Here is a 56,683-nt window from a genome sequence, read left to right as displayed (position 1 = left end):
TCAATCACCGACAGCGCCCCCGCCGCCATAAAATCGTTGTACGCCACCACCGCCGTCACCGGCAGTGAAAGTGATAAAACAGCACTCATTGCTGCTTCCCCGCCCTCTGCCACCGGTTCACCAACGGCAATATAGGCTTCCGGTAGCTCACAACCGGCCTCTGTCAGAGCATCTCTGTAGCCCGCCAGCCGTTGCGCACTGTCCTCAATCGTGTGTGATGACGATAAGCAGGCAATATGGCTATGCCCCTGTTTCAGCAGATATTGTGTGGCAAGCTGAGTACCGCGCCGGTTATCCAGGGCAACACAGCGGTTTTCCAGCCCCGGGATCATACGGTTGATAAATACCATCGACGGCATTTCCGCTGCATAGCCGCGCAGTTCTTCATCACTCAGTGCTTTGGCATGGATCACGCAGGCATCACAGCGGCTGTTCATCAGTAATTCAATACCACGCCGCTCATCTTCCTGCCGGTGATAACCGTTGCCGATTAAAAGATGTTTTCCGTGCTGATGCGCCACCTCATCTGCGGCTTTGACCAGTGAACCGAAAAACGGATCGGACACATCCCCCACCAGTACGCCGACAATATCACTGCTCTGGCTGACCAGCGCCCGCGCCGCCGCATTCGGGCGGTAAGCCAGCTCCTTCATGGCCGCCTGAACCGCACGGATGGATTCCGCACCGGCTTTCGGTGACTGATTGATAACCCGCGAGACCGTTGCCACTGATACCCCCGCCAGTTTCGCAACATCTTTAATGGTTGCCATTTACCGCTCCGTTATTGTTTTGTGATCCCGGTACTTGCCATCCGGTGTAACTCTGCTAATTTTTATTATCTTTTACTAAAATTTTATCGGATTTTACTATGGAAACTGTCGCTTACCCTGATTTCGCTAAACTGGAGATCCGCACCGGCCGGATCACGGATGTTAAACGTCACGAAAATGCCGATAAACTCTATATTGTTCAGATAAATGTAGGTGACCGCTCACTTCAGACCGTCACCAGTCTCGTGCCGTATTATACAGAGGAAGAGTTACTGCATAAGCAGGTCGTGGTGCTGTGCAATCTGCAAAAAGCCAAAATGCGCGGCGAAACCTCTGAATGTATGCTGCTGTGCGCCGAAACCGATGACGGCTCAGAAAGCGTCCTGCTGACCCCGGAACGTGTAATGCCTGCCGGTGTCCGTATTGTCTGATAAAGCAAAGTTTGTCAACGGCCTGAGTGGCTCACCGTTGTGAGCCACTGTCTAAAACACAAACCGGTATACTGTCACACTCTCCCGCTGTTCCCCCGCCGCTGAAATTCCCCTGACTGCATCCGGCCAGTGCGGGTGATTCGGCCCGTCCGGGAAGTACTGGGTCTCCAGCGCCAGCCCGGCATAATCCTGATAATCGCCGTATTTTCCCGGCTGACCGCCGAGATAATTGCCGGTATAAAGCTGTATGCAGGGCATGGTGGTCGCCACTTCCAGGCACACATCCCCCGCCGGTGACCAGTACGCCGCGATAATCTGTTTACCGTCACACAATGCCGGATCCGGTACAAAGGCGTGATCAAAGTCTTTTGCCTGCTGCTGTGCCGCCTCAGACATAAAACCCTGTGACAGCGGCCTGCGGGCGCGCAAATCAAACACAGTGCCGGCTACCGGGCAGAGCGTCCCGTCAGGTAAGTTATCTGCATTCAGCCCCAGACGTTTGTCCGCCCGGATCTGCATTTCCCCTTCTGTCACCTTCACGCCGCTGTTTTCACCGGCAAGGTTAAAGTAAGCGTGATTGGTCAGGCTGACCGGACAGGCTTTGTCTGTTTGTGTCCGGTAAGTCAGGCGGACTTCGTTTTCCGGCGTCAGCTGATAAGTGACTTCTGCGCTGAGATTACCGGGAAAGCCCTGGTCACCATCCGGGGATTGCAGGGAGAATGTCACGGAATCCGCTGAGCGGCGGCGGATCTGCCAGCGCCGATGGCTGAAGTTATCCGTTCCGCCATGCAGACAGGTGGTGCCTTCATTACAGGCGAGCGGATAAAACTGTCCGTTCAGGGTGAAACCACCACCGGCAATGCGGTTGGCAAAGCGCCCGACTGTGGCACCGAAATAGGCGGTCTGACGGGCAAACCCGGCGCTGTCCGCCACACCGCACACCACATCCCGCATCCCGTCCGCCAGCGGCAGCTCACAACTGAGCCAGGTCGCGCCGGTATCGGCAATACTGATGCGCATGCCGTTGCGGTTGGTCAGAACCACTACCTCCGCCGGTCTGCCGTCTGCGGCCGGTTCGGTTGCCAGCGCCCGTTCATAGGGGCGCTGCTGCATATGTGTCATATTGCCTCCGGTCAGCGGATCACACCGGCGCCCTCACGGGCGCGGCAGACATAAATATCCGCTGTCAGCCCGGAGATCGCCGTATAGTGTGCGTTAATCGCGTCTGTAACCGGCGCGACATGTTCCGGTTTCACCAGTGCGACCACACAACCGCCGAAGCCGCCGCCGGTCATGCGGACTCCGCCTTCCGCGCCGATAACATCACCGATAATCATAACCAGCGCATCAATTTCAGGGACCGTGATTTCAAAGTCATCACGCATGGAGTGATGGGATTCCGCCATCAGCTGACTGAGACGCGGTAAATCCCCGTCTTTCAGAGCTTCCGCCGCTGCCAGGGTGCGGATATTTTCGCTGATCACATGACGGGCCCGTTTCGCGGTCACCGCATCCAGCTCATGGGCACGGGCGGCGAACTGCTGCATAGTCACATCCCGCAGCGCCGGAACGCCGAAGAACTCCGCTGCCGCCTCACACTGACGCCGCCGGGTGTTGTATTCGCTGTCCACCAGGCCGCGTTTTTTGTTGGAGTTAATAATCATCACCACACTGTTTTCCGGCATGGCAACCGCGCGGGTTTCCAGGCTGCGGCAGTCGATCAGCAATGCGTGCCCGTCTTCACCACAGGCTGAAATCAGTTGATCCATAATGCCGCAGTTACAGCCGACAAACTGGTTCTCCGCCTGCTGCCCGTTCAGGGCAATGACTTCACGGCTGACGGGTAAATCATACAGGGCTTTGACAGTCTGGCCGATCACCACCTCCAGCGAGGCGGAACTGCTCAGACCCGCGCCCTGCGGCACATTGCCGCTGACAGCAATATTCATCCCGCCGAACACAAAACCGCGCTCCGCCAGGTATTTGATCACGCCGCGGATATAATTCGCCCACAATTTATTATCGCGGTATTCGATCGGCTGTGAGAGATCAAACTCATCGCGATCATTATCATAATCCGCAGCCACCACGCAGACCTTCTGATCATCACGCCGCGAGGCGGCTGCCACGGTGCCGAAATCAATGGCACACGGCAGAACAAAACCGTCGTTATAATCTGTGTGTTCGCCAATCAGATTCACGCGGCCCGGTGCCCGGATCAGCATGTCAGGGGATGCGCCGAAGCACTGTTCAAAGGCATGTAGTGCCTTGCTGATAACTGTTTTCATCGGAAACCTCAGATTATAAAGGGGTTTTAAAATGGTGGTCGCTGACTGCACGCAGCCGCTCTGCAGCCTGCTCCGGTGTCAGGTCACGCTGGCTTTCCGCCAGCATTTCATAGCCGACCATAAATTTGCGCACTGTCGCGGAACGCAGCAGCGGCGGATAATAGAGTGCATGTAACTGCCAGTGATCCAGCGGTTCGCCCTGCTGAAAATACGGCGCAAAATGCCAGCCCATCGAGTACGGGAAGGCACAGCGGAACAGGTTATCGTAGCGGCTGGTGAGTTTTTTCAGTGCCAGTGCGAGGTCATCCCGCTCCGCATCTGTCATGGCTTCCATCCGGGTGATCACGCGGTGTTTCGGCAGCAGCATGGTTTCAAACGGCCACGCCGCCCAGTACGGCACCACTGCCAGCCAGTGCTCCGTTTCCGTCACAATACGGCTGCCGTCTTTCAGCTCCGCCTGCGCGTAATCCAGCAGCAGGTTACTGCCGTGCTGCCGGGAATAGTCGCGCAGCAGTCCGTCTTTGCGGCTCAGGGCATCAGGCAGAAAATCACTGGCCCAGATCTGACCGTGCGGATGCGGCTGTGAGCAGCCCATCAGTTCCCCTTTATTCTCAAACAGCTGCACCCAGAGGTATTTTCCCCCGAGTTCCTGTGCCTGCGCCTGCCAGGTATCAATGACGGCACGGATTTGTGCCACCGGCAGTTCCGGCAGAGTTTTGCTGTGGTCGGGAGAAAAACAGAGCACGCGGCTCAGCCCGCTGACGGCCTGAGTCTGAAATAACGGACTGGTGTTTTCCGGCTGTGTGCAGGGCTGCGGTCTCAGCGCGGAGAAATCATTCTGAAAAACATAAGTGCCGGTGTAAGCAGGATTAATATCGCCGCTTACCCGGGTATTTCCCGGACACAAAAAACAGTCAGGGTCATAAGCCGGTAAATCCGCCACATCAGCGACTTCATCTCTCCCCTGCCACGGGCGTTTTGCCCGGTGAGGAGAGACTAAAATCCACTGTCCCGTTAACGGGTTATAGCGGCGGTGAGGGCAATCAGACGGATCAAAAGTCATCATAGACACAATTCTCTCTGACGATGAAACGGGTTAGCGATGATTGTCCTCAGGCGTTACCGGTTTTCGTATTTCGTCAGTCTGCGTAACCTTCCGGGTTCTGCTGCTGCCAGCGCCAGGCATCCTGCGCCATATCATCAACAGTGCGGACGGCACGCCACTGCATATCACGGGCCGCTTTATCCGGGCTGGACCAGCACTCAGCGATATCCCCCGGACGGCGGTCACAGACAGCATACGGGATCGGTTTACCGGCCGCTTTACTGAACGCCGCAATCATTTCCAGCACACTGGTGCCTTTGCCGGTGCCCAGGTTATAGATATGCAGCCCGGAGGACTGTGCCACGGTTTTCAGTGCCGCAACATGGCCGTCCGCCAGATCCATCACATGGATGTAATCACGCACCCCGGTACCGTCAGGTGTAGGGTAATCGTTTCCATAGATACTGACTTTTTCACGGCGGCCGATAGCAACCTGAGTGATATATGGCGTCAGGTTATTCGGGATACCTTTAGGATCCTCACCCATCGTGCCTGTCGGATGCGCCCCGACCGGGTTGAAATAACGCAGCAGTGATACAGACCAGTCATTATCTGCGATCAGCACATCATTCAGAATGCGCTCAACCATGTATTTACTGGTGCCGTAAGGGTTTGTGGTGTTACCGATAGCGGATTCTTCGGTGATCGGCACACTGGCCGGATCGCCGTAAACAGTGGCGGAAGAGCTGAAAATAATCCGTTTCACCTGCGCCCGCTTCATGCTGCGCAGCAGAACCAGCGTGCCGTTGATATTGTTATCATAATATTCAACCGGTTTTTCCACGGATTCACCCACGGCTTTCAGGCCCGCAAAGTGAATCACCGCATCAATACGGTGTTTGGCAAATACGCTGTCAAGAAAGGCTTCATCACGGATATCCCCCTGATAAAAAACAGGTTCTTTTCCGGTAATTGCAGTGATCCGCGCCAGAACTTTGGCATTGGCATTACACAGATTATCCACAATAACCGGTGTCATGCCTGCATTCATCAGCTGTACGCAGGTATGGCTGCCGATATAGCCCATACCGCCGGTGACAAGAATTTCCACATATACCTCTCAGGCTTTGTAATGTATTCAGAGAAAACCAAAGTATAACGTGAGGACGGGGAAGATTCTAACCATGAATAGTTTTTGAGTCTGTGATACTGATCTGATTTGTGTAAACGTTTACACTGATGCACTGAATGGTTTTTACTAAAAGTTTCTGTGTTACTATAAGTAGCTGTCACTGCCTGAATTACGCCTGTTGCCCTGCCGCAGTTCCCGGCCGGAGGAGAAAGAACAAAAAAATGGCCACGCTAAAAGATATCGCCCGGCAAGCCGGTGTCTCACTCGCGACCGTGTCGCGGGTGCTGAATGACGACCCGACACTCAGTGTGAAAGAAGAAACCAAGCTGCGTATCCTGGAAATCGCCGAGAAACTGGAATACACCGTTTCCGCGCAGCGCCGTCACACCACGGGCAAACGTCAGGCACAGCGGCTGCATTTCCTGGCGGTTTACAGCTATCCGAAAACAGCGGAAATTAATGATCCTTATTATCTCTCCATCCGCCACGGCATTGAGTTACAGAGCGAACGGCTGGGTATTGAGCTGACGCACGCTTATGAAAACAATCTGCCGGAGACGGTCTCCCGCCCGGACGGCGTGCTGCTGATCGGACACGGTGCCCGCGCGGTACTGACAGAAGTACAGGCACTCTGCTCTGCCGTCTGCTTTGTCGATTTCAGCGATCGCCAGAGTGATTATGACGCGGTGGATATTGACCTCGCGTACATTGCGCAATCCGTAACTGATTTCTTTATTGCACAAGGTTATGACCGGATAGGTTTTATCGGCGGGCAGGATTCCCCGGCGGCGGCGGATATCCGCGAAGTCGCGTTTACTGAATACGGCTCACTGCGCGGTGTGGTGCGCGGGGAAGATATCTATCGCGGGGATTTCTCCAGCGCGTCCGGTTATGCTCTGGCAAAACAGATGCTGGCCGGAGAGAGCTACCCGAAGGCCCTGTTTGTCGCTTCTGACTCCATTGCTATCGGCGTGCTGCGCGCCCTGCATGAACAGCATATCGCTATCCCGGAGGATATCGCTCTTATCAGTGTCAATGATATCCCGACCGCCAAGTTTACCATTCCGTCACTGTCGACCGTCCGCATCCACTCTGAGGTGATGGGCAGCCAGGGCGTGAATCTGCTGTTTGAACGTCTGCGTGATGAGCGGCAGGAGCCGCTTCAGGTCTTTGCCGCCTCCCGCCTTATTCTGCGCGGCACCACGAAGTAATACCCCCTCCGTAAGATTCTGACGGCTGCCGGAAAGGCAGCCGTTTTTCTTTCAGTAAAATTTACCTTCTGCAAAGATGACTGCCTTTTACACAATTTAGCGTTTCAGCTCACAAGATTGTGCCGCTGTTGTACGGATTATGTGATCAGGTTAAACATCTTAGTTTTACTCTATAGTTTTTAGTAAAACTTTTACTAATATCCCGTTAATGATTGATCTCATCCGATAGCCCGCAGTGATTGCTGACTATAAAGAAGGAGCTTCTGTGAATAACTGGGAAAACTACACCCTGCTGCATGAAAACCGCCTGCCGCCGCGTGCCTATTTCTTTGCCTATGATAACGACACCGCCGCACGCACTTATCAGCGTGAGCTGAGTCAGGGCTTTAAACTGCTCAGCGGGCAATGGCAGTTCCGCTATTTTGATCATCCGCTGCGTGTGCCGGAGGCGTTTTATCACACGCCAATGACAGAATGGTCATCCATCACTGTCCCGAATATGTGGCAGATGGAAGGCCACGGACAGCTCCAGTATACCGATGAGGGCTGGCCGTTCCCGATTGATGTGCCGTTTGTTCCGTCAGATAACCCGACCGGTGCCTATCAGCGCACGTTTACGCTGGATGAAAACTGGTCACAACAACAGGTCATTATTAAATTTGACGGCGTTGAAACCTATTTTGAAGTCTATGTGAACGGCCACTATGCCGGGTTCAGCAAAGGCAGCCGCCTGACCGCTGAATTTGATATCACCGAATTTGTCAGCGCCGGGGAAAACCTGTTATCTGTCCGCGTCATGCAGTGGGCGGACAGTACCTATATTGAAGACCAGGATATGTGGTGGATGGCGGGGATTTTCCGCGATGTGTATCTGATTGCACAGCCGCCGGTACATGTCCGTGATCTGACTGTTCGCACCGATTTTGCGCCGGATTACCGCAGCGCCCTGCTGACCGCCTCTGCGGAAATTGCCGGTTCTGCAGAAGGGATGCAGATTGAGGCCGTTTTATATGATGGCAGCACCGTCTGTTTTTCACAGAAAAAAGCGCTGACTGCTGACGATCATACCATTACATTCACCGCAGATGTCGCTTCCCCGCGCTGCTGGAGTGCGGAAGATCCGTATCTGTATCACCTGCTGATCCGCCTGTCGGACAGCAACGGTAATCTGCTCAGTGTGATCCCGCAGCGGGTGGGATTCCGCGATATAAAAGTCCGCAACGGCCTGTTTTATATCAATAATCATTATGTGAAATTACACGGCGTCAACCGCCACGATAATGATGAACACAAAGGCCGTGCTGTCGGCATCCGCCGGATGGAGCAGGATCTGCGGCTGATGAAACAGCACAATATCAATGCTGTCCGTACCGCGCACTACCCGAACGATCCGCGCTTTTATGAGCTGTGCGATATTTACGGCCTGTTTGTGATGGCGGAAACCGATGTGGAAACCCACGGTTTTGCCAACGTCGGTAATCTCAGTCAGATCACCGATGATCCGTCCTGGGAGCCGGTGTATGTCGACCGCATCCGCCGCCAGGTGCATGCACAGAAAAACCATCCGTCCGTGATTATGTGGTCGCTCGGTAATGAATCCGGTTACGGCTGTAATATCCGTGCCATGTATGATGCCGCAAAAGCCATTGATGACACCCGTCTGATCCACTATGAAGAAGATCGTGATGCGGATGTGGTGGATATCATCAGCACCATGTATTCCCGCGTGCAGATGATGAATGAATTCGGTGAATATCCGCACCCGAAACCGCGCATTATCTGTGAATATGCCCACGCCATGGGCAACGGGCCGGGCGGACTGAGTGAATATCAGGCAGTGTTTGACCGTCATGACGCCATTCAGGGACATTTTGTCTGGGAATGGTGTGACCACGGCATTCTGGCACAGGATGAACAGGGTCGTCCGTTCTATAAATACGGCGGTGACTACGGCGATTACCCGAACAACTATAACTTCTGCATGGATGGCCTGATTTTCCCGGATCAAACCCCGTCCGCCGGACTGAAAGAGTACAAGCAAGTTATCGCACCGGTGAAAGTACGTGATTTTGATGCGAACAACGGCGAAATCACCATTGAAAACCGCTTCTGGTTCAGTACGCTGGCAGAGTGTCAGATCCGTGCGGAATATAGTGCTGACGGCGACATTATTCACAGTGAAATTTTATCGCTGCCTGAACTCGCTCCCCGCGAAAGCGCCCGCGTTGCCCTGAACTTACCGGCTGCCGATGGCCGCGAAATGTTTGTCAATATCATCGTCACCCGTCTGAATGCCACCTGCTACAGTGCTGCCGGACATGAAATCGCGGTTTATCAGTTCCCGCTGGCGGCGGCATCTGCGCCGGTGCTGCCGTTTATCCGACATGATGCCACGCCGCTGGCAGTCTGTGACGAGCGGCTGGAAATGCATATTCACGGCTGTGATTTCACCCTCACCTTCTCAAAAACCGACGGTAAATTAATCCGCTGGGAAAACCGCGGGCAATCCCTGCTCGCCGCCGCACCACGGATGCGTTTCTTTAAACCGATGATTGATAACCATAAACAGGAATATGAAGGTTTATGGCATCCGGCACACCTGCAAATCATGCAGGAACATTTCCGTGGCATGGAAACAGCACAGGAAAACGGCCATGTGATTGTCACGGTGAACTCCGTGGTTGCCCCGCCGGTGTTTGATTTCGGCATGCGCTGTACTTACCGCTACACCATTGCGCCGGACGGCCATGTTGCGGTGACCCTCAGTGGTGAGCCATACGGCGATTATCCGCATGTGATCCCGTGCATCGGCATGGATATGGGGATCGACGCCCGTTTTGACCACGCGGAGTACTACGGACGCGGGCCGGGCGAGAACTATTCGGACAGCTGCAAAGCCAATCTTATCGGCCGTTATCAGTCACCGGTCAGTGACCTGTTCGTTAATTACCCGTTCCCGCAGAACAACGGCAACCATCAGGACACCCGCTGGCTGGCACTGACGGACAATCACGGCAGCGGCCTGTTTGTGCGTCCTGATCAGCCAATCAATTTCAGCTGCTGGCCATGCCGCGGGGAAGAACTCCACCGTGCCCAGCATCAGCATGAATGGCAGCCGGACGGCCATATCACTCTGAACCTTGATCACGCCCTGACCGGGCTGGGCTCTAACTCCTGGGGCAGTGAAGTCCTCGACAGTTACCGCGTCTATTTCCGGCCGTTCCGTTTCGGATTCACACTGCTGCCGTTCACTGAGGGCGACTGCCGTGCGGAAACACTGGCAACACTGCATTTTTCAGGCGAAATACACTCAGGAGGCCGGGCATGATCCTGTTTACTGATTTAACGGATTTTCAGCGTTTTTTCCGTCAGGGAAAAAAATGGCAGCGTTGTATTGAGGCCATCAATAACCTGCCGTCCATTCATCCTGATGTGACCTATTCTGTCGGTGATTCACTGATATACCGCCTGCAGACTAAAACAGAGCCACAGCCGGATTTCCTCGGTAAACGCCGTTATTTTCAGGTGCATTACTGGCTGGAGGGTGAGGAAACCGTTGAGTATGCCGCCAAATCCGCCCTGACCCCGGTAAATGCCTACAGTGATGAAACTGACCGCGAAACCCTGTGCGGCAAAGGGGAAACTCTGCTCTGCAAACCCGGCAATGTGCTGGTGTGTGAAAATCACGAGGCATACCGGTTCACCTGCTCAGGCGATGTCCGCAAAGTGGTGCTTACCGTGACCATTGAAGACGGTTATTTCCTGAATAAATAGATCCACGGAGAACGCTATGTCCACATCCGCGCGTAATACCATCGGCAAGTTCGGACTGCTGTCCATGACCTTTGCCGCTGTATACAGTTTTAACAACGTCATTAATAATAATATCGAGCTCGGACTGGCTTCCGCACCGATGTTCTTTATCGCCACGATTTTCTATTTTATTCCGTTCTGTCTGATTATCGCGGAGTTCGTCTCCCTGAATAAAAACTCCGAAGCCGGTGTTTACGCCTGGGTGCGCAGTGCCCTCGGCGGCCGCTGGGCTTTCCTCGCCGCCTATACCTACTGGTTTGTGAACCTGTTTTTCTTCACCTCGCTGCTGCCGCGCGTTATTGCCTATGCCTCTTACGCCTTCCTCGGCTATGAGTATATCTTCACGCCGGTCACCACCGCACTGCTCAGTACGGTGCTGTTTGCATTCTCCACTTATGTTTCCACCAACGGGGCAAAACTGCTGGGGCCGATGACCTCTGTCACCTCCTCGATGATGCTGCTGCTGACCTTCTCGTATATCGCACTGGCTGGTGTTGCGCTGGTGGGGGGAATTCAGCCTGCGGATCCGATTACCGTGGAAGCCATGACGCCGAACTTTAACTGGGCATTCCTCGGGATCACCGCGTGGATCTTTATGGCGGCCGGAGGTGCGGAATCAGTTGCCGTGTATGTGAATGACGTCAAAGGCGGCAGTAAAGCATTCGTGAAGGTGATTATTATTGCCGGATTATTCATCGGCCTGCTCTATTCCGTCTCCTCCGTGGTGATCAACGTGTTTGTACCGCGTGAAGCACTGAAGTTTACCGGCGGCTCTGTCCAGGTCTTTGAAGGGTTATCCACCTATTTCGGTCTGCCGGAGATCCTGATGAACCGCTTTGTCGGCGTGGTCTCTTTCACCGCCATGTTCGGCTCCCTGCTGATGTGGACCGCGGCACCGGTTAAAATCTTCTTCGCGGAGATCCCGAAAGGTGTCTTTGGTGCCAAAACAGTCGAGCTGAACAAACACGGCGTACCGGCGCGTGCCGCCTGGATCCAGTTCCTGATTGTGATCCCGCTGATGTTTATCCCGACCCTCGGTTCCGATACCGTTCAGGATCTGATGAACACCGTCATCAACATGACTGCCGCCGCTTCTATGCTGCCGCCGCTGTTTATTATGCTGGCGTACCTGAATCTGCGCCGCAAACTGGATCATATCCCGCGTGACTTCCGCATGGGTTCACGCACCACGGGGATTGCGGTGGTCTCCCTGCTGATTGTGATTTTCACTATCGGCTTCCTGGCCTCCACTTTCCCGACCGGTGCCAACATTGCGACCATTCTGTTCTATAACGTCAGCGGGATCCTGATTTTCCTGGGCTACGCCTGGTGGAAATACAGCCGCTATGAAAAAACCCTGACCGCAGAAGAGCGGAAAATCGCCGATGCCCCGACCGCGCAAACCGCACTGGCCCGCGGCGAAGAATCCGTCGATAATATCTGATTATCCTGCAGATACTGAAAAGCCACCGGACGGTGGCTTTTTTATTGTGCTCAGAGAATCCCCTGACAGACCGGGGTATATTATTTCTGATAGTCCGGTGACTCCGGTGGTAACCGGCAAAAATGAAAAGTCGCTGTAAATACGGTCCCTGTACGCTCAGGCTCGCCATCCATGGCTCGCATGCTTTTCATTTCTCTGCCGGTTACCCCCCTTTTACATTAAAACCAGCTCAGTAACGCGGCGGCTGCAACTCCATCGGTACTGTGTCGGAAGTTTTGATCAGATTAATAAAATCGATTCCCTGCGGGCTGAAAATAAACAACGCATAGCCGGTGGCCATTTTAATATCATCGTTGCGGGCAATCCCCGGGAAGCCCGGCATCGGCCCGCCTTTTTCAACCTGCTTAATCAGCCCCACCTGGTCAATCATCACACTGCATGCCAGTTGGCCGTTCATCTCTTTTTTATCCATCCGCACCATATCGCCCTGATACGGACGCGAGGTGAAATGATCAACGCCGTTTTTGTCCTTCACGCCCACACCATACTGATTAGTGGATTTATCCAGCAATGTCAGAGCAATACTCTGTGATTCCCCCTGCAGCGGCAGCTGATAAACACCGGTGAAATCCGGGCAGTTTTCCTGTGTCTGCGCCGGTGGCAGAGGCGCGGCACAACCGCTGAGCAAAATCGGGAGCAGTGCGGTTGCCAGCCAGAGTTTGTGCGTCATAAATATCCTTTTGTCAGTGCATTTTCCGGAGCCGGAACAGACACAAAGTCTATCACAGTTTCCCGCGCATCCGGAAAAATGCCGCAGTATTGCCCTACTTTACCTTATCCCAGCGCACCAGGCTTTCTGACAACACCGCCAGCAAAATTGCCACCAGCATGCCGTTCCCCAGCATCGGGCGCAGCAGCACCGGCAGGTCGCTGATAAAGACGGCAGGCGGATTGATCAGGAAAATGCCGACAAACAGCGGGATCGCCAGCCGGTAAATATTACGTGCATTCAGGGAAATTTTATCCACGAAAGCCAGCGAGGAGAACATCAGCGGCAGGTAAGTTGCCAGCATCACGGCACTGCCGATGGCGAGCGGCAATCCGCTGAAGAAAAGTGTCACCGGCGGGATCAGCCCCATCAGCAGAAACAGCACACTGCCGACCACCAGGGATGTCCGGCTGCTGTCATTGGTCTGGGTGATTAATCCCACCGAGGAGACAAACGGTGCAAACGGCACCACTGCCAGCGGCGCGGTCAGCAGTGTCACCGAGCCGGTGACAATAAAACTGCGCCGGAACAGGACGTTATTTTCCTGTAATTTATCCATGTAAAACACATCCGTCGAACGGATGGCACCGAAGGTATTACTGATATTCAGAAGCCCGGTCAGGATACAGGTGATAATCACGCCCCAGCGGAATTCAAACCCGTCAGTGCTGCCGAGCGGCAGAAATTCCCATGATGCGGATGCCACATCCCGTCCCGGCGGGGAAAACAGCAGCACGTAAGCTCCCCAGCCCAGCAACACGCCAATCAGCAGCGCATATTTGGCCACGGACACCGGGGCATACACAATCACGCCCAGCACCAGGATCAGCGTTACCAGCGCCAGGAAAAAGACCGGGTAATTCACGGTGGCATCCGGCGGCATGATACCGAACGGCAGTCCCAGCATCCCTTTCAGGAAAATGGAGACCAGCTGCGCGCCTATCATAAACATAAACACTGCCATCACCGCCGGGTTAAAAATCCGGGCGATACGGGCTCCTGCGCCGGTAAAGCCAATCACCAGCGTGATAAGTCCCGCACAGGCAATCCCGATAGCAAGGTTTGCGCCGGTCACACCCGCAGAAGTCCCGAAAGAGGCTTCCGCCACAGCGATCCCCAGAATGGTAGCCCACCACAGGCCGGTCGGCCCTTCCATAATCGCACGCTGGTGGCCGGTAAACACCTGCACCAGGCTGCCGAGCGCGGTGGCGATAAAACTGTATTGTGTGATAGTCAGTGTGGCGGCGTCAGAAAGATGAAACGCAGATTGCAGTGTCGGCGGGATCAGCACCGTATTGCAGAAAATAAAGAAATACCACTGAAAGCCGGACAGCCAGTGGCTTTTTTGCATTTTTATCATGGGGTAACGCCTTTTGGATGCAGTGTCAGATTTATTTTTAATATAGTGATAATGATCATACTATCAAAGAGAGATTATTTTGTGAGTTTTTCACTCAGAGAGGTCATGATGAAACCATCCGTTCTTGTTTACCGCGATATTCCTGACGATATCCTCACCCGTTTGTCCGCTGAGTGCGATGTTCACCGCGTGGCGGAAATTGATCCGGACATTGACCCGTCAGTAAAACCGCTGCTGGCCGGAGCGGATGCTATCCTCGGCTCCGGCGGGAAAATTGATGCCCGTTTCCTGGCGATGGCCCCGAAACTGCGGGTGGCTTCCACCATCACCGTCGGTTATGACAATTTTGATGTCTCTGCCCTCAGTGCACGGAATGTGGTGCTGATGCATACCCCGGATGTCCTGACCGAAACCGTTGCCGATGCCACGATGGCACTGGTGCTGGCGACTGCACGGAAAATGATCATCAGCTCAGAGCGGGTGAAACGCGGCGAGTGGACAGAAAGTATCACGCCGGACTGGTACGGCTGTGACGTCCACCATAAAACGATGGGAATTGCCGGCATGGGCCGCATCGGTGATGCACTGGCGCGCCGGGCGCACTGCGGATTCGGCATGAAAGTGCTCTACAATGCCCGCTCCCGCCATGAAAAAACCGAAAAAGCGTATCAGGCGGAATACCGTTCACTGAATGCCCTGTTGGCAGAGTCAGATTTTGTCTGTATCACCCTGCCGCTGACGGCGGAAACCCGCCATTTATTCGGCCGCGAACAGTTTGAAAAAATGAAACGCAGTGCCATTCTGGTCAATATCGGGCGCGGTGCCGTGATCGACGAAGCCGCACTGGCACAGGCGCTGAAAGATAAAACGATCCTCGCCGCCGGGCTGGATGTTTTTGAACAGGAGCCGCTGCCGCCGGATTCACCGCTGCTGTCACTGGATAATGTAGTACTGATGCCGCATATCGGCTCCGCCACCCATGAAACCCGCTATGCGATGGCTGCCTGTGCTGCGGATAATGTACTGCGTGCCCTGAAAGGGGATGTCAGTCAGAATTGCGTCAATCCGCAGGCTCAGCAACAGTAATTATCCCGTCTGTACACAGCAGGTTATCTCTGACGGATAATCTGCTGTCTCTGCTATTTCCGCCCTTCCCGGATAAATGTTAATTTCCATAATTATCAGATAAATACGATAGTATTCATCGCTGATATAGTTTGATCTGTAGCACACTATTCCGGAATACGGAATGCGCCGCGGATCTCAGAGAATTATCAGTTTGAATATATCCCGCAGAAGGGTCGGTTTCTGAAATGAGCAGCGTTGTTTTTCATGATGTACGGGATTGTGCACCACTGAAAAATTACCTGAATAATGCCGGTTATTATCTTTACCGGACGCAGGATCAGGGACAGGATGAAATCTGGTTATCCGCGCGGGATAAAAAAGCGCTCTATTCTCTGCACCGGGATAAACAGGGCCGGTTTGTCCGCCTTTCCCGCAGTTCTTTATAAAAACACAGACGGGTATGTAAAGCCGTCTGTATTTTCCGTCAGAAGGTAATGGAACGACCAATACTGACCGGGTCACACCAGCGGGCTTTATACTCCCCGGACATCATGCCGTAAGAATAGGTCACCGGTGCGGGCAATTCTGCTGTCAGGCAGAGATTGCGCCACATCAGCATCGTGCCGATAGAATATTTGCGTAAATTCATATCGTAGCCGATGTTCAGAAAATCAATAAATGTTCCCCGCTTTGACGGTGTGGAAAGCAATAACTGAATACCCACTGCTTTACCGTCCAAAAACGCAATTTCCCCGAAAAAGTTATTATAGCAATGATGAAAAAGTGCGCGGATAACCGGATCGTTCTCCACCTCATGCCCCCGCCGGTCGGCATATAACCGGAAGTAGGTTTCAAATAAAAAATCCGGTCCGGCCGTGCTGACATTTTCAAATGTCCCGCCATCAGCCATAAATTTACGGATCTCTTTTTTCCGGGTGGCTCTGGTTTTGGAAGAAAAAGCAGACAGATCTTTTGAAACGGCCACATGACGCCGGGAAAACAGCGAAAATGAGCTGTTATAAAACTGACGGCATTCTGTACTCAGGGATTTGGTTTTAAACGGCAGAAAACATTTAATATTTTTATTAAAAGGCAGCAGGATGGAGTAGCGGGGGAAATACATCCACTTCAGGCGGTTTGCGGGGTTATTATTGTCGTTTGCCAGCCAGCCGTTATCTGTGCAGACAGCACCTTCAATAACGCCTTTTTTTGTGTAAGCGTAGAAATCCGGTTCAACGCCCTGCTCCATGGCGAACTTAATATAGTGCGGTGAGGTTTCCGCATTATAACCAAACTTTTCACAGCAGGCTTCATAGTCACTGAAGCTGCATTTTTCCCATCCCCGGAATTTCATCATACCTGCAGTGTTCTGCCCATTAATGTAATTATGTACGCTATTCTAATTAAACCGGCTACAGGTGCAACTAATAACAGAATCACCGTGGCAGGTTCATCCCCGCCACGGTAATTCTGTCAGAAGATAATAATCAGGTTGTCAGCCCGGCCCGGACGGACTGGGCGGGATCAATATGCGTCATCACACTCAGCACCTGCGGGTCACGGCGGATATTCATTTCCGCTGCAATAGCGATATCATGCCCTTCTTTAACCGTCAGGTTTTCATCAATTTCAATATGGACATCCACCAGCAGATAATCGCCGGACTTACGGGTTTTCAGATCATGAACCCCTTCCACCCCCGGGGTATCCATCACAGACTGCGTGATTTTGGCGATGGTTTCTTCATCCGCACCGCGATCCATTAAATCCTGGAGAGACTGCAGGGTAAATTTCACCCCCATGCGCAGAATAAACAGCCCGACCACCAGCGCTGCGATCGGGTCCAGAATTTTATACCCCATCAGACTGCCGGTAATACCGATGGCCACCACCAGCGATGATGCCGCATCCGAACGGGCATGCCAGGCATTGGCTTCCAGCATATTGGATTTCACTTTACGCGCCACATGCAGCATATAGCGGAACAGGCCCTCTTTCGCCAGCAGTGCCAGCAGCGCGACATACAGCGCCAGCGAGTGCACTTCGGGAATGGTTTCCGGTGACATAATCCGTGAACCGGCGGTCCACAGCATCCCGCCGCTGACAACCAGCAGCAGCACGCCCAGAACCAGCGACGCCACGTTCTCATAGCGGAAATGGCCGTAAGGGTGTTCCTCATCCGGCGCTTTACGGCTGCCGCGGTTGGCAATCAGCACCACAAAATCAGCGATAAGGTCAGACAGAGTATGAACCCCGTCAGCAATCAGCCCCTGTGAGTGCGAGAAAATACCCGCCACTATCTGCCATGCAGACAACAGGGTATTCACCCAGACGCTGACCCAGGTGCTTTTTTTCGCGGCCGCGAATTTTATCTCACGGCTGATATTCGCGCTGTTTTCTGCGGTTTCATCCGCCTGTGCAGGTATATTGGACATAATTTAATTCCACATTATTTTTGTGGTTAATACAAAGCAAATACATGCTGTGGATCGTGATCATTATAGTTCAGCAAACGGATTAATGCCGTTCTTTCTGAACAGGAAATAAAGAATTACAATTAATAAGGTTAAATCAGAATATTAATTCAGCGCCCACAGTATGCCACAATATTTTTTTCACGTCTCCAATTTTATGATTTTATTTGATTTTTATAACTGAGAATCATTATTCTTATCGCTTTTAAAACGGCTTCTTTCATTCCCCGTCACTGATGACGTTATCATTATTCTCTTTAATTCATTCCCTCCTTTTTATTATTGTTAATAATAAAAATAAACGATAGTTATTTTCATTTCACAAATTAAATAAGCTGCCGTCATGATCACAGCACACGCTGTCATTTTTTGTCATACTGTTACTGATTTCAGTTAACAGGAGGCTGTATGTACAACACGATTCTGGTTCCGATTGATATTCTTGAAGATGACCTGACAGACAAAATGCTGCCCCATGTGGAAGCACTGGCGAAAATTGATAATCCGAAGATCCACTTCTTTACCGTTATCCCTAACGTGGAAATGTTCTTCGGGGTGGAATACGCCTCAATGCCGGTCAGTATGCGGGAATCCGGAGAGCGCATTGAGCTGGCGCTTGCCGCACTGAAAGAAATTATTAAAGGAATTGCTGTGCCGGAAAGTCAGTACACCCTGCACGCGGCTATCGGATCAGCCAAAAACGAAATTCTCTCTTATGCCAAAGATATTAACGCCGACCTGATCCTGATGGGCTCTCACCGCCCGGGTGCGGCAACATTCCTGCTCGGCTCTACCGCCGCAACGATTGTCCGTCACGCCAAAACCTCGGTGATGGTTATCCGCTGATCCCGTCAGTCTGTTTATTCTGCCCCGCGTCACAGCGGGGCATGTTATTTCAGCTGCGTTTAAGCTTATCGGTATTTGCCAGATATAATGCCACGGTCAGCGCCAGTATTGACAGGGTATGCAGGAATGTCGCATTGGCATCTGAATGATCGACAATAATTAAACGCACCATCGCCGTAATGCCGATGTAGATAAAATAGCGCAGCGGAAAATGGTAGCCCGACGAAAAATACTTCACAATTAAGGCAATAAATTCAAAATAGAGGAAATAGGTCACGATACTGTCTAATAACAGATAGGTTGTTTTCTCCTGCGCGGAAAACAGCAGATTAATCAGCGTCAGTGTTTCCTTTCCCATAAATACAATCAGCAGCACACCTAAAATCAGCAGTGCAATATTCAGAACCCATTGCAGCACAGTTGCTATCTGGCGGGATGGCTGAAATTCCATAATCAATAGCCTCAGTGATAGACGACAATTACGCCCGTAAACAGTATGGGTTTAAGTGTACGACGAAATGATGACAGAACCGAATAAAAAACAAAAAACACGGCAGGCGCCGTGTTTTATGTGTCAGATATTAACGGATTATTTGGCCGGTGCATCCAGCAGCTGATTATCCGTGCTCCAGATACGGTATTTTACTTCCACATCTTTCGGGGCGTACACCACAACCGGCAGGCGGCTGTTGTAACGGACGAATGCTTCGTCACCCAGGTTAGCGCTGACAAACGCTTCGCGTTTATCATTATTGAGGCAGCCCATCATGGTGGACATCGGCCCGGTTAAGTCGCCGGTCTCATAATAGTCATAGCCGAAACCATCAACGGTTTTCTGTGTCAGCGTACCGCCAAACCACTGGTGGTTACAGTCCACCATCTGTTTTTTACCGATCACCAGTTCAATTTTGTACTGCCCTTCATCGGCTTTCGGCTCTACGGCAATCACATGGCGAACCTGATCTGACGCAGCCTGCGGGAAGTGTTTCAGCTCACTCATGCCGTTGTCAGTTTTCACAATCTTCAGCGGCTCCATATCAGTGGTTTTTGCTTCTTCAGCATAAGCGCCTGCGGCGGCGAACATGGCCATAACAGGAAGGATCAATTTTTTCATCAAATAATTACCTTGTTTTATAAGTACATTTGATTATGAAATCGTCTCATAATCTTCATGCTGACTATTAAGAACATTATAATAATCTTTAGTTCACCGCCAGAGTAAAACACAGAATATTCTTACAAAATGGCAGATAATCTCAGATAAATCACCACTGCCAGTGTGTTAAACCAATAACTCTGCCGGATGCCATCATCACCATCAATAAATCACGATGTATTTATGCCATTTTGATCACGGATATAACGATACGCCCCATGCATTCCGGCGTACATTTGTTATACTGAAAAAGCTGTATTCCCCGTCAAACAGGAGGTTCTATGCCACTTGATCAGCAAGCCCTTATAGCACAGCTTAAAGATTCAAATCCTCGTTTTGCCGCACTGTATCTGAAACATCATCAGTTAAATAATGAAATTGCCGAGCTTGAAGGCCCGAACGGCGCAGGCTATAACGACAATGTCGTCCGGCTGAAAAAAGAAAAACTGCACGTAAAAGATGAGATGCAGCGCATTTTAACGGAGTGTCAGTAAGTTTCTCCCCTGTCAGATAACGCCCTTTCGCGGGCGTTATCTTATGTCTCCTTCCCTTTCGCACCATAATCTGACCTGACGCAATCTATTGCACATCAAAAGATGTATAATAATTACATCTTTACTATCCGACCGGAGTTATTATGTCTGAGAAAGCCTCTGTCCATGGCCACGAGGTCATGAATATGATTATTGAAAGCGGGAAGAATTACACCACAGAATCACTTATCGCCGATATTCACGCCACGTTCGGCGAAGATACCCGCTTCCATACCTGCTCGGCAGAGAATATGGATGCAAAAGCGCTGGTCAGTTTTCTGGCGGCACGCGGGAAGTTTATCGGTACTGAAGAGGGATTCAGCACATCGGCTGAGAAAATCTGTAATCACTGAACAGCGAAAAAAGGCCGCTATCTCCCCTGAAGGCACAAAAACCGGGAGATAGCGTTTCCTGTAACAGGAAGAAAATCATGATTGCGCGTTGTCATCATCCATCCAGCTGTCATCCTCCCAGATGGTCTGAATGGTATCCATCAGCGACTGTTTATCGTCGGGGGATTTCACGCCGGAAATATTAATCGTGGTCTGACTGCTTTGCGCAATACGGAACTGCATATCCGGATATAACGGCAGGATCCGGCGTTTTAACTGGACTTCAAGGGACTGAATAAGATGCGCAGGCACTGCATTTCGTTTATCTAACAGAATTTCAATACGCATGGTGTTGCTCTCCGTAAACTGTATGCATATACAGTATTTTATTTTTAAATAAAAAGAAAGCGAATTTTAAGCACAGTATTTAAATTTATGGGCTTTACAGCATGAAAGAGGAGTTTCTGATGGCCGGCAAACGTATTTTACGGGAAATAAAAACCGTTACCCGTATGGTGGAACTGTATGAACAGCGCCATCCGGCACCGGCAGATACTCCGGAACATTACCGCGATCTGCTGGCGTATGCAGTGAAACGGCTGGAAAAATGCCGTTACGGTGAAGACAAACCAGCCTGCAAACAGTGCCCGGTGCACTGTTATCAGCCAAAACCGCGGGAAGAGATGAAAGTGATTATGCGCTGGGCCGGGCCGCGTATGCTGTGGCATCATCCGATCCTGGCTGTCCGTCACCTTATTGATGACAAAAAGCCGGTACCGCCTCTGCCGCAGCGCCGCCGCTCGCCCCGCAATAATCAGGACTGACGCGCGCGGTATTCCGCCTGTGTGATCTTATACAGCACATGCGTCTGTAACGGATGCCCCTGTTCCAGTGACGGATGCAGAAACTCCCGCTGATACCGCATTCCCGTTTTCACCATCACCCGTTCAGAAGGCAGATTTACCTTCGCGGTAAACGCGACAATCTCCGGCATATTCAGCGTCATAAAGGCATGGTGCAGCACCGCGTTTGCCGCTTCGGTTGCATAACCTTTACCGTGAAAGCGTTTCGCCAGACGCCAGCCGATTTCAGTACACGGACTGAAATCAAACGGCGCGGACGGGATATTAAGACCAACAAACCCGGTAAATTCCCTGCTGCTTTTTTCTTCCGCCACCCACAGCCCGAATGCTTTCTGCCGTTCAAAACGACGGATAATTTCATCCGCCATCGCATCACTTTCTGCCGCACTCAGGCAGGCCGGAAAAAAGCGCATAACGTCCGGATCCGCATTCAGTGCACGGAACGGTACATAATCATCCGGTGTCCAGGGACGCAGGTGCAGACGCGGGGTATCAAGAGTAAGCATATAATCCTCCGGTTCATTCAGTCATAAAATATACCGGAGGAGTATAACGGATTTACGTGAGGGCGGCGCGGTTACACGCGCTTAAAGACAGACGGGACTTTCTGCGGCTCTTTGTTTTTTCCGTTACCGTTCTGTGACGACGATTTCGGCGCGGATTCCTGTGATTTTTCCGCCGCTGCGTCTGCTTTTTCAGACTGCTTCAGCTCAGTCACTGCTGCCGGCTTATTATTTTCCGGACGGGACTGCGGTGCCTGTGCTGCGGCAGCCGCTTTACCGGCAGGGGCATACGGCTCTGACTGGCCGATAAAGGTACCGCCTTTGCGGATAGAGAAATTAGAGGCGCGGCAGACGCCGTTAAGCTCACCGTGCTCAAGAATTTCCAGCTGTTCGACGGTACAGGTGCCGGTCAGCACGCCGTCAATCAGCAGGGCTTCGGCAAAAATATCCCCTTCCACTACACCGGACTGCATAATGCTGACCGAGCCGGAACGGGCTTTGATTTGTCCCTTAATTTTACCCCAGATTTGCAGATTACCGCTGATTTCAACATCACCGGTCAGACGGGTTTCTTTGCTGATCACCGTCGGCTGGCGGGATTCAAGAGACGCCAGCGGGCGCTGTTTCTCTTCACCGCGTGCTGACAGCAGCTGGGTAATTTCATTTGCCTGAGCACTGAGTTCAGCCGCTTTTCGTTCTTCTTCTTCTCTTTCTTCTCTGGTTTTTTGCAACGGTGCCGCAACCGGCTCCGTTTCAGGGGTATCTGCTTGTTTTTTCTTACCGAACATGACGTTTTTCCTTTTCCTTTCCGGGAGAATCGTAATAGCACAGATAACGGCGGCGATACCTGTTAAATAAACAGGCCACGATGCGTGCCCGGCTATCACTGCATACAGTAACAATCCCCATAAAAACCAAAGGGATGTCAGCATAATATTAAGCATGGCAGACCTTTGTGATGGTATTTTTACGTTACGGAAGATACTTTTGCATATTGTACGCAGCCGCCGCGCCGGTAAAGGGCGGATTAAGACCAGTATCAGTATGTAATCAGGGAAATAGAGAAAGCGATGACTATAGCCGGATACACTCCGTGTACCCTGTGACAGCATCCCTTCATTACAATCCGTCACCGCCCTCTCAGGGGTCTACCTTAACTGAAGAGGGCAGAATAAAAATATCACAATTACGACAGGATTTTATCCCTCTCAGGCCCCTTTAGTCCCCCGGATTTTTCCGCCTTCTGCCGCTAAGCGGTATTGTGCCAGCGCCTCTGCCTCTTCAGGTTCATGCGTGACCAGAATCGTGGTGATCCCTTCTTCTTTCAGCAGATTAATCTGCGGCCATAACTGCCTGCGGGTCGCCCAATCCAGCCCGGAAAACGGTTCGTCCAGCAACAGCAGTGCCGGCGGTGAGATCAGTGCGCGGGCCAGTGCCACCCGCTGCTGTTCCCCGCCGGAAATCTGATGCGGAAAACGCGCCGCCAGATGTGCCACCTGCATTTTATCCAGCAGTGCCAGAGCCTGTGATTTGTCCCGCTTTAACCCGGCGGCATACTGTGCCAGCCGTAAATTGCCCAGAACCGTCAGCCACGGAAACAGCCACAGCCGCTGATTAAGATAACGGCAGGGGCGTTTCCAGACCGGCAGCGGATCCAGGGGAACATCCCCGAGCCGGATGGAGCCCTGATAAGGCAGATAACCGGCAATGCAGTTCAGTAATGTGGTTTTTCCGCTGCCGGAAGGGCCGCAGATCGCGGTACATTGTGCGCGCGGCAGTGTCAGCGAGAGATCCTGCAGGATCCCCGCACTCAGATGTTCAACGTGCAGCATGTGAAGGTTGCCTTTTCAGCCGGTGCAATGCGACCAGCAAAACAATCGCCAGTGCCATCAGGATCAGCGCGCAGCCGAGCGCGAGTGAAAAATCACCGCTGGCAATATTAAGATAAATTGCCATTGGCAGAGTTTCGGTTTTAAAGCGGGTGGCACCGGCCAGCATCAGTGTGGCACCGAACTCCCCCAGCGCCCGGGAGTAGGCGAGGATCCCGCCGCTCAGCAATCCCTGCAGACACAACGGAATTTCCGCCAGCAGCAGGGTTTTTCCGGGGGTCAGCCCGAGATTCATTGCCGTGCGGACATATGCCGGATCCACCGAGGCAAACGCCCCCTGCGCCGAACGGTACAGAACCGCTGACGCGACATAGGTCTGGGCGATAATCACACCCACCGGGGAAAACAGCCAGCGCCCCAACTGCGGGAAAATTCCGGCCAGCGGGCCCTGACTGCCCAGCAGCAGTAACAGCCCGATACCAATCACCAGCGGCGGCGTGACCAGCGGGACATCAAACAGCGCATCCGCCATCCGCTTGCCGGGGAAATCCCCCCGCACCATCACCCAGGCGGCCGGTACGGCAATCAGAAATGCCAGTACCAGCGATGTCAGTGAGGTTGCCAGCGACATCAGCACCGCAAAATGAAATTCAGGGTCAGTAATCAGCTGAGTCAGCAACGCCGGCGTTACCTGAAACAGTAACGCCAGCAGAGACCCGGTAATCAGACACAACAACAGTAACAGGGGCACCAGCGCCCATTTCATCACCGGATACATCGGTAATACCGGAATCAGTGTGCATCAGCCGGTCTGACCGGCAGAAAACCATAATCGGTGAAGGCTTTGATCCCTTCCGGAGAGGAAAAATACTCCGCCAGTTGTTTTGCTTCTGCCGGGGATGCACTGGTGCTGAGTACCGCCAGCGTAGCCACCTCTTCCGGGCTGCCTTCCGGTGACGGCAGAATAATCAGTTTATCGTGGTTTTTCATGGCATCGGCGCGGCCGATAACCGCAGCATCCACCTCACCGTTAAGCAGATACATCGACAGGTGTTTAATCGTTGCCGCCCGGACAATGACTTTTTCCCGCAGTGCATCACCGTAACCGCTGGCATCCAGTAAAACTTCACCGCTGCGGCCCAGCGCAATGGCTTTCGGGTCCCCCATGCCGATACGCAGATTACTTGCGGCAAGATCTGCAATACTGTTAATTCCGTCTGCTTTATCTTTGCGTACTGCAATCACCGGAATATGCCGGACGATCGGATAACTGTCTGTCACCTGTTTTTCTTTCCGCAGCTTTTCCACGTAATCCGCTGATCCCGGGAAAAACAGATCACCCTGCTTTGTCAGTTCAAACCGGGTCAGGATCTGTCCGGAACCGCCATATTCCACCGTTACCGTATTACCGGTCTCTCTTTCAAACTGGCTGATCACCTTTTCAACCGGCGGGCGCAGACCGGCGCCGGCATACATATGTAACTCAGCGGCCACCGCGGCCGGTACGGAACAACAGAACAGTAATGCGGAGAGCATCAGACGACGGGACGACATAGTAACCTCACTCGTTATATATTTTTTTATATAATGATTAAAAACGGTGAGTGGTGCAAGGGACAGTCATCACGAAACGGCGTATCATCTGTCATGTCCGGTGGCGTTACCCGCCGGAAATAATCCGCGATACAAATAATATATAAATTATATATTCACCAGAAAAATTTTAATCAGCTATATGCAGCATAATAAAAACATAAAATTAAAAGTGATAACATCAATAATCATAACAGAAACAATCATTACATTTTTGCAGAGTAATACTCTGCCCTTCGCCGGTAACAACAGTATTAATTAATATCCGCTCAATATATCCATCAATAAAACAGATTCAATGATAATGAACTGTATATACACCCCACCCGCAAAAAAACATAACAACAACAAAACAGCATCATTTTAGAAACATAATTCATAATGACATTACTTGTTATTCAGTGAAGTTATTCATCATGTAAATAAAATAGCACCCAAACCAATAAATAAAGCCGTTAATGTCATAAAAACTAATTATCAAGTAGAAAAGCCCGATATTAGTTATATAATTATTTATACCGGATGGTTTGGCACTGTCCCTGTTATTTAATTTCCGAAAATTAAGCCATATTGTTCACTCTGAGATGCCCATGAACTCACGTACTTTGACATCTGACAATAATAAAGAGATACAATCTGTTATTGTTGAGCCCGATATTTTCAATATTACCGAACAACAGGAAAAAGGTCTTTACCTTCTGATGTCCGGAAAAATGAAATGGCAGGATTGCATAAACTCATACACACTTAATGACAATGAAGTTATTTTCTCCAATCAGGGAAGCTATGCATACCAGCATATTTCCGGCGAAATTAACTTATTATGGGTTCCGCTGAACAACCATTTTCTGCGGGATTTTCTTCACCGTTTTTCTGATACTCTCAGCCACCTTCACCGTGTTACTGATCCGACATCCGGACTCATTTATTTTCCGCAGTCCGCTATGCTGAAAAACAGTATCAGCGGGTTTTATGATGCTTATTGTAATAATGCGCCATCACCGCTGATAAAGCTGAAGCTGGAGGAATTATTATTAATTATCGCCCTGAGTGAAGAAGGCACACGTCTGATGTCGGTATTGCGTCAGCTGAGTAACCGCCAGGCAGAACGTTTGCAGAGCTTCATGGAAAAGCACTATCTGAAAGACTGGAAGTTAAATGAATTTTCCAGAGAATTTGGTATGGGCCTGACAACATTCAAAGAGCTGTTCGGCTCGGTATACGGTACATCTCCGCGGGCATGGATAAGCGAACGGCGGTTGTTATTTTCCCATCAGCTTCTGCTCAATACCCAGATGAGTATCGTTGATGTCTCAATGGAAGCAGGGTTCTCAAGTCAGTCGTATTTTACCCAAAGCTACCGTAAGCGTTTCGGATTTACGCCCAGCAAAGCCCGGGGTAATCATATAAACTGACGAATTGTGATAAAAACAGAAAACAAAAATAATACCGGAAAAAAACGGGTCTGTTAAGCTGCGTTCCTTTGCTTCACTTTTATTCGCCAGAGGGATTTATGCTTAATAAAACGATGTATCATCTTTATCTGTCAGATGATCGAATATATAACTCAGAAGACGCCTGTAAAGAAAATGATTTATTATCTGAATATCTTACACGTCAGCAGGCAGACAACTTAAAAACAACAGATTGGTTCCGTCGCAGAAAGAAATGGAATATTCCTTTTCAGTATCATGACCTGACCATGATCAGACAGACAATACAGACTTACCCTGATAACTGGGATGCCTGTTTGTCTGACACAATTATATTATCTGCGTCCCGTTACTGGATTGATGGATTATTAAACGAAACGTATGAATACTGGATAAAAGACACACACCGTGAGCTGTGGGATCTGGAAGAAGAATATAATCAACGCAGAATAATAAACCGTCAGCTGGCTGCCCTGCATGCGCTGTACAGTGCATATTATCCGCAGACGGAGCAGTCAGAGCTGTCAGATATCAAAAACAGTTTCGCGGAGTCCGCACAGGATCTTTCCCGGACAGAGCATAATATTCACACTCTCCGGGGAGAAATTTCGTTCACGCTGCGTCATTTTGTTAATCTGTTCCGTGATGTTATTTATCATCATAAGTCCTTGCAGGACAACCGCATTCCGGACTATTTCCGTACTGCCGTACAGCTGATTTTGCAGCTGAAAAACAACAATGATGATGACCGGCTGTATCAGTGGCTGAACAGCCGCAATATCTGTCTGACGACAGATAAAATACACTGGTGCTGACAGCACCGGCAAATATACCGGATAAAGGGATAGCAATATCCCTTTTATCTGACTGCATATAGCAATAACAGATAAAAATAAAATAGTGACTACGACGGGAAATAACACACGAACGGCATTTGCCTGACAACCTCAAGAGGATTGATATTTATGTACCGTCACACTGAAACGACTGCTGTCACACCTGTGTTTACCGATGAACGCCGGTTGTTATGGCAGATACTGGAGACATTCCCTGCCGAAAGTCAGGAATACCGGGATATCTGTGTAAGTTTACTGGCTCCGGTGATTTGTGATCTGAAAAAAACAAAACATACCGGACAAATCACCAGAGACTCACTCTTACAAATCCTGTCCCACTATGATGAATACGGCGAACAGCAGGAATTTATTTTGTCCCGGCTGTGGCAGTCACTGCCGGCGTCATTATCTGACAGTGACCTGAAATCACTGATTGCCACCGAAATCAATCAGTTGCTCTATGTGAATAACCAACTGACTTTCTCTCAGTTTAATCTCCGCTGATACGCCGCATTAATCCGGCAAAATGGCAAATGACCGGACCGGGAACCCGCCTGCATTGTCCGGCTTTGCCACGATATTAAAAATCACCGCACCTTTGGCCGGGACTTTATCGAGATTGGTCAGCAGCTCTATCTGATACGCATCCTGATCCAATACAAAATATTCCGCCCGGAGTGCACTATTTTTGCGGAAATCCTGCGCCGAATCGGTATCAAAGGTTTCATGCCCCACGGCGCTGATCCCGCGCTCACGAAACAGAAATTCCAGTGCGTCCATTCCCCAGCCCGGAATATGGTTGTTGCCTTCCGCATCTTTATTATCCATCAGTGCCTGTGACGGCCAGCGTTTGCTCCAGTCCGTGCGCAATGCCACGAAACTGCCGCTTTCAATACGTCCGTGAATCTGTTCAAAAGCCAGTACATCGTCTGCGGATAGCGCAAAATCTGCATCTTTCTGTGCTCTGGCGGACTGATCAATCACCACCAGCGGCAACACCAGCTCTTTCAGTTCCAGATCATGCACAAAGCGCCGCCCCTGTACAAAATGGCACGGCGCATCAATATGGGTGCCGTACTGGCCGGGAAACGTAAACTGCTGGGCAAAAAAGCCGTCACGGTAATCAAACAGCGTTTTAAACTCCGCCGGTTCAAACATAAAAAAGTGCGGTGAGTCCGCATTAAATGCGTGTGTCAGGTCAATCCATTTTTTGGATTTCAACAGATTCACGGCTTCAGTTAATGATAATGACATTCTGCCCCCTCAATGTTATACCGGTAGTTGTTGTGATTTATGCTCTGGTTATCAGTCAGAATTTACACGGCTTGCCGGGGAAGTCATTTGCAGATATTTCATGTTGTTGTCCGCACCGGACAAGGGGAACACAATGTTAAAAGTGATTGCTGAAGATTTTATGCAGCCGGATGCCGTTGAGATCCTGATGCCGATGTATGAAGAACTGGTTGCCGCCACCCGCCGTGAGCCGCTGTGTATCAGTTATGATCTGTTTGTCGATCAGAAAGACCCGGGGCATTTTGTTTTTATCGAAACCTGGCCGGATCAGGCCGCGCTGGATGCCCATTGTGCCAGTGAGCACTTCCGCCGCCTGGTACCCGCCATTAATAAATATCAGCGTGCCGAACCGCGTTTTATCCTGATGGACAGCGCCGTTAAGTAATAATCAGGGCGGATATCCCCGCCCTTCCTGATTCAGTCGTGGTCGATTTTCGCTTCTTTCGCTGCCGCCTCACACCACTCAATGATGGCAGGATGCGCCAGGATCCGGTCAATCCATGTCTGTGCCGCCGCTGAAAACGGCAGCTGATAAGTCCGTGCCCGCAGGGCCACCGGCACATAAAAAGCATCCGCCGCACTGATATTTTCCCCTGCCAGCCACGGGCCACCGAACCGGGTTAATCCCTCACACCAGATCTTATCCAGACGCTGACACTCTTTCTGTAATTCCGGTGTCATCTCTGCGGCCGGGCGGCTTTCCGAGCAGTTCAGCGGGCACTCACGGCGCAGCGTGGTAAACCCGGAATGCATTTCTGCCGCGGCAGAGCGCGCCCAGGCACGGGCGGTTTTTTCCTGCGGCCAGACATGCGGATAATCCTCCGCAATATATTCACAGATTGCCAGAGAATCCCAGACCGTGGTATCCGCTGTCACCAGGCACGGCACCAGCCCGGACGGGGAAAAGCGGAGAAATTTCTCATAACTGCTGCCGCCCGGTACAAAGGTGGCCAACTGTTCATCAAACGGAATATTCAGGGCTTTCAGTAAAAACCAGGGTCTCAGCGACCAGGAAGAGTAATTTTTATTGGCGATCCACAATTGCAGAGACATATAACCCCTCTCAGTGAAATTAAAATAAATGATATAAACAGCAGGCTGATTGCCTTACCCAATGTATCCGGTTTTTATTCCGCTGCCTTAAAAAAGGATAAATCCTGTTCATATTCTTTCTGATAGTGCCCTTCCGTACCCAGCGTATCCTGCAAAAAATGTAAAAATGCGGAGACTTTTTTCGGCAGATATTCACGATCCGGATAAACCGCATAGATGTGATGCCGTGGCAGCAGGTATTCCGGCAGCAGCGGGATCAGCCGCCCGGCGCGGATATCCGGTGCCGCGATAAACTGCGGCAGCTGGCAGATCCCCGTTCCCTGTAAAACAGCCTGATGCAGCGCCAGACTGTTGTTGGCACGCAGAGTGCCCTGCGGGGTAAAACGCACCACGTCTCCCCGGTGCAGAAATGTCCATGACTGACCGGCCTGAAAATAGCTGTAAAACAGGCAATTATGAGATTTCAGGTCAGTCAGATTCTGAGGTGTACCATGTTGTGCCAGATAGGCGGGAGACGCACACAACACGCTGCGGCAGGGAGATAACACGCGGGCAATCAGAGAGGAATCCTGTAATTCACCGATCCTGACAGCCAGATCAAACCCTTCCCCGACCAAATCCGTCAGTTTGTCATCAAATACCATTTCCGCCTGTAATGACGGCCAGCGCTGTAAAAATTCAGGTATTAATTTAGCCAGATGCAGACTGCCGAACACCGCCGGCGCACTGATTTTCAGTGTGCCGTCAACCTCACGGCTGTAATGTGACAACGCATCCTGCCCGTCCAGCACCGCCTGATGGGCTTTTTTCAGATAGGTGTAATAAAGCTGTCCGGCTTCAGTCAGTTGTAAATGGCGCGTGGAACGGGTGACCAGCCGGATGCCGGTTTGAGTCTCCAGCGCCGCCAGTTTTTTACTGACCGCCGATTTGGTCATATGCAGATATTCTGCTGCTTTTGTCAGGCTTCCCTGCTCGGTGATCGCAATAAACACCGGTAAAAGTGAAAAATCCATCGCAGCCCCTTTATTGTCAACTTACAGGAAACTCTATTTTTCTTTTTATAGCGTTTATTCCGGGCCACGGCAATCTCTATACTCTCTCCGTCCGCAATAAAGTGAAAATAACGATGAAAAAAGAGATCCTGTTACCGCTGATAGCCTTACTTTCCGGGGTATTACTCACCCTGATGATTATGAGCAACAGCTATTTATCCACCTTTACTTCTCCGCTGCACGCCTCCTGGCTGACACACGGCATCGGTGCCATTGTTGCCCTGATTATCTGGCTGACAGTGAAAAAGCACCTGCCGCCACGCCACGCCGGTACAAAAATGCCGCTGTGGTGCTATCTCGGCGGGATACCCGGTGCGTTTACCGTACTGCTGGCGGCGATCACCGTTAACAGCCCGCTGTCACTCTCCGGCTCGATTGTACTGATGCTTGCGGGGCAGATAGTGACCGGGCTGATTATCGACCATTTTGGTCTGATGGGACTGACACGGCGCAAAGTGACAAGCCGCGACGGGCTGACACTGCTGCTGTTATTCAGCGGCTGTATTTTGATCATTGCAGGAAAATAATGATGTTACTGTTTTATATTACTATCGCGCTGACAAATGGCATTTGTATTATTTTCAGTCGCAGTATTAACGGCAGATTATCTCAGAGCAGCAATGCGTTTTATGCCTCGCTGGTTAATCATATTGCCGGTTTTATCTTTCTGAGTGTGGTTGTACTGTTTTACCTGCCGCAGTTCCCCGTCACACTGAACAGTATTCCGCTGATTACATTCACCGGCGGTATTATCGGTGCCTGTTTCGTGGTGATAAACAGTTATATTCTGCCGCTGCTCGGCGCCACACTGACCACCATTCTGGCTATCTGCGGCCAGGTATTATCCGGCTTTATTATCGATATCATACAGCACGGCATGCCGTCACATCTGCTGATGCAGATAACCGGTGTCATCTTAATCCTGCTGGCTATCGCTGTCCGCTACCGGAAGTAATTTTTCTTATTTCGTTACTCAGCGAAGTGTTTTCTCTGTGCTTCCGATATGATTAGCCGGACTGCATAAGGAGAATCCCATGTTTGCTGTAATTTTTGAAGTAACTATGCCGGAAAACAAACAATCCCGCTATCTGGATATCGCTGCCGGATTACGCCCGCTGCTCAGTGACGCAGAGGGCTTTATCTCCATTGAACGTTTTGCCAGCCTGAGCACACCCGGTAAATTATTGTCGCTCTCATTATGGGAAGACGAAGCCTCTCTGCTGAAATGGAAACAAAACCTGCAGCACCGGCAGGCTCAGGAAGAAGGTAAAGCGGATATTTTCTCTTTTTACCGCATCCGTATTGCTGAAATCACCCGTGAATATGACTTCGGGCAGGAATAACCGGCGGAGCTGATATGTCAGAAAAACACGCACCTGAGTTAGAAACCGCGCTTGCCGGTGTGGCTGCGGCACTGGCTGATCCGTCCCGCATCCGCATGCTCTGCGCCCTGATGGACGGCAGAGCCTGGACAGCAACTGAACTGAGCATTGCCGCGGATATCAGTGCCTCCACCGCCAGCGCCCATCTGGCAAAACTGGTCGCCGGAAAGCTGATCATCTGTATTCCGCAGGGGCGTCACCGCTATTATCAGCTGGCCGGATTAAACGTGGCCGAAATCATCGAAAAAATGATGAATCTCACCGGTATTCCGGTAACAGCCGCCATCCGCAAATCCTCCGCCCCGCCGCATTTACGGCAGGCCAGAACCTGTTATGACCATCTGGCCGGGGAAACGGCGGTGGCTGTGTATGATGCGATGCAGGAAAAAGGGTGGATAACCGCTGACGGTACTATGCTGACAACGGCGGGAGAATCTGCACTGACCACACTCGGGCTGCCTGCCGCTCACACGGTAAAACGGGTTTTCTGCTGCGGCTGTCTGGACTGGAGTGAACGCCGGTTTCACCTCGGTGGCTATCTGGGCGCCGCCCTCTTCACTCACTGTGAGCAACAGGGCTGGCTGACCCGCACACCGGGCTACCGTGAAGTGACAATTACCGGAAAAGGAAAAAAACAATTCCGGCAATGGTTAGGGATTCAGATCCCGTAATTATGAACTTCTGACCAGTAATAACGATAATTTACGGGCGAACGGCAGAACAAATAAGACAGTCGGGAATGCAATGGCCCAGGATATACCCCATGACGTCAGCCACGGAGAAACCAGCAGCCAGGAGAATCCCAGCGCTTTGACGGTACTGATAAACGAAACAATACCACTCATAACCAGCGATAAGAAAAAAGGCACCAGGAAGATTAACGCGCGCTGAGGCAGCTTCGGAAAACCTAAAATATAGTTTTTGTCCTGAAAAGACATAGACGACTCCGTATAGTGACGACACAACAACACATAACTGTTGTAATGCACAAAGTTACATGCGTTGATTAACGTAAACGCTTACGGGTCAGAGAATTGACCTTTGATGGCGCTATTCTATGAATCTGAATGTGTTTGTCAAATGCAATTTATTCTCAATAAGAAAAATAATTGCGGTTACTCAGTCATCATCAGAAAAATTCAGGAAACTGAACATACTCTCTTTATAACGGGTAGTGGCCTTCAGCATTTCTGTACCAGAAATATCCTGCAAACGCCCGTCATGCGCCATTTTCCGGAGGTCATCAACCCGGAGGTCATCACTCAGCAGCGCGCGTACCGTCATATTATCCGGAATTAAATAGATCGGTCCGCGCATAAGCTGTGATGCGCCCAGCCGGTCAAAATAATAATATTGTCCGCCTTTCTGCCAGACCTCCCCGTAATGGTGAGAAGTAATATCGCCGATTTTTTCCCAGTTATCCGTTGTATTATCACCGAGACGATAAAGTATCGTACTGCGGGAAATAAGACCCGGTGATTTCCGGCCGCCCCATGATTCTGAACCCTGCAAATACCGGGTTTCATTGCCGCAGGTGAAAATCAGCGGTGATATTTCCCGGCAACTATCCTGCAATGGCGGATTATCACCGGCGCGGCGGATTTTTTCTTTTTTCCGGTCATAAAAGTAAACGCCATTCCGGGATAAAAACAATCCCTGATTTACATGCTGACCATAGTAACTGATCACGCGGTAAGGCGCATATTCCGGCGGGAACATGACATTATTCATGGCCGCCTGACCGGTTTGCGGATCAAATAAATAGGCTTCCTGAAATAAATTACCGAGGTAAAAACCATACAGTGATTCTGTATCTTTCAGCGGTAATAAATGGCGCTGATAATAAACATGTTCCCCGTCGTGATAAAACACCCTGCTCTCACGCACTGATTTATCATTCTGCCGGACAGCCACAGGACGCAATGTCTCCGGGTTTGCCGCCGGCATTAATTTACCGTCAAAGAAAACCTGTTCTCCGTTACTGACAAGCCCGGAATCCGCTGATATCCGGTAAGGTGTGGCAGACGGTGGCAACTGTTGCTGCGGATAATAGTAAGTCAGAGGCTTATCACTCAGTCCCCATCCGTAACGCCATTGCTGATACAGCTTTTGCAGGCCGGTCAGTTCATTATTTATCCGCGTATAAGGGGCACAGAAAACCGTATTTTTACCATCCGTAAAATAGCCATTCCCGATAGTAACCGCCGTCTGAGGATTAAAATCCGCGACGGGAAGATTACCGCACCAGGCGTGATATTTATCGGCTGCAAATTGCCGGCCATTGTGGTTGTTATTGTCAGGCAATAATCTGAAACTGTCCGGGTCCGCACCGGGGATTAAAAAATACCCGTCAGACGGAACAGCGGCATACACCCGACCGTCATACAATGTAAAAACGGAGTGCCCGAATGATTTCCCGTTCCGGTCAATATCGTAATACGGTGTTTTATCCATGGCCAGAATGATCCCGGATATAAACAGGACGGAGACCAGCATAATGCCGGACATAATGATAAGAACAAGGCGTTTGCGGGCTTTCATAGGATGGAAATAGTATCCGAAAGCATTGCCGTCTGCTATCAGAGAAAACCATTTTTCAGCCCGGAATCATCATCTTTCCGGCTGTTATACCAGTATCTGCTTCATAAAAATTGTAATAAACAGATCCAGCGGTTCACCATTACGGGTCAGTTTGGCACGCATGACCGCCCCTTCCCAGCCCGCCCAGAAAAAAGCCGCCATCTGCCTGCAGTCAGTATTTCCGGAAATAAGATTTTGCGCCTGTGCTTCCAGAAGACAATTCTCCACTTTCTTTTGCCAGCCGGTAATAATGTCATTGAGTAATTCACAATACCCGGCCGGCAGACTGATAACTTCCTGCCCGAGATTGCCGATCAGACACCCGCGCTGCCAGTGATATTTTTCCATTCCGGATTTGGCAATCCTGCAAAATGTCAATAATCTTTCCGGTGGCGGCAATGTGGTATCAGACAGACATTTATCCAGCAGATGAGAAAAACAGCGGTCATAATGACGTATCACTTTCACACCGAAATTTTCTTTACTGCCAAAGTAATAATAAAAAGATCCCTTCGGAATACCTGCTTTTGTTAATATTCTGCTGATATCTGACGTCATATATCCTGTTTCGGTAAACACCTCCGTACCGCTGCGGATCAATATTTCTTTTACATCGGTACCTGCATCATGGTTTTTCGGCGGTCGTCCCCGTTTCGGCTTTGTCATTATTGCTGTCATTACGTTTTATCTCTGTTATGCGGAATATACAGATTGCTGTTCGTATACATTCCGGCTGTTTCGCTGCAGGAAAAAATCCTCCCGCCGTAACTGCACGGGAGGAACCCACCGGAGAGTGTTCGTTATTTCATCATTACGTCCTGGTTTTGTTTCATTTCAAACCGCGGGGAAACAAAACCATACAGTGTCCAGCCGAGGAAGGTGGCAAGCGCCCCCCACATCACAGCATCTTCACCGGATGAATACAGCGCATAGAAACTATAAACAGCACCGATAAATGCAATCACATTGCCTGTCCGTGCTTTCTTAGGATCCACATTGGCGACTTTCTGCAGAATAATCATGGCAGCCATGGAAAGGATATAAGGGATAATATTAGTAACAACCGCCAGGTTAACCAGCACATTGAACTGTTTATTCAGTGACGGACTGATGGTCATCAGCGACAGTGCAGACTGAATAATAACAATAACCAGCATACCTTTTACCGGGGCATCCGCTTTGGTAACGGCAGAAAAGATTTTCGGGAAATAACCGGAATCGGATGATGATTTAAATACCTGCGCAATGGTGAACTGCCAGCCTAATAATGAACCGCAGCAGGACATAATCATCAGCGCCATAACAACCTTACCCACACCCGGCGTAAACATTTGTGAGAATGCCAGGCCAAACGGTGCAGTAGAGTTTGCCAGATCCATATTCGGTACAATACCGGCAATGACGTTTGTTGATACGATATAAATAACTGCTGCGCCTAATGTTCCGCCCAATACCGCTATCGGCACATTTTTCTCAGGATTATCAACCGCCTCACTGTTAGCACATGCTGACTCCATTCCTAAAAATGCCCATAATGTCATCGCAATAGAGGAACCGACCGCCTCAAAAAGCGGAAAATTATGCGGGTTCCAGGAATTAACATACAGTTCAGGACTGAACCACCACCAGCCGATAACCGAAATACCAACAACCGGAATAATGCCCCCCCAGACAGTCACACTGCTGATCCGTCCGGTGATCCGTGCACCGCCGAAGTTTGCCACCGTACAAATCCACAACACAACAATTGTGGCAATACAGATACCCAGCGGCGTCATCGCCGCATCCATCAGTTCAGCCCCATAACCGACGGCTGAAATCGCGATCGCAACGTTTGCAATCAGCAGAGAAACACCATAGGTATAATTCGCCATAAAGTTACCGGATTTACCGAATGCGTATTCCGCGTAACCTCCCATCCCGCCGCTGCGGCGGCTGTACATACCGCACTTGGCAAATGCATAAGCCAGAGCCATAGAACCGACGGCGGTCACAAGCCATGACAGAATAGAAACCGTCCCCACTTCCGCCAGTTTTGTCGGCAGCATAATGATGCCGGATCCCATCATATTCACTGCGGTTAATATAGTGAGCTGTAATACGCTCATTTTATTTTTTGAAGCACTCATCATATTTCTCCCCGGCTGACGGAGCACGCTCATCCGCACTCCGCCATGCACGAATTAACGAACTCAGTGTTTAATTACATAGCCGTATGCCCGCTGACGGCCATCTTCATCACAGCGGATATACACACCCTGTAATTCCGGTGAGAATCCCGGGAAGAGGTTAATCCCCTCCTCGAGCGCCAGAAAATATTGCTGCACGGAGCCGCCCCAGATTTCCCCCGGAACCACACACAGAACCCCCGGCGGATAAGGCAGAGCACCTTCAGCCGCAATACGGCCTTCAATCTGATCCACCGCAACCAATTCCGCGTTGCCGCGTACAAACGCAATATTCGCTGCCTGCGGTAACATGCTGACCTGCGGGAAGTGTGATTTGCGGAACATCTCTTTCTGGAGTTGTTTCACATTAAACTTCACATACATATCATGCATTTCCTGACATAACTGACGGATGGTATACCCCTGATAACGGGCTTCATGCGCATGATATACAGACGGCAGTACCTCTTTCAGCGGAGCATCCTGTTCCAGTAATTGCTCAAAACGGGCAATCTGAGCCACCAGATGCTGCATTTTTGCCATGCTTTCAGCAGGTGTCAGCAGGAACAGAATGGAGTTGAGATCGCATTTTTCAGGAATGATATTATTTTCACGCAGATAGTTAGCCAGAATCGTTGCCGGCACACCGAACGCTTCATAATTACCGGTTTTGGCATCAATACCCGGCGTTGTCAGCAGTAATTTGCACGGGTCAACAAAATACTGATTTTCTTCATATCCCTCAAAGGCATGCCAGCGCTCACCCGGCACAAAATTGAAGAACCGGAGATCATTGGCAATCACATCAGTCTCAAAATCGCCCCATGAACGGCCATCAATAGTTTCCGGAATGAACGGGCGGATATGTTTACAGGATTTCAGCAGCAACTTACGGGTTTCAATCCCGGTTTTCACGCAGTCCATCCATAAACGCTTACCTGATTTCCCTTCATGCATTTTGGCGTTCACATCCAGAGCGGCAAACAGCGGATAGAACGGGCTGGTGGAGGCATGCATCATAAAGGCATTATTCAGACGCTTATGATTCACATAACGGCTCTGGCCTTTAATATGACTGTCTTTTTTATGGATCTGAGATGTCTGAGAGAAACCGGCCTGTTGTTTATGAACAGATTGTGTGACCAGAATTCCGGGATCATTTTCATTCAGCTCCAGCAAAAGCGGAGAACAATCTTTCATCATCGGAATAAACTGTTCATAACCAACCCAGGCAGAATCAAATAAAATATAGTCACATAAATGACCGATTTTATCGACAACCTGGCGTGCGTTATAAATTGTTCCGTCATACGTACCCAGTTGAATAACCGCCAGACGGAACGGACGTTTTTCGCCGGTTCGTTCAGGTGCGACTTCTTTAATTAAGCTGCGAAGATAATCCTCTTCAAAACAATGAGCATCAATCCCGCCGATAAATCCGAACGGGTTGCGCGCAGCTTCCAGATAAACCGGTATTGCCCCCGCCTGTATTAATGCGCCGTGATGATTTGATTTGTGGTTGTTACGATCGAATAATACCAGGTCACCCGGCGCCAATAAGGCATTAAGCACCACTTTATTTGAAGACGACGTACCATTAAGGACGAAATAGGTTTTATCCGCGTTAAAAACTTTCGCCGCATGCTGTTGTGCCGCGCACGGAGCCCCTTCATGAATCAGCAGATCCCCCATGGAGACATCCGCATTACATAAATCAGAACGGAATAAATTTTCGCCGAAATATTCAGCAAACTGGTTACCCAGCGGGTGACGGCGGAAAAACTCCCCGCCCTGATGTCCGGGACAATCAAAAGCTGAATTGCCCTGCTCAACATATTTTTTCATACTGCCGAAAAATGGCGGTAACAGACTTTCTTCATATTTCAGCGCCGCTGTTTCCAGTTGCTTACTGTATAATTCACCGTTCTTTTTATTTAAATCAATCACGCCGGTTAACCGTGTAATGACATCTGCCGGAATGACTTCGTGATCACTGATTACAGCAAAAACCGGCTGTTCAAAACTGTGCTGCTCAATAAAATCCAGCTTTCCGTCGCGGATATCATCAAGTGAAATAACGATGACAGCAACATCCGTAAAATCTGTATTCAGGATATCCACACATTCCCGGTGTGTTGAAATATAGTCAGACATATCATAGCTGACAGCGATTTTATAACTTTTCATTTTCATACCTTTTATTTTTGGCAAAAATTCCCGCTGAAATATTCAGAAAAAATATTTCAGTTATTTATTTTCATAAATGCGAGCTTGTTCCCTCAATATACTATTGAGTTAAAAAATCACATTTCTCTTTATGCCATTACGTATGCCAAAACAATATTCAGGACTGACAGTTTTCACTATCTCAGCAAGGGCTTTTTTTGCCGCAACCGGGAATGACGAAAGCTGTTTACCTGCATATTGATATGCATGAAAACCAGAGTATGAATTATCAATCAGAATTCAGCATATCCACACATAAATGCGGGATATAATGAGAAAGAGGTCGACGATCCATACGATGGCAATATGCAGACAACGTCATGGATGTCAGTAGAGGGACTACCTTTGTGCATTAAAACGATTAAAATCAAAACACGAACGATGTGAGAACATCATAAGGTGTGTAACACGTCTTATATGCGGCCAAAATCGGTTATTGTTTTCCATTTTTGCACCTGTTTAAAATTAAGACTATCTGACGAACAATTATTAATATAACCAAGTATAAATACTATACCGTGATATACATCAAAATAATAATCCTAAAAATATATTTAACCAATATCAGTTAGTATAAAAATACATTTTGTTAATACTGTGTTGTGTATATTATTGGCGCAAATTAAAAAAACAAATACATATTTAATATAGTTACTACGTCTATATTATAGATAATAACTAATCCTCTGATAATATAGTGACCTGGTCTATAATCATTATTTATAAGATAATAAAATATAATCACGACATATATATTTAATCAAATCGCACTAATAGTTTAATTTTAAATTAAGGTGCAATAACAGTAAGTTATAAAAAATACTATTTTATGACCGGGAAACTCGTAAAATTAATAAAGTATTATTTTTGAATAATTATTCATTTCAGTCACAATATTTCTCCGGGCCGGTAAATATATAAAACAGTACGAAGCCGGAGCGCAATGACAAGCGCCATTATGCTGACACAGACACATGTGTGGCTGAATCAGAGTTTCAGACATACGGGATGAGATGCACCGGAGAGATTCAGTTGCCGGAATATTTGATAACACAGGAAGTTAACGAAGAAAACTGGAGCGGGCGAAGGGAATCGAACCCTCGTATAGAGCTTGGGAAGCTCTCGTTCTGCCATTGAACTACGCCCGCGTCAGGATGTGTGAGATTATACGCCGGTCATCTTGTTTATCAAGAGGATAGTGAAAAAAAAGCCCCACAAATTTGTGAGGCTCCGTGTTCATTTACTGCAGCAATTATTTGCCCGGACGCATCGCAGGGAACAGGATAACGTCACGGATGGTATGGCTGTCAGTAAACAGCATGACCATGCGGTCGATCCCGATACCCAGACCCGCTGTCGGCGGCAGACCGTGCTCCAGCGCGACAACATAGTCTTCGTCATAGAACATCGCTTCGTCATCACCAGCGTCTTTCTGGCGGACCTGCTCGGCAAAACGTTCTGCCTGATCTTCCGCATCGTTCAGCTCGGAGAAACCGTTACCGATTTCGCGGCCGCCGATAAAGAATTCAAAGCGGTCAGTAATAAACGGATTGTCGTCATTACGACGCGCCAGCGGAGAGACTTCTGCCGGATATTCAATGATGAATGTCGGCTGGATCAGATGGCTTTCTGCCACTTCCTCGAAGATTTCACACTGTACGCGGCCCAGACCCCATGATTTTTCAATTTTGATGTTCAGGGATTTCGCGATAGCAACTGCTTTATCCATATCATCCAGATCAGCCATGTTGGTTTCCGGACGATATTTGCAGATTGCTTCTTTCATGGTGAGTTTGGCAAACGGTTTGCCGAAATCGAATTCCTGGTCACCGTATTTCACGACCGGGTTACCCAGCACATCCTGAGCGATGGTGCGGAACAGCTCTTCGGTCAGTACAATCAGGTCTTTATAATCGGCATACGCCATATAAAGTTCCATCATGGTGAATTCCGGGTTGTGACGCGGGGAAACCCCTTCGTTACGGAAATTGCGGTTGATTTCAAACACGCGCTCAAAACCACCGACCACCAGACGCTTCAGATACAGCTCCGGCGCAATACGCAGATACATATCGATATCCAGCGCATTATGATGGGTAACAAACGGACGCGCACTTGCCCCGCCCGGAATCACCTGCATCATCGGGGTTTCAACTTCCATAAACCCTTTGTTCACCATGAATTTACGGATTTCAGCCAGAATACGTGAACGCACCGCAAAGGTATGACGGGATTCATCGTTGGCAATCAGATCCAGATAACGCTGGCGGTAACGGGTTTCCTGGTCACTCAGACCGTGGAATTTATCCGGTAACGGACGCAGTGCTTTGGTCAGCAGGCGGACTTCGGTACAGTGAACAGTCAGCTCACCGGTTTTAGTTTTAAATAACTTACCGCGTGCCGCGAGGATATCGCCCAGATCCCATTTTTTAAAGGATTCGTTGTACACACCTTCAGCCAGATCATCACGGGAAACGTAAATCTGAATACGGCCCGCAGTGTCCTGTAAGGTGGCAAAAGAGGCTTTACCCATGATACGGCGGGTCATCATACGGCCGGCAATCGCCACTTCGATATTCAGGGCTTCCAGCTCTTCCGCGCTTTTTTCACCATATTTTTCATGCAGCTCACCGGATACCGCGTCACGGCGGAAATCATTCGGGAATGCAACGGCTTCTTTCTCACGCAACTGTGCCAGTTTTTCACGGCGTGTTTTTAATTCGTTATTTAAATCAGGTGCCTGCTCAGCACTGTGTTGATCTTGTGACATTTTTAATCCTTATAAACCCGCTTTTAAGCTGGCCTCAATAAATTTATCCAAATCGCCGTCTAATACAGCCTGCGTATTGCGGGTTTCCACACCGGTACGGAGATCTTTAATACGGGAATCATCAAGTACATAAGAACGGATCTGACTGCCCCAGCCGATGTCGGATTTGTTATCTTCCATTTCTTGTTTATCGGCGTTTTTCTTCTGCATTTCATATTCATAAAGTTTTGCTTTCATCTGACGGAAAGCCTGATCTTTATTCTTATGCTGCGAGCGGTCATTCTGACATTGTGTGACGATACCGGTCGGAATATGGGTAAGACGCACCGCAGATTCCGTTTTGTTCACGTGCTGACCACCGGCACCGGAGGCGCGGTAAACGTCAATACGGATATCCGCCGGATTGATTTCAATATCAATGTCATCGTCCACTTCCGGATAGATAAACGCGGAACTGAACGAGGTATGGCGGCGGCCGCCGGAGTCAAACGGGCTCTTGCGCACCAGGCGGTGAACGCCGGTTTCGGTGCGCAGCCAGCCGTAGGCGTATTCGCCCATGATCTTAACCGTTGCCGATTTCAGACCGGCCACGTCGCCGTCAGATTCTTCAATAATTTCGGTTTTAAAGCCGCGGCTTTCTGCCCAGCGCAGATACATACGCAGCAGCATGCTTGCCCAGTCCTGAGCTTCTGTACCACCGGAACCGGCCTGGAGATCAAGGTAGCAATCAGCGCTGTCATATTCACCGGAGAACATCCGGCGGAATTCCAGCTGACCGAGTTTGTCTTCCAGTCCCTTCAACTCTTCAACCGCTTCGTTAAAGGTCTCTTCGTCATCCGCTTCGACGGCGAGTTCCAGCAGACCGCTGACATCCTCAAGCCCCTGGTCAAGGTCATCAATGGTTTCCACGATGGCTTCCAGAGAGGCGCGTTCCTTACCGAGTGCCTGGGCACGTTCAGGTTCGTTCCAGACGTCAGGCTGTTCCAGCTCGGCGTTAACTTCTTCTAAGCGCTCTTTCTTGGCATCGTAGTCAAAGATACCCCCGAAGCACCGAAGTACGCTCAGTCAAATCCTGGATCTGATTTTTTACCGGGTTAATTTCAAACATGTCTTTTTATCTTTTGTTGATTGTCAGGTAATAATGTGAGAACTGCACATTGTAGCGAAAATCCGCTCATCATGACAGCACCGCAAACCCCTTTCGGACTAAAATTAATCCGGCCAGATATGTTCTATCAGTAACTGCACACTGCGCTGTCCGCGGAACTCATTCACATCCAGTTTATACGCGAGACGAACCCGCTGCACACTGTTGTCCGGCCAGTAATTTACATCCACATTAAAGGCGATTCCGTCGAGCAGCGGACCGCCGCCTTCCGGTTCAATCATCACTTTCAGATGTTTTTCGCCGACGATGCGCTGTTGCAGCAGCCGGAATGTGCCGTCAAACAACGGCTCCGGGAACCCCTGCCCCCACGGCCCGCCTTCACGCAGCAAACCAGCGGTTTCCAGTGTCATATCCTGCGGTGACAGCACGCCGTCGCTCCAGATAACCCCGTGCAGCAAGCCGGGGTCAATCATATCATCCACCAGCGCGGCAAATTTATGCTGAAAATCAGGGAAATACGATTCCGGCAGAGAAAGCCCGGCCGCCATCGCATGGCCGCCGAATGCGGCCATCATTCCCGGATTGAGCGTATCAAGCCGCTCGAGCACATCCCGCAGATGCAGGCCGCTTACCGAGCGCCCGGAGCCTTTCAGCAGACCATCACCGCAAGGAGCAAAGGCAATCACCGGACGGTGATAACGCTCTTTGATACGCGAGGCGAGAATACCGACCACGCCCTGATGCCATTCAGGGTGATACAGAGCTATCCCTGACGGTATTTCCGTGGTGCTGTGCTCAATTTTGCTGAACAGTGTCAGGGCCTCCTGCTGCATTCCCTGCTCTATTTCGCGCCGGGTCTGGTTCAGGCCATCCAGTTCATGTGCCAGCATGCGTGCTTTCGCCATATCATCCGTCAGCAGCAGTTCAACACCGACTGACATATCATCCAGTCTGCCCGCCGCATTCAGACGCGGCCCGAGCGCAAAACCCAGGTCACTCGCCACCAGTGCGGGAGCCTGCCGTTTGGAGATCTCCAGCAGCGCGGTGATCCCGGCACAGCAGCGTCCGGCACGGATGCGGTTCAGCCCCTGATGCACAAGGATACGGTTGTTCTGATCAAGCGGCACCACGTCTGCCACTGTGCCCAGTGCGACCAGGTCAAGCAGTTCAGCCAGGTTCGGCTCGGCAATATTCTGTTGTGCGAACCAGTCGTCCGCCCGCAGTGATGCCCGCAGCGCGGACATCAGATAAAAGGTTACGCCGACACCGGCGAGGGATTTGGAGAGAAATCCGCAGTCTGCCAGGTTCGGGTTAATAATCGCTTCCGCCGGCGGCAGAATCTCTCCCGGCAGATGGTGGTCAGTCACAATCACGCGGATCCCGGCAGCATGAGCGGCAGCCACGCCGTCATGGGAGGAAATGCCGTTATCCACTGTCATAATCAGTTCCGCCCCTTTGCGGCGGGCCTGCTCTGTCACCTGAGCGCTGAGCCCGTAGCCGTCCTCAAAACGGTTGGGGACAAGGAAATCCACCTGCCGGAACCCCATCCGGCGCAGTGCGCGGACTGATAGTGCAGTGCTGGTTGCGCCGTCAGCATCAAAATCGCCGACAATCACAATCCGCTGATTCTGGTGCAGTGCTTCTTTCAGCAGTACAACGGCCTGGTCAATGCCGTTAAGCTGACCGTAATTAAGCAGCCCGCGTGCACCGCGCTCCAGTTGCTCCGCAGAGGTAATTCCTCTGGCAGCATACAGACGGCATAACAGTTCGGGGCGATCGGGAGAAAGCAGTGCTGTATAATCCCCCGCATCACGGCGGCGGAGTTCTGTTTTTATCATAACAACCTGATTATACTATTAATTATTTATTTACTAATTCAGCAATTTTATCCGCTGACAGGTAACCGGCAATCAGCGTTCCGTCCTCAAGGACAATCGCCGGAGTGCCGGTGATGCCGAATTTCAGGCCGAGATTATAGTGTTTACTGATATCAATGTTACAGCTGTCTATCTGCGGGATCGGCTCATTACGGAATGCATTGTCCAGTGCTTTGGTTTTGAACCCGTTACACCAGACAGACTGCATTTCCCGGCCGACAGCTGAATCCGGCCCTTTGCGCGGAAACGCCAGATAACGGACCGTAATGCCTTTATCATTCAGCGCCTTATTTTCATTATGTAACTTCAGGCAGTACGGACAGGTGATATCCGTAAAGACAGTAATAACGTGGCTGCCGCGCTGAGATTTATAAATGATCATCTCATTTTCCAGGCTGTTCAGCTCATCCAGCAGCACATTATTGGTGATATTTTTCGGGGTTTTGCCGCTCATATCAAACATCGGCCCCTGCAGCAGATAACGGCCGTCATCGCTGATATAAAAAACACCCTGCGGGGTGGCTACCGCCGAGACACCCGGCACCGGTGACGGGCGGATCATGGTGGCGGTCATATCCATTTTGCCCAGTGCCGCTTTGATTTCGCTTTCCCCGGCAACCGCGCCGTGACTGAACACAAGCAGAAGCGCCAGTGCGGATGATACAATTTTCAGCATACTGTTTCCTTATCAGCCGCGCGGATGGTGCTGCTGGTGCAGCGTGCGTAACCGCTCCGTCGCGACATGGGTATAAATTTGTGTGGTGGATAAATCACTGTGCCCCAGCAGCATCTGCACCACCCGCAGATCCGCCCCGTGATTGAGCAGATGCGTGGCAAAGGCATGGCGCAGCACATGGGGCGAGAGTTTTTCAGTCGCAATCCCGGCGACGACCGCATAGTGTTTGATGCGGTGCCAGAATGTCTGCCGCGTCATCTGCCGCCCGAGTTTGCTCGGGAACAGCACGTCCGCAGCCTGTCCGTTCAGCAGTGACGGTCTGGCCTGTGCCAGATAAACCTCCAGCCAGTACACCGCTTCTTCCCCCATCGGCACCAGACGCTCTTTATTACCTTTGCCGATCACACGGATCACGCCCTGGCGCAGACTGACATCCGGCAGCGACAGTGACACCAGCTCTGTTACGCGCAGTCCGCAGGCATAAAGCACTTCCAGCATGGCTTTATCGCGCAGTTCAAGCGGATCGGTAACATCCGGAGCCGCAAGCAGGTCATCCACCTGGCTTTCGCTCAAATCTTTCGGCAGCCGGGCAGGCAGTTTGGGTGCCGCCAGCTGAATAGTCGGGTCATCCGTCCGCAGTTTTTCACGGTAGCAATACTGGAAAAACCGGCGCAGCGAGCTGAGCATCCGCGCCGAACTGGTAGCTTTGTAGCCACGATCCAGCCTGCCGGCCAGAAAAGCCTGCAAATCAAGGGTGGTCAGCGATAACCAGTCCAGATCCTGCGGCGCCAGCCAGTCCGCCAGTGCCTGTAAATCCAGGCGATAGGATGCCAGAGTGTTTTCCGATAAATTCTGTTCCAGCCAGATAGTATCAAGAAACTGCTCTGTCAGTGCATCACTTTCGCTGTGTTGTACGGCGTCCTTCACCGCTGACCTCCCGTTTGAATTCCCGTGTCAGAATTAACTTATCTTCTGTTACAATACCGTAATCCTGTGATGAAAGCAGCGCACAGAGGCGGCGGGCTTTCATTTTTTACCCGATACACAGCAGAATAAACAGATGAAAATTGGTCTTTTTTATGGTTCCAGCACCTGCTATACCGAAATGGCAGCTGAAAAAATCCGTGATATTTTAGGTGATGATCTCGTTGAACTCCATGATGTGAAAGAGACAGATCTGCAACTGATGGAAAGCTACCCGGTGCTGATCCTCGGCATTCCGACCTGGGATTTCGGTGAAATCCAGGAAGACTGGCTGGCGGTGTGGGAGCAACTGCCGCAGCTTGATTTATCGGGAAAAATTGTCGCTATGTACGGCATGGGTGATCAGGTGGATTACAGCGACTGGTTCCTGGACGCACTGGGCTATCTGCATCAGCAGCTGCAATCATCCGGGGTAAAATTTGCCGGTTACTGGCCGGTGGACGGTTATACCTTCACCAGCCCGAAAGCCCTGACCCCGGACGGCAAACACTTTGTCGGCCTGGCACTTGATGATGTCAATCAGTATGACGAAAGCGAAGAGCGCATCGCCACATGGTGTATGCAGGTACTTGAGGAAGTTCAGGAACTGCTGTAGGCCGATCAGATATCCGGGTACTGTAAAAGCAGCTGATTAAGGCTGCTCCATGCCTCTTTCGGGACACTGTCAGAGGCTATCCACAGGTATTTCTGCCGCCCGGAGGTCAGTGAGCGCAGATGCAGACGGATACCCAGCCGGGTAATATATGGCGGTTTAGTGATTTCCCACTCGCTTTTACGCCATAAAATCCGGTTTTGATTCTGCAGACTGGCGGGACCGGCGCGTTTGCTGATTTTATACTGTGTCCGCCCCCAGCCTGCGATCAGCAGCAATGTCAGCGGCAGCCAGATAAATGAGGTTCTGCCGGGCCAGGGCGCAAATAATACACTCAGCGCCAGCACACCGTAAATCAGTGTTGAGAAGACCTGAGTATTAAATGAGACACGTAATACTGATTTCCATAAAACCACCGGTCTGCCCCCTCTGTATCCTGACATAATGACAGCACCCGCTGTCCGGCTGAGAACCCGGTTATCCCGCGTCCGTCAGCCGGAAAATATACGGCATTCCTTCCCGGTTTCCTATGAAATAACTGTGACCGGTTATGACTTTTTCTGCCGCTCAGTCCGGATAATACGCTGCGTTCTGTGCTGCCATCCGTGCCTGATTACGTTCCTGAATCAGCCGGATTATCTGATACAGCGCCTCATCATCCGGACGGCCTTTATTCATCAGCCAGTTAAACAGATCCGGGTCCGGGCAGTTCAGCAGTTGAACAAAATCCTGTTTCTGGGCATCGGTCAGCGTGTCATATTCATGCTGAAAAAACGGCATAATCGCAATATCCAGCTCCCGCATGCCGCGACGGCAGGCCCAGTGGATGCGGGCTTTATTTTCAATATCTAACACCGGTATATCCTTTTTATAAGAAGCGGTTTATCAGACCGGTAAACATAACTGATGATATCAGCGTAGCCTACCAAGCCCTGACAATAAAGAAAATCGTCTGCCGCACATGCCGGAGAAAAATGCGTCTCAGGCGGAAAAATAAATGAAATCCGCAACTGCCGGTTTCATTGTCACTCCGCACGTACCGCATCACACAAAGGGTCAATAATATTCTCTTGCAATGTCTGTTATCTCTTTTACCATACATTGCACAGCTCTCCGGACAGGTAAAACATCATGAACACAGAAACAAATACATTACTCCCGCAACTGAGTGATTCTCTCCCCCTGACACGCATTTCCCTCAGCGATCTGGCGCTGGTGACCATCACCGGCCCGGATAGTCAGAAGTATCTTCAGGGACAGGTCACCGCTGATATCGACGCTATGGCTGATGATCAGCATGTGCTGTGTGCCCATTGTGATGCCAAAGGGAAGATGTGGAGTGATCTGCGTCTGTTTCATTATAAAGACGGTTACGCCTACCTTATCCGCCGCAGTGCGCTGGATACCCAGCTCGCGGAACTGAAAAAATACGCGGTATTTTCCAAAGTGACGATTGCCGCTGATGATAGTGCTGTCCTGACCGGGATCGCCGGTCACGGTGCGGCAGAAGTCTTACAGGCACATTTCAGCACAGTTCCGGATGCGGACACTCAGGTTGTCAGCAGCGATGACACCACGCTGCTGTATCTGCCGCTGCCGCAGGGGCGTTTTATTCTGATCCAAACCGCTGAACAGGCCGGTGCTTTATCTGATGCCCTGTCTCTGCCGGACGCGTCTGACACTCAGTGGACCGCACTGGATATTGAAGCCGGTTACGCCGTGATTGATGCGGCAACCGTCAGTGAATTTCTGCCGCAGGCAACAAATCTGCAATCCCTTTCCCGGGGTATCTGCTTTAAGAAAGGCTGTTATACCGGCCAGGAAATGGTCGCCCGCGCCAAATTCCGCGGTGCCAACAAACGCGCGATGTTCACGCTTATCGGCCACAGCCGCCATGTGCCGGTCGCCGGTGATGATGCTGAGCGTCAGCTGGGTGAAAACTGGCGCCGCACCGGTACCATTCTCGCGGCTGTCCGCCTGAGCGATGACCGCGTTCTGGTGCAGATTGTGATGAATAATGATACGGAGGAAGATGCTGTCTTCCGTATCCGTGAAGACGAAGAAAGCCGCCTGAGCCTTTTCCCGCTGCCGTACTCCTTTACTGAAGAAGCCTGATTTCCCGTCATACCCGGGCGCAGAGATACCCTGTCTCTGCGCCCGGGGGTATTCCGTATAAATCCGTATTGAGGTTGTTATGTCATCAGCTGTTCCCGCACAGGAAGTCATTCCTTTTTCTCAGTTAATCACCTTTGTTATGGAGCTGGATAAGCTCAAAAGCGTTTACCGCAAAACCCGCCTGCTGAACAATGAACGTCAGGAAAACTCCGCTGAACACAGCTGGCATTTTGCCATGACAGCAATGGCTTTTGCGCCGTATGTTGAGGATGCGGATATGCTGCGGATCCTGAAAATGGCACTGCTGCATGATGTGGTGGAAATTGACGCCGGGGACGTGCTGGTCTTTGATCTGGCCGCCCGCGAAGCGATTGCGGAAAAAGAAGTGGCTGCCGCAAAACGGATTTTCGGCCTGCTGCCGCAGCCGCAGGCGGATGAGTTTCAGGCGCTGTGGAATGAGTATGACGCCGCAGAGACCTGCGAAGCCCGTATCGCCAATATGATCGACCGCGTGATGCCGGTGCTGATGAATCTGCACAACAATGGTCAGAGCTGGGTGGAAAACAATATTTCACTGGAACAGGTAATTGACCGCACGAAATTTATTGCGGATGTGCATCCGGCATTCTGGGCGTGGTTACGCGCCGAACTGGATACCGCGAAGCAGAAAGGCTGGCTGCACTGATAAAAAAGGCCGGTTGTGTTACCACAACCGGCCTTTTCTTTATCGTTTACCGTTTACTCGTAATCACTCATCGGTGCACAGGAGCACTGAAGGTGACGGTCACCGTAGACATCATCCAGCCGTTTAACCGTCGGCCAGTATTTGTTGTCACGGGTGGATTGAGTCGGGAATACCGCCACTTCACGGCTGTACGGGTGTGACCACTCCGCTGCCAGTTCAGTCTGGATATGCGGGGCATTCACCAGAGGGTTATCTTCCGCTGTCCACTCACCACTGCCGACCCGCTCCATTTCCGCACGGATACCCAGCATCGCATCAATAAAGCGATCCAGCTCCGTCTGGCTTTCGGACTCTGTCGGCTCAACCATCAGTGTGCCGCCGACCGGAAAAGACATAGTCGGTGCATGGAAACCGTAGTCAATCAGACGCTTGGCAATATCCATCTCCGTAATACCAAACTTCGCTTTCAGCGGACGGATATCCAGAATACATTCATGCGCCACATAGCCGTTACGGCCGGTATAAAGCACATCGTAAGCGGATTTCAGCCGTGCTGCGATATAGTTGGCATTGAGGATCGCCACCTGACTGGCCTGACGCAGCCCCTGCGCACCCATCATGCGGATATACATCCAGCTGATCGGCAGAATGGAAGCACTGCCGAACGGTGCGGCGGATACCGCGCCCTGAGAGGTCAGCAGCTCAGAGGTGACAATGGTGTGCCCCGGCACAAACGGTGCGAGGTGTTTTTTCACACCAATCGGCCCCATACCCGGGCCGCCGCCGCCGTGCGGAATACTGAAGGTCTTGTGCAGGTTAAGGTGAGAAACATCCGCGCCGATAAAGCCCGGCGTGGTCACGCCGACCTGTGCGTTCATGTTCGCGCCGTCCAGATACACCTGGCCACCGAATTCATGAATGATATCACAGACTTCGCGCACACCCTCTTCATACACCCCGTGGGTGGACGGATAAGTGATCATCACACAGGACAGATTTTCACTGTGCTGTTCTGCTTTCGCCCGTAAATCCGCCAGATCAATGTTACCGTCTTCATCACAGGCCACCACCACGACTTCCATCCCCGCCATATTGGCTGAGGCCGGGTTAGTGCCGTGAGCAGACTGCGGGATCAGACAGATAGTGCGGTGCCCTTCACCTTTGCTTTCCTGATAGCGGCGGATAGTCACCAGCCCGGCATATTCCCCCTGTGCGCCGGAGTTCGGCTGCATACACATGGCGTCATAACCGGTCAGCAACACCAGCCAGCGGGAGAGCTGTTCTATCATCACATGATAGCCCTGAGCCTGCTCCGGCGGGCAGAACGGATGCATATTACCGAATTCCGGCCAGGTTATCGGGATCATCTCCGCAGCCGCATTCAGTTTCATGGTACAGGAGCCGAGCGGGATCATCGCCTGATCCAGCGCCAGGTCTTTGCGGGCCAGACTGTGCAGATAGCGCATCATATCCGTTTCGCTGTGATAGCGGCGGAAGTTCGGATGCTTCAGAATCTCCCCTTCGCGGCGCAGCGCGGCAGGAATGGATTCAGAAGAAGCGGCAACCTGTGCATCGAGTGCATCAATATCCCACTGTGCTTCCTGTCCGGTCAGTACCGCGTACAGATTTTCCAGACATTCACGCTGCGTGGTTTCGCTCAGGGTGACCGCAACGGCACCCGGCAGATCGGTACGCAGGTTGATACGCGCCGCTTTGGCACGGGCCAGAACGGCAGCTTTGTCCTGCACTTCAATCGTCAGGGTATCAAACCAGGTGGTGTTACGCAGACGCAGACCTGCATCTGTCAGCGCTTTCGCCAGAATATCGGTCAGGCGGTGAATGCGGCCGGCAATCCGTTTCAAACCTTCCGGCCCGTGGTAGACCGCATACATCCCGGCGATATTTGCCAGCAGAACCTGAGAGGTACAGATATTGGAGTTCGCTTTTTCACGGCGGATATGCTGTTCGCGGGTTTGCAGCGCCAGACGCAGAGCACGGTTACCGGCGGCATCAATGGATACCCCGATAAGACGGCCCGGCATCGCACGTTTGTAAGCATCACGGCAGGCAAAGAAGGCAGCATGAGGGCCGCCGTAGCCCATCGGCACACCAAAACGCTGGGCTGAGCCGAAGACGATATCCGCGCCCTGTTTGCCCGGCGCTTCCAGCAGGACCAGCGCCATAATATCGGCTGCCACACTGGTGATCACCTGACGCTGATGTAACTGTGCCAGTAATTCACGGTAATCATGGATCTGTCCGCCGGTGCCGGTCTGCTGCAACAGCACACCGAACACATCATCGTAATCAAGGGCTTTTTCCGCACTATCGATTATCAGTTCAAAACCGAAATATTCAGCGCGGGTGCGGATCACATCCAGGGTTTGCGGATGCACGTCATCCGCAATGAAAAAGCGGTTGGCATTTTTCTTTTTGCTGACGCGTTTTGCCATCGCCATCGCTTCCGCCGCAGCGGTCGCTTCATCAAGCAGTGAGGCAGATGCCAGCTCCAGACCGGTCAGGTCGATAGTCACCTGCTGGAAATTCAGCAGTGCTTCCAGGCGGCCCTGGGAGATTTCCGGCTGATACGGCGTGTACGCGGTATACCAGCCCGGATTTTCCAGCAGATTGCGTAAAATTACCGGCGGCAGAATGGTCGGTGCATAGCCCTGGCCGATGTAAGAGGTAAATTGCTGATTCAGCCCGGCAATGATTTTCAGTTCTGCCAGCGCATCCTGTTCGGTTGCCCCTTCGCCCACGGCAGGCGGGATATCCAGCTGAATATCATCAGGGACAATATGGCGGGTGAGATCTTCAAGTGATGCCGCACCGACCGTTTTCAGCATATGCTGCTGTTGTTCAGGGGATGCGCCGATATGACGGCGGACAAATTCACCCCGGTTTTCAAGCTGCGTTAAAGTTTGAGTCATTGTTCTCCGGTTCCTGACATTGTCTGATTCAATAAAAACCCGAAAAAAAACCCTGTTTACTTACAAACAGGGTTCCGCAATCCGTCAGTCTTCTTCTTCAGCCTGCAGTTCTGCGTATTTGGCTGCGTCCATCAGACCGGCAAACTCATCCGGATCCGTGATTTTAATACGGATCATCCAGCCGCCTTCATACGGCTCGCTGTTTACCAGTTCCGGGCTGTCTTCCAGTGCTTCGTTCACGGCGATAACGGTGCCGGTCACCGGCGCATACAGGTCAGATGCCGCTTTTACCGACTCAACGGTACCGAATGCCTCACCAAACGTGATTTCATCACCCACTTCCGGTAATTCAACAAAAACCACATCGCCCAGCAGTTCCTGCGCGTAGTCAGTGATCCCTGCCACATACTCATCACCACTCTCATGGCGAACCCACTCGTGATCTTCTGTATATTTCAGATTCTCAGGTATATTACTCATCGCCAACGGCTCCTGTTATCGGGTTTCTCAAAATTTAACAATAAAATACGGATGTTCAGACCAGTGCTTTGCCGTTACGGACAAATCCCGGTTTCACGACCTCAACAGGCACTTCACGGTTGCGCACCTGTACAATAGCGGTATTGCCGATCCCCTGCGGGACGCGGGCCAGCGCGATACTGAATCCCAGTGACGGGGAGAAAGTTCCGCTGGTGATAACGCCGGTCTGTAATTTGCCGAGCTCATCAGTAAAGCGGACTTCCATTCCGGCCCGCAGTACGCCTTTTTCGCGCATCACCAGACCGACCTGTTTTTCAGTGCCGTCACGGCGGAATTTTTCCAGTGCCTCACGGCCGATAAATTTCCGGTCTTCCGGCTGCCAGGCAATAGTCCAGCCCATATTCGCCGCCAGCGGATTGACGGTTTCGTCCATCTCCTGGCTGTAAAGATTCATGCCAGCTTCGAGGCGTAAGGTATCCCGCGCTCCTAACCCGGCAGGTTTCACCCCGGCGGCCAGCAGTTTTTTCCACAGGTCAGCAGCCTGCTCTGCGGGCAGCGCGATTTCATAACCTTCCTCGCCGGTGTACCCGGTAGTGGCAATGAAATAATCGCCGCTCTGCACGCCGTAAAACGGTTTCATCCCGGCGACGGCGGCTTTTTGTTCCGCACTCAGCAGTGTCGCAACTTTTTCTTTGGCATGCGGCCCCTGAACAGCAATCATCGCCAAATCATCACGGACTGTCATCTCAGCCGCAAAGTTTTTGCGATGTTCGTCAATCCACGCCAGATCTTTTTCACGGGTGGCGGAGTTCACCACCAGCCGGTAAAAATCATCCGCAAAGTAATAGACGATAAGATCATCGATCACACCGCCGGACGCATTGAGCATCCCGGTATACAGTGCTTTGCCTTTTTCGGTGAGTTTTGCCACATCGTTGGCGAGAAGATAACGGAGGAACTGCTGACATTGCGGACCATGAAAGTCCACGATTGTCATATGGGAAACATCGAACATACCGGCGTCATTGCGGACATTGTGGTGCTCTTCGATCTGGGAGCCGTAGTGCAGCGGCATCATCCAGCCGTGGAAATCCACCATTTTTGCCCCGCAGGCAACGTGCTCACCGGACAGTGGTGTGTGTTGTGCCATTCTATCCCCTTTCAGTCAGACATAGTGCGCAGCGTGTACCGCGCAAACGATACCCTTTTCCTGACGTTATCACCGAATCACAAACGTAACCATAAGAAAAAATTGTGACCGTGTACGCGGACGGAAAAATACGAGCCGTCAGTATGCAGATTTTTCATCTGCCATTCTGAGCCCTGAGGCGCAAAAAAGCATTAACAGGTGATAGTTTTGAATTAAGCGGCGGGAATGCACTAAAACACCGGCCGGATCGACCGGTTAATTTTTAGTGCATTATGAATAAAACTAATGTGAAAAAAGCCCTTAAATTAGATTTTTTCAGCTGATGCCGGCTTCGGTTCACGCAGCCAGTCCGGCATATCACTCAGTCCGCGGGCATGGCGCAGCAGCGCCGGTTTCACGCCCGGCAGTGTGTCTGCCAGCACCAGACCGACATCACGGACCAGTTTTTTCACCGGATTGCTGCCGTCGAACAGTTCACGGAAACCCTGCATTCCGGCCAGCATCATTGCGGCACTCTGCTTGCGGCGGCGCTCAAAACGGCGCAGCCAGAAATAGTTACCGATATCTTTGCCTTCAGCCGTCAGACGGCGGATTTCGCCAATCAGCTCTGCCACATCCATAAAACCGAGGTTAACACCCTGTCCGGCCAGCGGATGAATGGTGTGAGCCGCATCGCCCAGCAGCGCCAGACGCGGCGCGGCGAACTGACGGGCATAACGTCCGGTCAGCGGGATTGCCCGCCGCTCACTGACCACTTCACACAGCCCGAGGCGCAGATCAAACGCCGCTGCCAGTTTATGGTTAAACGCAGCATCATCCAGATCCAGACAGTGCTGTGCTGTCAGTCCGGGCAGAGACCAGACAATTGAGCAGTGATGTGCATCCGGCAGCGGCAGAAATGCCAGAATGCCGTCGCCGTGGAAAACCTGACGCGCCACATTCTCATGCGGCAGTTCTGTGCGGATGGTGGCGACCAGCGCGTGATGCTCATAATCCCAAAACGAAACCGGGATATCCGCATGCTGACGCAGCCAGGAATTTGCACCGTCTGCCCCGGCCACTAAGCGGGTCGTGAGCATGTCGTCATTTTCCAGGGTGATAAAGGCATCGTTTTCGCCCCACACCACCTGACGGATTTGCGTACCGGTGAGCAGTGTTACATCAGACAGCTTTTGCACCCGCTCCCAGAGCGCGTTGCGGATCACATCGTTCTCAATGATATGACCAAGGTGTTCACAATGGGCTTCCGCCGCGCTGAACGCAATACGGCCAAAGCTGTCGTTATCCCACACTTCCATGCCCTGATACGGTGCCGCGCGTTTTGCCAGAATATCCTGCCAGACACCCAGTCGCCCCAGTAAGCGCTCACTGGCACTGTTGATGGCGGAGACCCGGACAGCAAACGGCGCCTGCGGATCAAAACGGGTATCCGGCGCCTGCTTTTCAATCACGGCGATACGCAGCCCGCAGCCGTGCAGACCACAGGCCAGTGCCAGCCCGACCATGCCGCCACCGGCAATTACCACATCATATGACTGCATTGTTTATCCTCTTTCCGTGGCGGTGTTAAGCGGCTGCGCGACCCAGCCGAGAGTCTGTTTTGCCAGCCGGTTGCGCAGAAACGGCAGCATTTCCATTGCCATCAGACCGGCATTCCGTCCGGCGGCCAGCGGGAAGCAACTGTTGGAGAAAAGGCGCACCAGGCTGTCGGTCAGGGTCATTGTCGCCTGCCGGTCAGCCTCACGGGCGGCATGATATTGCATCAGCACACGGTACTGACCAATATCTTCCTGTGATAAAAACGCCTGACTGATAACCTCCGCCAGTGCCATC

60 protein-coding genes and 1 tRNA gene (2 of these 61 running past the window's edge) are annotated in these 56,683 nt (G+C 51.1%); 22 read left to right on the top strand and 39 right to left on the bottom strand.

What is annotated here, in order from left to right; translation table 11 throughout:
* Positions 1-770: the 5' portion of a substrate-binding domain-containing protein gene (locus X965_RS02340; protein ID WP_032098814.1), read on the bottom strand. Its footprint begins 235 nt before the window's first position; 770 of the gene's 1,005 nt are visible here — the first part of the coding sequence; the start codon lies at positions 768-770; the stop codon falls past the left edge of the window.
* 98 nt (positions 771-868) lie between these two features.
* Between X965_RS02340 and X965_RS02335 the strand changes: the two genes are divergently transcribed.
* Entirely contained in the window at positions 869-1,201 is a 333-nt protein-coding gene (locus X965_RS02335) for a tRNA-binding protein (protein WP_004242310.1), read from the top strand.
* A 51-nt stretch (positions 1,202-1,252) separates the two neighbouring features.
* Here X965_RS02335 and X965_RS02330 read toward each other — a convergent pair whose 3' ends face one another.
* The 4 genes from X965_RS02330 to galE form a co-directional block, all read right to left on the bottom strand.
* Complete coding sequence (locus X965_RS02330; RefSeq protein WP_036416837.1) at positions 1,253-2,323, bottom strand: galactose-1-epimerase; 1,071 nt, start codon at positions 2,321-2,323, stop codon at positions 1,253-1,255.
* Positions 2,324-2,334: 11 nt separating this feature from the next.
* Positions 2,335-3,489 (bottom strand): galactokinase, encoded by a 1,155-nt coding sequence (gene galK / locus X965_RS02325; protein WP_036416835.1) that lies wholly within the window; start codon positions 3,487-3,489, stop codon positions 2,335-2,337.
* A gap of 13 nt (positions 3,490-3,502) precedes the next feature.
* On the bottom strand, positions 3,503-4,555 hold the full coding sequence (locus X965_RS02320) for a UDP-glucose--hexose-1-phosphate uridylyltransferase (protein ID WP_036416834.1): 1,053 nt from the start codon (positions 4,553-4,555) through the stop codon (positions 3,503-3,505).
* 73 nt (positions 4,556-4,628) lie between these two features.
* Positions 4,629-5,645 carry a UDP-glucose 4-epimerase GalE gene (galE, locus tag X965_RS02315; protein WP_004242315.1) on the bottom strand — a complete coding sequence of 339 codons (1,017 nt, stop codon included), beginning with the start codon at positions 5,643-5,645 and terminating at the stop codon, positions 4,629-4,631.
* A gap of 242 nt (positions 5,646-5,887) precedes the next feature.
* On the opposite strand from galE, the gene ebgR reads away from it, so the two are divergent.
* From ebgR to X965_RS02295, 4 genes are all read left to right on the top strand, one after another.
* Complete coding sequence (gene ebgR, locus X965_RS02310; RefSeq protein ID WP_036416830.1) at positions 5,888-6,877, top strand: transcriptional regulator EbgR; 990 nt, start codon at positions 5,888-5,890, stop codon at positions 6,875-6,877.
* A gap of 265 nt (positions 6,878-7,142) precedes the next feature.
* Positions 7,143-10,205: a beta-galactosidase subunit alpha gene (gene ebgA / locus X965_RS02305; RefSeq protein ID WP_036416828.1), complete on the top strand. Its 3,063-nt coding sequence runs from the start codon at positions 7,143-7,145 to the stop codon at positions 10,203-10,205.
* Positions 10,202-10,651, top strand: coding sequence for a beta-galactosidase subunit beta (locus X965_RS02300; RefSeq protein WP_032098820.1), 450 nt, complete (start codon positions 10,202-10,204; stop codon positions 10,649-10,651). Before ebgA ends, X965_RS02300 begins: the two co-directional genes overlap by 4 nt.
* A gap of 16 nt (positions 10,652-10,667) precedes the next feature.
* Complete coding sequence (locus X965_RS02295; RefSeq protein ID WP_004238594.1) at positions 10,668-12,134, top strand: amino acid permease; 1,467 nt, start codon at positions 10,668-10,670, stop codon at positions 12,132-12,134.
* Between the two features lie 229 nt (positions 12,135-12,363).
* Here the strand turns inward: X965_RS02295 and X965_RS02290 are convergent, their stop codons facing one another.
* The gene (locus X965_RS02290) at positions 12,364-12,864 is read right to left on the bottom strand and encodes a hypothetical protein (RefSeq protein WP_004238593.1); all 501 of its coding nucleotides are present in this window, start codon (positions 12,862-12,864) and stop codon (positions 12,364-12,366) included.
* A gap of 94 nt (positions 12,865-12,958) precedes the next feature.
* On the bottom strand, positions 12,959-14,263 hold the full coding sequence (locus X965_RS02285; protein ID WP_004238591.1) for a uracil/xanthine transporter: 1,305 nt from the start codon (positions 14,261-14,263) through the stop codon (positions 12,959-12,961).
* 108 nt (positions 14,264-14,371) lie between these two features.
* Here X965_RS02285 and ghrB point away from each other — a divergent pair, with 108 nt between their 5' ends.
* Entirely contained in the window at positions 14,372-15,349 is a 978-nt protein-coding gene (gene ghrB, locus X965_RS02280; RefSeq protein ID WP_015422905.1) for a glyoxylate/hydroxypyruvate reductase GhrB, read from the top strand.
* Between the two features lie 227 nt (positions 15,350-15,576).
* Positions 15,577-15,777, top strand: coding sequence for a hypothetical protein (locus X965_RS02275; protein ID WP_032098823.1), 201 nt, complete (start codon positions 15,577-15,579; stop codon positions 15,775-15,777).
* Positions 15,778-15,815: 38 nt separating this feature from the next.
* Here the strand turns inward: X965_RS02275 and X965_RS02270 are convergent, their stop codons facing one another.
* Both X965_RS02270 and X965_RS02265 read right to left on the bottom strand, forming a co-directional pair.
* Complete coding sequence (locus X965_RS02270) at positions 15,816-16,688, bottom strand: GNAT family N-acetyltransferase (protein ID WP_032098824.1); 873 nt, start codon at positions 16,686-16,688, stop codon at positions 15,816-15,818.
* Between the two features lie 130 nt (positions 16,689-16,818).
* Positions 16,819-17,766 carry a cation diffusion facilitator family transporter gene (locus tag X965_RS02265; protein WP_004238584.1) on the bottom strand — a complete coding sequence of 316 codons (948 nt, stop codon included), beginning with the start codon at positions 17,764-17,766 and terminating at the stop codon, positions 16,819-16,821.
* A gap of 447 nt (positions 17,767-18,213) precedes the next feature.
* Here X965_RS02265 and X965_RS02260 point away from each other — a divergent pair, with 447 nt between their 5' ends.
* The gene (locus X965_RS02260) at positions 18,214-18,651 is read left to right on the top strand and encodes a universal stress protein (RefSeq protein WP_004238583.1); all 438 of its coding nucleotides are present in this window, start codon (positions 18,214-18,216) and stop codon (positions 18,649-18,651) included.
* Positions 18,652-18,700: 49 nt separating this feature from the next.
* On the opposite strand, the gene psiE is transcribed toward X965_RS02260, so the two are convergent.
* Both psiE and eco read right to left on the bottom strand, forming a co-directional pair.
* A complete protein-coding gene (gene psiE, locus X965_RS02255) occupies positions 18,701-19,102 on the bottom strand; it encodes a phosphate-starvation-inducible protein PsiE (protein ID WP_004238582.1) in 402 nt (133 codons plus the stop codon).
* 138 nt (positions 19,103-19,240) lie between these two features.
* Positions 19,241-19,765 (bottom strand): serine protease inhibitor ecotin, encoded by a 525-nt coding sequence (eco, locus tag X965_RS02250; RefSeq protein ID WP_036416826.1) that lies wholly within the window; start codon positions 19,763-19,765, stop codon positions 19,241-19,243.
* A 323-nt stretch (positions 19,766-20,088) separates the two neighbouring features.
* Here eco and X965_RS02245 point away from each other — a divergent pair, with 323 nt between their 5' ends.
* A complete protein-coding gene (locus tag X965_RS02245) occupies positions 20,089-20,301 on the top strand; it encodes a DUF465 domain-containing protein (RefSeq protein ID WP_004238289.1) in 213 nt (70 codons plus the stop codon).
* A gap of 143 nt (positions 20,302-20,444) precedes the next feature.
* Entirely contained in the window at positions 20,445-20,693 is a 249-nt protein-coding gene (locus X965_RS02240) for a YecH family metal-binding protein (protein ID WP_004240880.1), read from the top strand.
* Between the two features lie 75 nt (positions 20,694-20,768).
* Here the strand turns inward: X965_RS02240 and X965_RS02235 are convergent, their stop codons facing one another.
* Positions 20,769-21,020: a DinI family protein gene (locus X965_RS02235; protein ID WP_004238291.1), complete on the bottom strand. Its 252-nt coding sequence runs from the start codon at positions 21,018-21,020 to the stop codon at positions 20,769-20,771.
* 119 nt (positions 21,021-21,139) lie between these two features.
* Here X965_RS02235 and X965_RS02230 point away from each other — a divergent pair, with 119 nt between their 5' ends.
* Entirely contained in the window at positions 21,140-21,496 is a 357-nt protein-coding gene (locus tag X965_RS02230; protein WP_015422908.1) for a nitrous oxide-stimulated promoter family protein, read from the top strand.
* On the opposite strand, the gene X965_RS02225 is transcribed toward X965_RS02230, so the two are convergent.
* The 5 genes from X965_RS02225 to modA form a co-directional block, all read right to left on the bottom strand.
* A complete protein-coding gene (locus X965_RS02225; RefSeq protein ID WP_036416824.1) occupies positions 21,487-22,041 on the bottom strand; it encodes a GNAT family N-acetyltransferase in 555 nt (184 codons plus the stop codon). The genes X965_RS02230 and X965_RS02225 overlap by 10 nt on opposite strands.
* A gap of 71 nt (positions 22,042-22,112) precedes the next feature.
* Positions 22,113-22,826 carry a polymer-forming cytoskeletal protein gene (locus tag X965_RS02220; RefSeq protein WP_051997301.1) on the bottom strand — a complete coding sequence of 238 codons (714 nt, stop codon included), beginning with the start codon at positions 22,824-22,826 and terminating at the stop codon, positions 22,113-22,115.
* Between the two features lie 420 nt (positions 22,827-23,246).
* Complete coding sequence (locus X965_RS02215) at positions 23,247-23,870, bottom strand: ABC transporter ATP-binding protein (protein WP_004238296.1); 624 nt, start codon at positions 23,868-23,870, stop codon at positions 23,247-23,249.
* Positions 23,857-24,645, bottom strand: a complete 789-nt coding sequence (locus X965_RS02210) for an ABC transporter permease (RefSeq protein WP_036416821.1) — start codon at positions 24,643-24,645, stop codon at positions 23,857-23,859. The genes X965_RS02215 and X965_RS02210 overlap by 14 nt, the downstream gene beginning before the upstream one ends.
* 14 nt (positions 24,646-24,659) lie before the next feature.
* A complete protein-coding gene (gene modA / locus X965_RS02205) occupies positions 24,660-25,403 on the bottom strand; it encodes a molybdate ABC transporter substrate-binding protein (RefSeq protein ID WP_370531222.1) in 744 nt (247 codons plus the stop codon).
* 641 nt (positions 25,404-26,044) lie between these two features.
* Here modA and X965_RS02200 point away from each other — a divergent pair.
* The 3 genes from X965_RS02200 to X965_RS02190 all read left to right on the top strand — a co-directional run bounded on the left by X965_RS02200 (position 26,045) and on the right by X965_RS02190 (position 28,233).
* A complete protein-coding gene (locus tag X965_RS02200) occupies positions 26,045-26,875 on the top strand; it encodes an AraC family transcriptional regulator (RefSeq protein ID WP_072144551.1) in 831 nt (276 codons plus the stop codon).
* Between the two features lie 335 nt (positions 26,876-27,210).
* Entirely contained in the window at positions 27,211-27,708 is a 498-nt protein-coding gene (locus tag X965_RS02195; protein ID WP_225310054.1) for a hypothetical protein, read from the top strand.
* A 150-nt stretch (positions 27,709-27,858) separates the two neighbouring features.
* Positions 27,859-28,233, top strand: coding sequence for a hypothetical protein (locus X965_RS02190; RefSeq protein WP_036416818.1), 375 nt, complete (start codon positions 27,859-27,861; stop codon positions 28,231-28,233).
* 9 nt (positions 28,234-28,242) lie between these two features.
* Here the strand turns inward: X965_RS02190 and X965_RS02185 are convergent, their stop codons facing one another.
* Complete coding sequence (locus X965_RS02185; protein ID WP_004238305.1) at positions 28,243-28,983, bottom strand: cyclase family protein; 741 nt, start codon at positions 28,981-28,983, stop codon at positions 28,243-28,245.
* A 133-nt stretch (positions 28,984-29,116) separates the two neighbouring features.
* On the opposite strand from X965_RS02185, the gene X965_RS02180 reads away from it, so the two are divergent.
* Positions 29,117-29,407, top strand: a complete 291-nt coding sequence (locus tag X965_RS02180; protein ID WP_004238308.1) for a putative quinol monooxygenase — start codon at positions 29,117-29,119, stop codon at positions 29,405-29,407.
* Between the two features lie 32 nt (positions 29,408-29,439).
* Here the strand turns inward: X965_RS02180 and X965_RS02175 are convergent, their stop codons facing one another.
* Entirely contained in the window at positions 29,440-30,075 is a 636-nt protein-coding gene (locus X965_RS02175) for a glutathione S-transferase family protein (RefSeq protein ID WP_004238311.1), read from the bottom strand.
* Between the two features lie 74 nt (positions 30,076-30,149).
* Positions 30,150-31,088 (bottom strand): LysR family transcriptional regulator, encoded by a 939-nt coding sequence (locus X965_RS02170; protein WP_004238312.1) that lies wholly within the window; start codon positions 31,086-31,088, stop codon positions 30,150-30,152.
* Positions 31,089-31,201: 113 nt separating this feature from the next.
* Here X965_RS02170 and X965_RS02165 point away from each other — a divergent pair, with 113 nt between their 5' ends.
* The 4 genes from X965_RS02165 (at position 31,202) to X965_RS02150 (ending at position 33,180) form a co-directional block, all read left to right on the top strand.
* Entirely contained in the window at positions 31,202-31,654 is a 453-nt protein-coding gene (locus tag X965_RS02165; protein WP_032098830.1) for a DMT family transporter, read from the top strand.
* On the top strand, positions 31,654-32,082 hold the full coding sequence (locus X965_RS02160) for a DMT family transporter (protein ID WP_004238314.1): 429 nt from the start codon (positions 31,654-31,656) through the stop codon (positions 32,080-32,082). The genes X965_RS02165 and X965_RS02160 overlap by 1 nt, the downstream gene beginning before the upstream one ends.
* A gap of 79 nt (positions 32,083-32,161) precedes the next feature.
* A complete protein-coding gene (locus tag X965_RS02155) occupies positions 32,162-32,470 on the top strand; it encodes an antibiotic biosynthesis monooxygenase (RefSeq protein WP_004240892.1) in 309 nt (102 codons plus the stop codon).
* 14 nt (positions 32,471-32,484) lie between these two features.
* Positions 32,485-33,180 (top strand): helix-turn-helix transcriptional regulator, encoded by a 696-nt coding sequence (locus X965_RS02150; protein ID WP_036416816.1) that lies wholly within the window; start codon positions 32,485-32,487, stop codon positions 33,178-33,180.
* On the opposite strand, the gene X965_RS02145 is transcribed toward X965_RS02150, so the two are convergent.
* From X965_RS02145 to xerD, 12 genes are all read right to left on the bottom strand, one after another.
* Positions 33,181-33,447, bottom strand: coding sequence for a DUF2798 domain-containing protein (locus X965_RS02145; RefSeq protein WP_004238319.1), 267 nt, complete (start codon positions 33,445-33,447; stop codon positions 33,181-33,183). It abuts the gene before it with no gap.
* A gap of 181 nt (positions 33,448-33,628) precedes the next feature.
* Entirely contained in the window at positions 33,629-35,050 is a 1,422-nt protein-coding gene (locus X965_RS02140) for a DKNYY domain-containing protein (RefSeq protein ID WP_004238320.1), read from the bottom strand.
* Positions 35,051-35,134: 84 nt separating this feature from the next.
* Positions 35,135-35,755, bottom strand: a complete 621-nt coding sequence (locus X965_RS02135) for a TetR/AcrR family transcriptional regulator (protein ID WP_225806388.1) — start codon at positions 35,753-35,755, stop codon at positions 35,135-35,137.
* A gap of 134 nt (positions 35,756-35,889) precedes the next feature.
* Complete coding sequence (gene potE / locus X965_RS02130) at positions 35,890-37,218, bottom strand: putrescine-ornithine antiporter (RefSeq protein WP_036416876.1); 1,329 nt, start codon at positions 37,216-37,218, stop codon at positions 35,890-35,892.
* Positions 37,219-37,281: 63 nt separating this feature from the next.
* On the bottom strand, positions 37,282-39,444 hold the full coding sequence (gene speF, locus X965_RS02125) for an ornithine decarboxylase SpeF (protein ID WP_015422912.1): 2,163 nt from the start codon (positions 39,442-39,444) through the stop codon (positions 37,282-37,284).
* Positions 39,445-39,822: 378 nt separating this feature from the next.
* A complete protein-coding gene (gene speFL / locus X965_RS19275; protein WP_107678959.1) occupies positions 39,823-39,930 on the bottom strand; it encodes a leader peptide SpeFL in 108 nt (35 codons plus the stop codon).
* A gap of 627 nt (positions 39,931-40,557) precedes the next feature.
* Positions 40,558-40,631 (bottom strand) — tRNA-Gly (locus tag X965_RS02120).
* A 104-nt stretch (positions 40,632-40,735) separates the two neighbouring features.
* Positions 40,736-42,253: a lysine--tRNA ligase gene (lysS, locus tag X965_RS02115; protein ID WP_004238325.1), complete on the bottom strand. Its 1,518-nt coding sequence runs from the start codon at positions 42,251-42,253 to the stop codon at positions 40,736-40,738.
* A 9-nt stretch (positions 42,254-42,262) separates the two neighbouring features.
* Positions 42,263-43,361, bottom strand: a protein-coding gene (prfB, locus tag X965_RS02110) for a peptide chain release factor 2 (RefSeq protein ID WP_096862115.1) whose coding sequence is annotated in 2 segments (ribosomal slippage) — positions 42,263-43,285 and positions 43,287-43,361 — 1,098 coding nt in all. Because the reading frame shifts where the segments join, the coding sequence is not laid out codon by codon here.
* 104 nt (positions 43,362-43,465) lie between these two features.
* Entirely contained in the window at positions 43,466-45,199 is a 1,734-nt protein-coding gene (gene recJ / locus X965_RS02105; protein WP_036416813.1) for a single-stranded-DNA-specific exonuclease RecJ, read from the bottom strand.
* Between the two features lie 22 nt (positions 45,200-45,221).
* Positions 45,222-45,914 carry a bifunctional protein-disulfide isomerase/oxidoreductase DsbC gene (dsbC, locus tag X965_RS02100; protein WP_004238330.1) on the bottom strand — a complete coding sequence of 231 codons (693 nt, stop codon included), beginning with the start codon at positions 45,912-45,914 and terminating at the stop codon, positions 45,222-45,224.
* Between the two features lie 12 nt (positions 45,915-45,926).
* Positions 45,927-46,841, bottom strand: coding sequence for a site-specific tyrosine recombinase XerD (gene xerD / locus X965_RS02095; RefSeq protein WP_004240901.1), 915 nt, complete (start codon positions 46,839-46,841; stop codon positions 45,927-45,929).
* A gap of 133 nt (positions 46,842-46,974) precedes the next feature.
* On the opposite strand from xerD, the gene fldB reads away from it, so the two are divergent.
* The gene (gene fldB, locus X965_RS02090) at positions 46,975-47,493 is read left to right on the top strand and encodes a flavodoxin FldB (protein ID WP_004238332.1); all 519 of its coding nucleotides are present in this window, start codon (positions 46,975-46,977) and stop codon (positions 47,491-47,493) included.
* A gap of 5 nt (positions 47,494-47,498) precedes the next feature.
* On the opposite strand, the gene X965_RS02085 is transcribed toward fldB, so the two are convergent.
* Both X965_RS02085 and sdhE read right to left on the bottom strand, forming a co-directional pair.
* Positions 47,499-47,933, bottom strand: coding sequence for a protein YgfX (locus X965_RS02085; RefSeq protein WP_004238333.1), 435 nt, complete (start codon positions 47,931-47,933; stop codon positions 47,499-47,501).
* A 124-nt stretch (positions 47,934-48,057) separates the two neighbouring features.
* The gene (gene sdhE / locus X965_RS02080) at positions 48,058-48,345 is read right to left on the bottom strand and encodes an FAD assembly factor SdhE (protein WP_004240904.1); all 288 of its coding nucleotides are present in this window, start codon (positions 48,343-48,345) and stop codon (positions 48,058-48,060) included.
* 276 nt (positions 48,346-48,621) lie between these two features.
* Here sdhE and ygfZ point away from each other — a divergent pair, with 276 nt between their 5' ends.
* Positions 48,622-49,605 (top strand): tRNA-modifying protein YgfZ, encoded by a 984-nt coding sequence (ygfZ, locus tag X965_RS02075; protein ID WP_036415448.1) that lies wholly within the window; start codon positions 48,622-48,624, stop codon positions 49,603-49,605.
* A 79-nt stretch (positions 49,606-49,684) separates the two neighbouring features.
* Positions 49,685-50,290, top strand: a complete 606-nt coding sequence (locus X965_RS02070; RefSeq protein ID WP_036416811.1) for an HD family hydrolase — start codon at positions 49,685-49,687, stop codon at positions 50,288-50,290.
* 53 nt (positions 50,291-50,343) lie between these two features.
* On the opposite strand, the gene gcvP is transcribed toward X965_RS02070, so the two are convergent.
* The 5 genes from gcvP to ubiH all read right to left on the bottom strand — a co-directional run.
* A complete protein-coding gene (gcvP, locus tag X965_RS02065; protein WP_036416809.1) occupies positions 50,344-53,220 on the bottom strand; it encodes an aminomethyl-transferring glycine dehydrogenase in 2,877 nt (958 codons plus the stop codon).
* Positions 53,221-53,304: 84 nt separating this feature from the next.
* Positions 53,305-53,700, bottom strand: a complete 396-nt coding sequence (gene gcvH, locus X965_RS02060; RefSeq protein WP_004238339.1) for a glycine cleavage system protein GcvH — start codon at positions 53,698-53,700, stop codon at positions 53,305-53,307.
* 55 nt (positions 53,701-53,755) lie between these two features.
* On the bottom strand, positions 53,756-54,850 hold the full coding sequence (gcvT, locus tag X965_RS02055; protein ID WP_004238341.1) for a glycine cleavage system aminomethyltransferase GcvT: 1,095 nt from the start codon (positions 54,848-54,850) through the stop codon (positions 53,756-53,758).
* A gap of 305 nt (positions 54,851-55,155) precedes the next feature.
* The gene (gene ubiI, locus X965_RS02050) at positions 55,156-56,391 is read right to left on the bottom strand and encodes an FAD-dependent 2-octaprenylphenol hydroxylase (protein WP_004238342.1); all 1,236 of its coding nucleotides are present in this window, start codon (positions 56,389-56,391) and stop codon (positions 55,156-55,158) included.
* Positions 56,392-56,394: 3 nt separating this feature from the next.
* Positions 56,395-56,683, bottom strand: partial view of a 2-octaprenyl-6-methoxyphenyl hydroxylase gene (gene ubiH / locus X965_RS02045; RefSeq protein WP_004238343.1) — the end only. 914 nt of this gene lie beyond the right edge of the window; 289 of the gene's 1,203 nt are visible here — the last part of the coding sequence; its start codon lies beyond the right edge, outside the window; its stop codon occupies positions 56,395-56,397.

The organism is Morganella sp. EGD-HP17 (assembly GCF_000512315.2).
In the GTDB taxonomy this organism is placed as follows: Bacteria; Pseudomonadota; Gammaproteobacteria; order Enterobacterales; family Enterobacteriaceae; genus Morganella; species Morganella morganii.
This window is presented reverse-complemented; position numbering and strand designations above follow the sequence as displayed.

What these genes read in the sequence shown, in the direction of transcription:
- X965_RS02335 (WP_004242310.1), top strand. Translation starts at nt 869, where the DNA reads ATGGAAACTGTCGCTTACCCTGATTTCGCTAAACTGGAGATCCGCACC.
- X965_RS02330 (WP_036416837.1), bottom strand. Translation starts at nt 2,323, where the DNA reads ATGACACATATGCAGCAGCGCCCCTATGAACGGGCGCTGGCAACCGAA.
- galK (WP_036416835.1), bottom strand. Translation starts at nt 3,489, where the DNA reads ATGAAAACAGTTATCAGCAAGGCACTACATGCCTTTGAACAGTGCTTC.
- X965_RS02320 (WP_036416834.1), bottom strand. Translation starts at nt 4,555, where the DNA reads ATGATGACTTTTGATCCGTCTGATTGCCCTCACCGCCGCTATAACCCG.
- ebgR (WP_036416830.1), top strand. Translation starts at nt 5,888, where the DNA reads ATGGCCACGCTAAAAGATATCGCCCGGCAAGCCGGTGTCTCACTCGCG.
- X965_RS02300 (WP_032098820.1), top strand. Translation starts at nt 10,202, where the DNA reads ATGATCCTGTTTACTGATTTAACGGATTTTCAGCGTTTTTTCCGTCAG.
- X965_RS02295 (WP_004238594.1), top strand. Translation starts at nt 10,668, where the DNA reads ATGTCCACATCCGCGCGTAATACCATCGGCAAGTTCGGACTGCTGTCC.
- X965_RS02290 (WP_004238593.1), bottom strand. Translation starts at nt 12,864, where the DNA reads ATGACGCACAAACTCTGGCTGGCAACCGCACTGCTCCCGATTTTGCTC.
- X965_RS02285 (WP_004238591.1), bottom strand. Translation starts at nt 14,263, where the DNA reads ATGATAAAAATGCAAAAAAGCCACTGGCTGTCCGGCTTTCAGTGGTAT.
- ghrB (WP_015422905.1), top strand. Translation starts at nt 14,372, where the DNA reads ATGAAACCATCCGTTCTTGTTTACCGCGATATTCCTGACGATATCCTC.
- X965_RS02275 (WP_032098823.1), top strand. Translation starts at nt 15,577, where the DNA reads ATGAGCAGCGTTGTTTTTCATGATGTACGGGATTGTGCACCACTGAAA.
- X965_RS02270 (WP_032098824.1), bottom strand. Translation starts at nt 16,688, where the DNA reads ATGATGAAATTCCGGGGATGGGAAAAATGCAGCTTCAGTGACTATGAA.
- X965_RS02265 (WP_004238584.1), bottom strand. Translation starts at nt 17,766, where the DNA reads ATGTCCAATATACCTGCACAGGCGGATGAAACCGCAGAAAACAGCGCG.
- X965_RS02260 (WP_004238583.1), top strand. Translation starts at nt 18,214, where the DNA reads ATGTACAACACGATTCTGGTTCCGATTGATATTCTTGAAGATGACCTG.
- psiE (WP_004238582.1), bottom strand. Translation starts at nt 19,102, where the DNA reads ATGGAATTTCAGCCATCCCGCCAGATAGCAACTGTGCTGCAATGGGTT.
- eco (WP_036416826.1), bottom strand. Translation starts at nt 19,765, where the DNA reads ATGAAAAAATTGATCCTTCCTGTTATGGCCATGTTCGCCGCCGCAGGC.
- X965_RS02245 (WP_004238289.1), top strand. Translation starts at nt 20,089, where the DNA reads ATGCCACTTGATCAGCAAGCCCTTATAGCACAGCTTAAAGATTCAAAT.
- X965_RS02240 (WP_004240880.1), top strand. Translation starts at nt 20,445, where the DNA reads ATGTCTGAGAAAGCCTCTGTCCATGGCCACGAGGTCATGAATATGATT.
- X965_RS02235 (WP_004238291.1), bottom strand. Translation starts at nt 21,020, where the DNA reads ATGCGTATTGAAATTCTGTTAGATAAACGAAATGCAGTGCCTGCGCAT.
- X965_RS02230 (WP_015422908.1), top strand. Translation starts at nt 21,140, where the DNA reads ATGGCCGGCAAACGTATTTTACGGGAAATAAAAACCGTTACCCGTATG.
- X965_RS02225 (WP_036416824.1), bottom strand. Translation starts at nt 22,041, where the DNA reads ATGCTTACTCTTGATACCCCGCGTCTGCACCTGCGTCCCTGGACACCG.
- X965_RS02220 (WP_051997301.1), bottom strand. Translation starts at nt 22,826, where the DNA reads ATGTTCGGTAAGAAAAAACAAGCAGATACCCCTGAAACGGAGCCGGTT.
- X965_RS02215 (WP_004238296.1), bottom strand. Translation starts at nt 23,870, where the DNA reads ATGCTGCACGTTGAACATCTGAGTGCGGGGATCCTGCAGGATCTCTCG.
- X965_RS02210 (WP_036416821.1), bottom strand. Translation starts at nt 24,645, where the DNA reads ATGTATCCGGTGATGAAATGGGCGCTGGTGCCCCTGTTACTGTTGTTG.
- modA (WP_370531222.1), bottom strand. Translation starts at nt 25,403, where the DNA reads ATGCTCTCCGCATTACTGTTCTGTTGTTCCGTACCGGCCGCGGTGGCC.
- X965_RS02200 (WP_072144551.1), top strand. Translation starts at nt 26,045, where the DNA reads ATGCCCATGAACTCACGTACTTTGACATCTGACAATAATAAAGAGATA.
- X965_RS02190 (WP_036416818.1), top strand. Translation starts at nt 27,859, where the DNA reads ATGTACCGTCACACTGAAACGACTGCTGTCACACCTGTGTTTACCGAT.
- X965_RS02185 (WP_004238305.1), bottom strand. Translation starts at nt 28,983, where the DNA reads ATGTCATTATCATTAACTGAAGCCGTGAATCTGTTGAAATCCAAAAAA.
- X965_RS02180 (WP_004238308.1), top strand. Translation starts at nt 29,117, where the DNA reads ATGTTAAAAGTGATTGCTGAAGATTTTATGCAGCCGGATGCCGTTGAG.
- X965_RS02175 (WP_004238311.1), bottom strand. Translation starts at nt 30,075, where the DNA reads ATGTCTCTGCAATTGTGGATCGCCAATAAAAATTACTCTTCCTGGTCG.
- X965_RS02170 (WP_004238312.1), bottom strand. Translation starts at nt 31,088, where the DNA reads ATGGATTTTTCACTTTTACCGGTGTTTATTGCGATCACCGAGCAGGGA.
- X965_RS02165 (WP_032098830.1), top strand. Translation starts at nt 31,202, where the DNA reads ATGAAAAAAGAGATCCTGTTACCGCTGATAGCCTTACTTTCCGGGGTA.
- X965_RS02160 (WP_004238314.1), top strand. Translation starts at nt 31,654, where the DNA reads ATGATGTTACTGTTTTATATTACTATCGCGCTGACAAATGGCATTTGT.
- X965_RS02155 (WP_004240892.1), top strand. Translation starts at nt 32,162, where the DNA reads ATGTTTGCTGTAATTTTTGAAGTAACTATGCCGGAAAACAAACAATCC.
- X965_RS02150 (WP_036416816.1), top strand. Translation starts at nt 32,485, where the DNA reads ATGTCAGAAAAACACGCACCTGAGTTAGAAACCGCGCTTGCCGGTGTG.
- X965_RS02145 (WP_004238319.1), bottom strand. Translation starts at nt 33,447, where the DNA reads ATGTCTTTTCAGGACAAAAACTATATTTTAGGTTTTCCGAAGCTGCCT.
- X965_RS02140 (WP_004238320.1), bottom strand. Translation starts at nt 35,050, where the DNA reads ATGAAAGCCCGCAAACGCCTTGTTCTTATCATTATGTCCGGCATTATG.
- X965_RS02135 (WP_225806388.1), bottom strand. Translation starts at nt 35,755, where the DNA reads ATGACAAAGCCGAAACGGGGACGACCGCCGAAAAACCATGATGCAGGT.
- potE (WP_036416876.1), bottom strand. Translation starts at nt 37,218, where the DNA reads ATGAGTGCTTCAAAAAATAAAATGAGCGTATTACAGCTCACTATATTA.
- speF (WP_015422912.1), bottom strand. Translation starts at nt 39,444, where the DNA reads ATGAAAAGTTATAAAATCGCTGTCAGCTATGATATGTCTGACTATATT.
- speFL (WP_107678959.1), bottom strand. Translation starts at nt 39,930, where the DNA reads ATGGAAAACAATAACCGATTTTGGCCGCATATAAGACGTGTTACACAC.
- lysS (WP_004238325.1), bottom strand. Translation starts at nt 42,253, where the DNA reads ATGTCACAAGATCAACACAGTGCTGAGCAGGCACCTGATTTAAATAAC.
- recJ (WP_036416813.1), bottom strand. Translation starts at nt 45,199, where the DNA reads ATGATAAAAACAGAACTCCGCCGCCGTGATGCGGGGGATTATACAGCA.
- dsbC (WP_004238330.1), bottom strand. Translation starts at nt 45,914, where the DNA reads ATGCTGAAAATTGTATCATCCGCACTGGCGCTTCTGCTTGTGTTCAGT.
- fldB (WP_004238332.1), top strand. Translation starts at nt 46,975, where the DNA reads ATGAAAATTGGTCTTTTTTATGGTTCCAGCACCTGCTATACCGAAATG.
- X965_RS02085 (WP_004238333.1), bottom strand. Translation starts at nt 47,933, where the DNA reads ATGTCAGGATACAGAGGGGGCAGACCGGTGGTTTTATGGAAATCAGTA.
- ygfZ (WP_036415448.1), top strand. Translation starts at nt 48,622, where the DNA reads ATGAACACAGAAACAAATACATTACTCCCGCAACTGAGTGATTCTCTC.
- X965_RS02070 (WP_036416811.1), top strand. Translation starts at nt 49,685, where the DNA reads ATGTCATCAGCTGTTCCCGCACAGGAAGTCATTCCTTTTTCTCAGTTA.
- gcvP (WP_036416809.1), bottom strand. Translation starts at nt 53,220, where the DNA reads ATGACTCAAACTTTAACGCAGCTTGAAAACCGGGGTGAATTTGTCCGC.
- gcvH (WP_004238339.1), bottom strand. Translation starts at nt 53,700, where the DNA reads ATGAGTAATATACCTGAGAATCTGAAATATACAGAAGATCACGAGTGG.
- gcvT (WP_004238341.1), bottom strand. Translation starts at nt 54,850, where the DNA reads ATGGCACAACACACACCACTGTCCGGTGAGCACGTTGCCTGCGGGGCA.
- ubiI (WP_004238342.1), bottom strand. Translation starts at nt 56,391, where the DNA reads ATGCAGTCATATGATGTGGTAATTGCCGGTGGCGGCATGGTCGGGCTG.